At 62.5% G+C, this 48,626-nt stretch carries 50 protein-coding genes and 1 pseudogene (1 of these 51 running past the window's edge); 36 read left to right on the top strand and 15 right to left on the bottom strand.

Features of this window, described 5'->3' with window-relative positions:
• The 12 genes from AR540_RS01070 to AR540_RS25135 form a co-directional block, all read left to right on the top strand.
• Positions 1-483: the 3' portion of a DUF4376 domain-containing protein gene (locus tag AR540_RS01070; RefSeq protein ID WP_153014136.1), read on the top strand. 27 nt of this gene lie to the left of the window's left edge; 483 of the gene's 510 nt are visible here — the last part of the coding sequence; its start codon lies off the left edge, out of view; the stop codon is at positions 481-483.
• Positions 480-911 carry a hypothetical protein gene (locus tag AR540_RS01075; protein ID WP_059226004.1) on the top strand — a complete coding sequence of 144 codons (432 nt, stop codon included), beginning with the start codon at positions 480-482 and terminating at the stop codon, positions 909-911. Before AR540_RS01070 ends, AR540_RS01075 begins: the two co-directional genes overlap by 4 nt.
• Positions 912-1,004: 93 nt before the next feature.
• On the top strand, positions 1,005-2,171 hold the full coding sequence (locus tag AR540_RS01080) for a phage tail sheath protein (RefSeq protein WP_059226005.1): 1,167 nt from the start codon (positions 1,005-1,007) through the stop codon (positions 2,169-2,171).
• Positions 2,172-2,219: 48 nt separating this feature from the next.
• Complete coding sequence (locus tag AR540_RS01085) at positions 2,220-2,735, top strand: phage major tail tube protein (RefSeq protein ID WP_059226006.1); 516 nt, start codon at positions 2,220-2,222, stop codon at positions 2,733-2,735.
• 62 nt (positions 2,736-2,797) lie between these two features.
• On the top strand, positions 2,798-3,103 hold the full coding sequence (locus AR540_RS01090) for a phage tail assembly protein (RefSeq protein ID WP_059226007.1): 306 nt from the start codon (positions 2,798-2,800) through the stop codon (positions 3,101-3,103).
• 8 nt (positions 3,104-3,111) lie between these two features.
• A complete protein-coding gene (locus AR540_RS24490) occupies positions 3,112-3,231 on the top strand; it encodes a GpE family phage tail protein (protein ID WP_082706862.1) in 120 nt (39 codons plus the stop codon).
• Entirely contained in the window at positions 3,221-5,818 is a 2,598-nt protein-coding gene (locus AR540_RS01095) for a phage tail tape measure protein (RefSeq protein WP_059226008.1), read from the top strand. The genes AR540_RS24490 and AR540_RS01095 overlap by 11 nt, the downstream gene beginning before the upstream one ends.
• Positions 5,819-5,823: 5 nt before the next feature.
• Positions 5,824-6,267 carry a phage tail protein gene (locus tag AR540_RS01100; protein WP_059226009.1) on the top strand — a complete coding sequence of 148 codons (444 nt, stop codon included), beginning with the start codon at positions 5,824-5,826 and terminating at the stop codon, positions 6,265-6,267.
• On the top strand, positions 6,264-7,535 hold the full coding sequence (locus tag AR540_RS01105; RefSeq protein WP_059226010.1) for a phage late control D family protein: 1,272 nt from the start codon (positions 6,264-6,266) through the stop codon (positions 7,533-7,535). Before AR540_RS01100 ends, AR540_RS01105 begins: the two co-directional genes overlap by 4 nt.
• Before the next feature lie 270 nt (positions 7,536-7,805).
• Entirely contained in the window at positions 7,806-8,639 is an 834-nt protein-coding gene (locus tag AR540_RS24495) for a TIGR04255 family protein (protein ID WP_160328322.1), read from the top strand.
• Positions 8,636-9,325, top strand: coding sequence for a hypothetical protein (locus AR540_RS25130; RefSeq protein WP_153014137.1), 690 nt, complete (start codon positions 8,636-8,638; stop codon positions 9,323-9,325). The genes AR540_RS24495 and AR540_RS25130 overlap by 4 nt, the downstream gene beginning before the upstream one ends.
• 10 nt (positions 9,326-9,335) lie before the next feature.
• Entirely contained in the window at positions 9,336-9,803 is a 468-nt protein-coding gene (locus tag AR540_RS25135) for a hypothetical protein (RefSeq protein WP_153014138.1), read from the top strand.
• Between the two features lie 18 nt (positions 9,804-9,821).
• Here AR540_RS25135 and AR540_RS01115 read toward each other — a convergent pair whose 3' ends face one another.
• The 4 genes from AR540_RS01115 to AR540_RS01130 all read right to left on the bottom strand — a co-directional run bounded on the left by AR540_RS01115 (position 9,822) and on the right by AR540_RS01130 (position 12,795).
• On the bottom strand, positions 9,822-11,051 hold the full coding sequence (locus AR540_RS01115; protein WP_059226012.1) for a Y-family DNA polymerase: 1,230 nt from the start codon (positions 11,049-11,051) through the stop codon (positions 9,822-9,824).
• Positions 11,048-11,476: a hypothetical protein gene (locus AR540_RS01120; RefSeq protein ID WP_059226013.1), complete on the bottom strand. Its 429-nt coding sequence runs from the start codon at positions 11,474-11,476 to the stop codon at positions 11,048-11,050. Before AR540_RS01120 ends, AR540_RS01115 begins: the two co-directional genes overlap by 4 nt.
• Before the next feature lie 383 nt (positions 11,477-11,859).
• Positions 11,860-12,321 carry a DUF2511 domain-containing protein gene (locus AR540_RS01125; RefSeq protein ID WP_153014139.1) on the bottom strand — a complete coding sequence of 154 codons (462 nt, stop codon included), beginning with the start codon at positions 12,319-12,321 and terminating at the stop codon, positions 11,860-11,862.
• Between the two features lie 120 nt (positions 12,322-12,441).
• Entirely contained in the window at positions 12,442-12,795 is a 354-nt protein-coding gene (locus AR540_RS01130; protein ID WP_059226015.1) for a helix-turn-helix domain-containing protein, read from the bottom strand.
• 76 nt (positions 12,796-12,871) lie between these two features.
• On the opposite strand from AR540_RS01130, the gene AR540_RS01135 reads away from it, so the two are divergent.
• From AR540_RS01135 to AR540_RS01175, 9 genes are all read left to right on the top strand, one after another.
• On the top strand, positions 12,872-13,090 hold the full coding sequence (locus AR540_RS01135; RefSeq protein ID WP_059226016.1) for a DNA-binding protein: 219 nt from the start codon (positions 12,872-12,874) through the stop codon (positions 13,088-13,090).
• 29 nt (positions 13,091-13,119) lie between these two features.
• The gene (locus AR540_RS01140; RefSeq protein ID WP_059226017.1) at positions 13,120-13,602 is read left to right on the top strand and encodes a YmfL family putative regulatory protein; all 483 of its coding nucleotides are present in this window, start codon (positions 13,120-13,122) and stop codon (positions 13,600-13,602) included.
• A 105-nt stretch (positions 13,603-13,707) separates the two neighbouring features.
• On the top strand, positions 13,708-14,085 hold the full coding sequence (locus AR540_RS01145; RefSeq protein WP_059226018.1) for a hypothetical protein: 378 nt from the start codon (positions 13,708-13,710) through the stop codon (positions 14,083-14,085).
• Positions 14,082-14,441, top strand: a complete 360-nt coding sequence (locus AR540_RS01150) for a hypothetical protein (RefSeq protein WP_059226019.1) — start codon at positions 14,082-14,084, stop codon at positions 14,439-14,441. The genes AR540_RS01145 and AR540_RS01150 overlap by 4 nt, the downstream gene beginning before the upstream one ends.
• Before the next feature lie 74 nt (positions 14,442-14,515).
• The gene (locus tag AR540_RS01155) at positions 14,516-14,758 is read left to right on the top strand and encodes a hypothetical protein (RefSeq protein ID WP_059226020.1); all 243 of its coding nucleotides are present in this window, start codon (positions 14,516-14,518) and stop codon (positions 14,756-14,758) included.
• Positions 14,758-14,976 carry a hypothetical protein gene (locus AR540_RS01160; RefSeq protein ID WP_059226021.1) on the top strand — a complete coding sequence of 73 codons (219 nt, stop codon included), beginning with the start codon at positions 14,758-14,760 and terminating at the stop codon, positions 14,974-14,976. The genes AR540_RS01155 and AR540_RS01160 overlap by 1 nt, the downstream gene beginning before the upstream one ends.
• A gap of 2 nt (positions 14,977-14,978) precedes the next feature.
• Positions 14,979-17,813: a toprim domain-containing protein gene (locus AR540_RS01165; protein WP_059226022.1), complete on the top strand. Its 2,835-nt coding sequence runs from the start codon at positions 14,979-14,981 to the stop codon at positions 17,811-17,813.
• Positions 17,814-17,887: 74 nt separating this feature from the next.
• A complete protein-coding gene (locus AR540_RS01170; protein ID WP_059226023.1) occupies positions 17,888-18,145 on the top strand; it encodes a hypothetical protein in 258 nt (85 codons plus the stop codon).
• 54 nt (positions 18,146-18,199) lie between these two features.
• A complete protein-coding gene (locus AR540_RS01175) occupies positions 18,200-18,406 on the top strand; it encodes a helix-turn-helix transcriptional regulator (protein WP_059226024.1) in 207 nt (68 codons plus the stop codon).
• Between the two features lie 7 nt (positions 18,407-18,413).
• On the opposite strand, the gene AR540_RS01180 is transcribed toward AR540_RS01175, so the two are convergent.
• Positions 18,414-19,610 carry a tyrosine-type recombinase/integrase gene (locus tag AR540_RS01180; RefSeq protein WP_059226025.1) on the bottom strand — a complete coding sequence of 399 codons (1,197 nt, stop codon included), beginning with the start codon at positions 19,608-19,610 and terminating at the stop codon, positions 18,414-18,416.
• Positions 19,611-20,347: 737 nt separating this feature from the next.
• Here AR540_RS01180 and AR540_RS01185 point away from each other — a divergent pair.
• The 4 genes and pseudogenes from AR540_RS01185 to ilvA form a co-directional block, all read left to right on the top strand.
• Positions 20,348-21,496: a fatty acid desaturase gene (locus AR540_RS01185; RefSeq protein WP_201786095.1), complete on the top strand. Its 1,149-nt coding sequence runs from the start codon at positions 20,348-20,350 to the stop codon at positions 21,494-21,496.
• A gap of 9 nt (positions 21,497-21,505) precedes the next feature.
• Positions 21,506-22,237, top strand: a complete 732-nt coding sequence (locus AR540_RS01190; protein ID WP_059226026.1) for a 2OG-Fe dioxygenase family protein — start codon at positions 21,506-21,508, stop codon at positions 22,235-22,237.
• 10 nt (positions 22,238-22,247) lie between these two features.
• The gene (locus tag AR540_RS01195) at positions 22,248-23,150 is read left to right on the top strand and encodes a DMT family transporter (protein ID WP_059226027.1); all 903 of its coding nucleotides are present in this window, start codon (positions 22,248-22,250) and stop codon (positions 23,148-23,150) included.
• A 20-nt stretch (positions 23,151-23,170) separates the two neighbouring features.
• A pseudogene (gene ilvA, locus AR540_RS01200) lies at positions 23,171-24,670 on the top strand (threonine ammonia-lyase, biosynthetic); the annotation flags it as partial.
• A gap of 355 nt (positions 24,671-25,025) precedes the next feature.
• Here the strand turns inward: ilvA and AR540_RS01205 are convergent.
• Positions 25,026-27,203 (bottom strand): hybrid sensor histidine kinase/response regulator, encoded by a 2,178-nt coding sequence (locus AR540_RS01205; RefSeq protein ID WP_059226028.1) that lies wholly within the window; start codon positions 27,201-27,203, stop codon positions 25,026-25,028.
• A 247-nt stretch (positions 27,204-27,450) separates the two neighbouring features.
• Here AR540_RS01205 and cycA point away from each other — a divergent pair, with 247 nt between their 5' ends.
• Positions 27,451-28,833: a D-serine/D-alanine/glycine transporter gene (gene cycA / locus AR540_RS01210; protein WP_059226029.1), complete on the top strand. Its 1,383-nt coding sequence runs from the start codon at positions 27,451-27,453 to the stop codon at positions 28,831-28,833.
• Positions 28,834-28,850: 17 nt separating this feature from the next.
• Here the strand turns inward: cycA and AR540_RS01215 are convergent, their stop codons facing one another.
• From AR540_RS01215 to AR540_RS01225, 3 genes are all read right to left on the bottom strand, one after another.
• Positions 28,851-30,122: a Y-family DNA polymerase gene (locus tag AR540_RS01215; RefSeq protein WP_059226030.1), complete on the bottom strand. Its 1,272-nt coding sequence runs from the start codon at positions 30,120-30,122 to the stop codon at positions 28,851-28,853.
• The gene (locus AR540_RS01220) at positions 30,115-30,546 is read right to left on the bottom strand and encodes a LexA family protein (protein ID WP_059226031.1); all 432 of its coding nucleotides are present in this window, start codon (positions 30,544-30,546) and stop codon (positions 30,115-30,117) included. Before AR540_RS01220 ends, AR540_RS01215 begins: the two co-directional genes overlap by 8 nt.
• Before the next feature lie 96 nt (positions 30,547-30,642).
• Positions 30,643-32,661, bottom strand: a complete 2,019-nt coding sequence (locus AR540_RS01225; protein WP_059226032.1) for a methyl-accepting chemotaxis protein — start codon at positions 32,659-32,661, stop codon at positions 30,643-30,645.
• A 175-nt stretch (positions 32,662-32,836) separates the two neighbouring features.
• On the opposite strand from AR540_RS01225, the gene AR540_RS01230 reads away from it, so the two are divergent.
• The 8 genes from AR540_RS01230 to AR540_RS01265 all read left to right on the top strand — a co-directional run bounded on the left by AR540_RS01230 (position 32,837) and on the right by AR540_RS01265 (position 40,210).
• Positions 32,837-34,297 (top strand): N-acyl-D-amino-acid deacylase family protein, encoded by a 1,461-nt coding sequence (locus AR540_RS01230; protein ID WP_059226033.1) that lies wholly within the window; start codon positions 32,837-32,839, stop codon positions 34,295-34,297.
• 427 nt (positions 34,298-34,724) lie between these two features.
• Positions 34,725-35,504, top strand: coding sequence for a transporter substrate-binding domain-containing protein (locus AR540_RS01235; RefSeq protein WP_223855486.1), 780 nt, complete (start codon positions 34,725-34,727; stop codon positions 35,502-35,504).
• A gap of 47 nt (positions 35,505-35,551) precedes the next feature.
• Positions 35,552-36,214, top strand: coding sequence for an amino acid ABC transporter permease (locus AR540_RS01240; RefSeq protein ID WP_059226034.1), 663 nt, complete (start codon positions 35,552-35,554; stop codon positions 36,212-36,214).
• Between the two features lie 153 nt (positions 36,215-36,367).
• A complete protein-coding gene (locus AR540_RS01245; RefSeq protein ID WP_059226035.1) occupies positions 36,368-37,030 on the top strand; it encodes an amino acid ABC transporter permease in 663 nt (220 codons plus the stop codon).
• Positions 37,027-37,803 (top strand): amino acid ABC transporter ATP-binding protein, encoded by a 777-nt coding sequence (locus AR540_RS01250; protein WP_059226036.1) that lies wholly within the window; start codon positions 37,027-37,029, stop codon positions 37,801-37,803. Before AR540_RS01245 ends, AR540_RS01250 begins: the two co-directional genes overlap by 4 nt.
• A gap of 28 nt (positions 37,804-37,831) precedes the next feature.
• Positions 37,832-38,218, top strand: coding sequence for a RidA family protein (locus AR540_RS01255; RefSeq protein ID WP_059226037.1), 387 nt, complete (start codon positions 37,832-37,834; stop codon positions 38,216-38,218).
• Between the two features lie 13 nt (positions 38,219-38,231).
• The gene (locus AR540_RS01260; RefSeq protein WP_059226038.1) at positions 38,232-39,005 is read left to right on the top strand and encodes an IclR family transcriptional regulator; all 774 of its coding nucleotides are present in this window, start codon (positions 38,232-38,234) and stop codon (positions 39,003-39,005) included.
• Complete coding sequence (locus AR540_RS01265) at positions 39,002-40,210, top strand: amino acid deaminase (protein ID WP_059226039.1); 1,209 nt, start codon at positions 39,002-39,004, stop codon at positions 40,208-40,210. The genes AR540_RS01260 and AR540_RS01265 overlap by 4 nt, the downstream gene beginning before the upstream one ends.
• A gap of 4 nt (positions 40,211-40,214) precedes the next feature.
• Here AR540_RS01265 and AR540_RS01270 read toward each other — a convergent pair whose 3' ends face one another.
• Complete coding sequence (locus AR540_RS01270; protein WP_059226040.1) at positions 40,215-40,643, bottom strand: pyridoxamine 5'-phosphate oxidase family protein; 429 nt, start codon at positions 40,641-40,643, stop codon at positions 40,215-40,217.
• Positions 40,644-41,075: 432 nt separating this feature from the next.
• On the opposite strand from AR540_RS01270, the gene AR540_RS01275 reads away from it, so the two are divergent.
• Positions 41,076-41,816 (top strand): NPP1 family protein, encoded by a 741-nt coding sequence (locus tag AR540_RS01275; protein WP_065242492.1) that lies wholly within the window; start codon positions 41,076-41,078, stop codon positions 41,814-41,816.
• Positions 41,817-42,076: 260 nt separating this feature from the next.
• On the opposite strand, the gene AR540_RS01280 is transcribed toward AR540_RS01275, so the two are convergent.
• From AR540_RS01280 to AR540_RS01300, 5 genes are all read right to left on the bottom strand, one after another.
• On the bottom strand, positions 42,077-43,258 hold the full coding sequence (locus AR540_RS01280) for a hypothetical protein (RefSeq protein ID WP_059226042.1): 1,182 nt from the start codon (positions 43,256-43,258) through the stop codon (positions 42,077-42,079).
• A 115-nt stretch (positions 43,259-43,373) separates the two neighbouring features.
• Entirely contained in the window at positions 43,374-44,654 is a 1,281-nt protein-coding gene (locus tag AR540_RS01285; protein WP_082706866.1) for an aminotransferase class V-fold PLP-dependent enzyme, read from the bottom strand.
• Between the two features lie 82 nt (positions 44,655-44,736).
• Entirely contained in the window at positions 44,737-45,633 is an 897-nt protein-coding gene (locus AR540_RS01290) for an EamA family transporter (protein ID WP_059226043.1), read from the bottom strand.
• A 31-nt stretch (positions 45,634-45,664) separates the two neighbouring features.
• Complete coding sequence (locus tag AR540_RS01295; RefSeq protein WP_059226044.1) at positions 45,665-46,894, bottom strand: ATP-grasp domain-containing protein; 1,230 nt, start codon at positions 46,892-46,894, stop codon at positions 45,665-45,667.
• Between the two features lie 31 nt (positions 46,895-46,925).
• Positions 46,926-48,290, bottom strand: a complete 1,365-nt coding sequence (locus AR540_RS01300) for an ATP-grasp domain-containing protein (protein WP_236711985.1) — start codon at positions 48,288-48,290, stop codon at positions 46,926-46,928.
• 89 nt (positions 48,291-48,379) lie between these two features.
• Here AR540_RS01300 and AR540_RS24500 point away from each other — a divergent pair.
• Positions 48,380-48,626 (top strand): IS5 family transposase (locus AR540_RS24500; RefSeq protein WP_059226329.1); only part of this gene is annotated, 247 nt, incomplete at its 3' end.

Here is a 48,626-nt window from a genome sequence, read left to right on the forward strand (position 1 = left end):
GCAGACAGCGCCTTCATCCCAGCCGACGAGCGCAACAGTGACTACCTGCGGTATCTGGCCTGGGTCGCCCAAGACAATCAGCCCGACCCTTTGATGTCATTGGCAGACGCGCAGGCCCTGGCGCTTTCCGAGCTAGAAATCGGCTGCGGGAACGCGATTGCCGCCGGCTTCTACTCGGCGGCGTTGGGCAAACCCTATCGCTACCCGGCCAAATTGACCGACCAGAGCAACCTGCAGGCATCCGTCCTGGCCTCCCTCTTCCCCAGCCTGGCCGAGGACTGGACCACCCCCTTCTGGTGTCAGGACGCCGCAGGCACCTGGGCCTACCGCCCGCACACCGCCGCCCAGATCCAGCGCGTAGGCACCGATGGCAAGGACGCCATCAATGCCTGCATCGCCCAGAAGATCCTGCTCGAGCAGCAGGTCGCCAAGGCTAAGACCCTGGCCGAGGTCGAAGCCATCACCTGGACGGCGCCGCAGTGATCCGCCTGGCCCTGTACAAGGCGCCGGGTGACACCTACGACCGCCTCATCCGCGCCTGGACCCGCAGCCCCTACTCACACTGTGAGCTGGTGCTGCCGGACGGCCGCTTCGTCACCAGCTCGCCGCGGGACGGCGGCGTGCGCGCCAAGGTGATCGAGCAGGATCCAGCGGTCTGGGACTTCCTGCCTCTGCCCTGGATCCAGACCGCCCACGTCGAGCAGCTGCTCGAGCAGGAAGCCGGCACCGGCTACGACTGGCTGGGCATCCTCGGCAGCCAGGTGCTCCCCGCCGGTATCCAGAGCTGGTCGCGGTGGTTCTGCTCGGAGTTCTGCGCCCACGTTCTGGACCTGGAACAGCCACACCGCTACAGCCCCGGGCAACTGGCTGAGGCCGTCCGCTGGGCCTCGAATCTTGGCTCGCTTGTGTAGCGGCCACCCCTACACATCCCGCCCCGCGACCCGCGCGCGCGGATCCGCCAGCCTGTGCAGCGTCACCTACCCACCTGCGCAGGCTTACCCCCCATGGCTGACTACCATCACGGCACGCGAGTCCAAGAGATCAATCAGGGCACGCGGTCCATCTCCACCGTTTCCACCGCCATCGTTGGCATGGTCTGCACCGGCAGCGATGCCGATGCCACCGCATTCCCCCTCAACACCCCGGTCCTGCTGACCAATGTCCAGGGCGCCGTCGGCAAGGCCGGCACCAAAGGCACGCTCGCGGCCTCCCTGCAGGCGATCGCCGACCAGGCCAAGCCCATGACCGTCGTGGTCCGCGTGGCAGAAGGCGCCACCGCGGCCGAGACCACGTCGAACATCATCGGCGGCGTCACTGCGGGCAAATACACCGGCATGAAGGCGCTGCTCGCCGCCAAGGCGCAGCTCGGCGTGGTGCCCCGCATCCTAGGCGTGCCCGGCCTGGACACCCAGCCCGTCACCACCGCCCTGGTCGCCATCGCCAAGCAGCTGCGCGGCTTCGTCTACGCCAACTGCAACGGCTGCGCCACCAAGGAAGAGGCCGTCGCCTACCGCAATCAGTTCGGCGCGCGTGAGCTCATGCTGCATTGGCCGGAATTCCTGGCCTGGTCCACCAGCGAGAACAAGACCGTCACTGTCAATGCCACCGCTCGGGCCCTGGGGCTGCGTGCGCAGCTGGACCGCGATATCGGCTGGCACAAGACCCTGTCCAACGCCACCGTCGAAGGCGTGACCGGCATCAGCAAGGATGTCTTCTGGGATCTGCAGGACACCGCCACTGACAGCGACTACCTCAACAGCAACGAGGTCACCACGCTGATCAACCACGACGGCTACCGCTTCTGGGGCTCGCGCACCTGCAGCGAGGATCCGCTGTTTGCCTTCGAGAACTACACCCGCACCGCCCAGGTGCTGGCCGACACCATGGCCGAGGCGCATTTCTGGGCCGTGGACAAGCCGATGCACCCGAGCCTGGTGCGCGACCTGGTCGAGGGCATCAACGCCAAGTTCCGCGAGCTGACCCGCCAGGGCTACTTGCTGGGCGGTGAGTGCTGGTACGACGCCGACGCCAACGAGAAGGAGTCGCTCAAGGCCGGCAAGCTCTTCCTGGACTACGACTACACCCCCGTCCCGCCGCTGGAAGACCTCACCCTGCGCCAGCGCATCACCGACCGTTTCCTGGCTGACTTCGCGACCCGCGTGAACGCCTGATCCTGATCACTCGGCGCCCCCTGGGGCGCCCTCTGGAGAGCCGCCCCTATGGCCATGCCCCGCAAACTCAAGAACCTCAACCTCTTCAACGATGGCAACAGCTACCTCGGCATTGCCAAGGGCTGCACCCTGCCGCCCCTGGGTCGCAAGATGGAAGCCTTCCGCGGCGCCGGCATGAACGGCCCGGTCAAGGCCGACCTCGGTTTCTCCGATGACGGCATCCAGCTGGAATGGACCCTCGGCGGCCTGGATCTCGTCGCTCTAAAGCAATTCGGCGCCGTGGGCGCCGCAGCCGTGCCCCTGCGCTTCGCCGGCGCCTACCAGCAGGACGACACCGGCGACGTCAGCGCGGTGGAGATCGTCGTCCGCGGCCGCCACGAAACCATCGACATGGGCGAGGCCACGCCTGGTGAAGACACCGAGCACAAGATCACCACCACTTGCAGCTACTACAAGCTGACCGTGGACGGCCAAACCGTCATCGAGATCGACCTCCTGGCCTTCGTCGAGAACGTCGGCGGCGAGGATCGCTTGGCCAAGCAGCGCGCCGCCCTCGGCATCTGATCCCTACCCTTTTCTGGCCCGCTCTGGCGGGCCAGCCCTAGCCTATTACCTGGAGTACCACTATGAGCACCACCACCCCCGAGCACGTCGTCGTCCTGGACCAGCCCATCGTCCGTGGCGAAACCACCATCGAGCAGATCACCCTGCGCAAGCCCAACGCCGGCGAGCTGCGCGGCATCACCCTGTCCGACCTGCTGCAGCTAGACGTCAACGCCATCGTCCGTGTGACCCCGCGTATCAGCCAGCCCACCCTCACCGAGGCCGAGCTGCGCGCCATGGATCCGGCCGACCTGGTCGACGTGGGCGGGAAGATCGCTGGTTTTTTGCTGAAGAAGTCCGACAAGGCGGCGCTCTACCCCGCCACGTAGAGGATGCGATGGCGGATCTCGCCATCACCTTCCACTGGCAACCAGCCCAGCTCGATGCGCTGGGCCTCGCTGAATTGATGGACTGGCGCGAACGCGCCCGCAAACGAGTCGCCCCTGATGGCCAATGACCTGCAGATCCGTGTCCTCCTGTCCGCCCTGGACAAGGTCACGGCCCCGCTCAAACGCATCGCCGGGGGCAGCTCCGCCACCGCCCGCGCCCTCAAGGAGGCGCGCGATCGCGTGAAGGAGCTCAACCAGCAGCAGCAAGACCTCACCGGCTACCAGCGCCAGCGTGAGGCCGTGCGCCAGAGCGCCGAGGCCCTCGCCAAGGGCCAGGAGAAGCTGCGCGGGTACCGCGAGCAGCTCAGGGCCATGGAGGCTCCGTCCGCCGCCTTCCAGAAGACCTTCGCCAACGCGGCCGCAGCCGTCGACAAGCTGCAGGCCAAGCACACCGCCCAGCGCAGTGAGCTGCAGCGCCTGCTGCCGATCATGCGCTCGGCCGGCGTCGACACCCGCGACCTTGGCGGCGCCCAGGCGCGCCTACAGGCGCAGCTCACCAGCGCCAATGCGGCAATCGACACCCAACGGGGCAAGCTCGAGCGCCTCAATCGCACTCAGGAAAAGCTGGCCAGCGCCCGCGGCAAGCTCAAGCGCGGCCAGGAGATCGCGGGCAACGCCGCCATGGCTGGGGCCAGCTCCGCCGCTACCGGCGCCGCGATCGGCGGCCCGGTGCTGGGCATGATCAAGGCCTTCGCCCCGGCCGAGGATGCGGCCACCCAGTTGCGTGCCTCCCTGATGCTGAGCGACGGCTCGGTGCCCAAGGAATTCAAGGAGATCTCCGACCTGGCCACCCGCCTGGGCGATCGCCTGCCCGGTACCACGGCCGAGTTCCAGGAAATGATGACCATGCTGGTGCGCCAGGGGATGTCGGCCAAGACCATCCTCGGCGGCATGGGCGAGGCTGCGGCCTACATGGGCGTCCAGCTCAAGATGCCGGCTACCGAGGCCGCCGAATTCGCCGCCAAGATGCAGGACGCCACCCGCACCAGCGAAAAGGACCTCATGGGCTTGATGGACACCATCCAGCGCGGCTTCTACCTGGGCGTCGACTCCAACAACATGCTCGAGGGCTTCAGCAAGATCAGCCCGGCGCTGGACATCATCAAGAAAGATGGCCTCGAAGCGGCCAATGCCCTCGCTCCCTTGCTGATCCAGCTCGACCAGACCGGCATGGAAGGCGGCGCCGCCGGCAACGCCCTGCGCAAGATCTTCCAGATGGGTATGGACACCACGAAGGTTGGCAAGGCCAACAAGGGGCTCAAGGAAAAAGGCATCAAGCTCGACTTCACCGATGGCAAGGGCGAATTCGGCGGCATGGAGAAACTCTACGCCCAGCTGGACAAGCTCAAGGGGCTCGACACCGAAACCCGCCTGGGCGTGCTGAAACAGATCTTTGGCGACGACGCCGAGACCCTAACCGCGCTCAACACCATGATGTCCAAGGGACTGGCCGGCTACCAGGAAGTCCAGGGCAAGATGAAGGCCCAGGCCGATCTGCAGATGCGCGTCAATGAGCAGCTGGGCACCCTGTCCAACGTCTGGGAGGCCGCCACGGGCAGCTTCACAAACGCCCAGGCCGCGTGGGGCGAGACCGTTGCGCCTCAGCTCAAGGAAATCATCACCTGGCTCGGCGACCTGGCCGCCAAGACCGGCGCCTGGGCCAAGGAAAATCCCGTCCTCGCCGGCAATCTGGTCAAGGTTGCCGCGGTGCTGTCGGCCATCTCCATCGCCTTCGGCACCCTCGCCCTCGGCCTGGCTGGCGTCCTCGGCCCCTTCCTCGCCCTGCGCTTCATGCTCGCCCAGGTCGGCATCCGCCTGCCCAACCTGATCGGCCTGCTGTTCAACCTTGGCAAAACCGCCCTGCCCCTGGTCGCTACCGGGCTACGCATCATGGCCGCGGCCGCCATCGCCAACCCCATCCTCGCCATCCTCACCGGCATCGCCCTCGCGGCGGGCCTGATCTATGCCAACTGGGACAAGGTCGGCCCCTGGTTTGCCGGCCTCTGGGCCGAACTCAAGGCCGGCGTCAACGGCGGGATCGGCGGCATCGCCAAGCTCATCCTCGACTTCTCGCCCATCGGCCTCTTCTACCGCGTCTTCGCGGCAGTCTTGAGCTACTTCGGAGTAGAGCTCCCGGCCAAATTCACCGACCTCGGCGGCATGCTCCTGGACGGCCTGGTCAGCGGTATCACCGGCCGTCTGGGCGCGGTGAAAGACGCCGTGATGAATGCAGGCGACAGCGTCATCGGCTGGTTCAAGGAAAAGCTCGACATCCACTCGCCATCCCGCGTCTTCGCCACCCTCGGCGATTTCGTCATGCAGGGTCTATCGGTCGGCCTGGCCAAGGGCGAGGACGGCCCCCTGGCGCAGATAGCCGGCACCGCCAAGCAGCTGGCCAGCGCCGGCGTGGTCGCCCTGGGCATCGGCACTGCCGCCACCCCGGCGCTGGCCAACGGCGTGACCTTCGACGACCGCCCGCCCCTGGCCGCCAGCGCCGCCCCGGCGCCGACCAGCGGCGACACCTACAACATCACCATCAATGCCGGCCCCGGGCTTGACGCCCAGGCCATCGCCCGCGAGGTCCAGGCCGCCCTTGCCCGCATCGAAAGCCAGAAGGCCGCCCGCGGCCGCAGCAGCCTAAGAGACAAGGACTGACACCCATGATGATGGCCCTCGGCAACTTCATTTTCAGCCTGCATACCCTCGCCTACCAGGAACTCCAGCGGCAGACCGACTACCGTCATGCCAGCAGCTCCCGCGTCGGCGCCGCGCCGGCCCGCCAGTTCCTCGGCAAGGGCGACGACAGCATCACCCTACCCGGCTGGCTCGCCCCAGAGCTCGCCGGCACGCCCAGCAGCCTCGACCTGCTGCGCTACATGGCCGGCACCGGCGGCGCCTGGCCGCTGATCGAGGGTAGCGGTCGCATCTATGGACTCTGGGTCATCGAGAGCATCAGCGAGACCAAGACGTTGTTTTTCCAGGACGGCACCCCGCGTCGCATCGAGTTCAGCATCGCCCTCAAGCGCGTCGACGACGACACCGGCCGCGAGCTGCTCGGCGTCGGCCTCGCCGGCATGGGCACCTTGCTCAGGAAGATTCTGTGATCCAGGAGCTGCTGGACCAGGCCACCGGCCAGCTGCGCGCCGTGGCCCAGGACCTCACCCAGGGCGCCAGCTACCCCCAGGCCCGCTACCGCGTCCTGGTCGACGGCAAGGACATCAGCGCCCTCATCGCCCCGCGGCTCATCAGCCTGGACCTCACCGACAACCGCGGCCTCGAGGCCGACCAGCTCAGCCTGGTGCTGTCCGACCATGACGGCCTGCTCGCCATCCCGCCCCGGGGCGCCACCGTGCGCCTCTGGCTCGGCTGGTCCACCACCGGCCTGGTCGACAAGGGCAGCTACATCGTCGACGAGACCGAACACAGCGGCGCGCCCGACGTCCTCAGCATCCGCGCCCGCAGCGCCGACCTGCGCAAGGGCCTCAAGACCAAGCGCGACCAGAGCTACAGCGCCACCACCCTCGGCGCCGTGCTGCGCACCCTGGCCGCACGCCAGGGCCTCACCCCGGTCATCGCATCCGACCTTGAGGCGCAGCAGGTCCTGCAGCTGGACCAAACCGGCGAATCGGACGCCAACCTGCTCACCCGCCTGGGCGAGGACTACGACGCCGTCGCCACCGTGAAAGCTGGCCGTCTGCTGTTCCTCCCCGCCGGCGGCGGCAAGGCCGCCAGCGGCGCCGACCTGGGCCACGTTACCCTCACCCGCCAGGACGGCGACCAACACAGCTACCTGCAAGCCGACCGCGAGAGCTACGACGCCGTCCGCGCCTTCTACTACGACGTCAACAGCGCCAAGAAACAGGAAGCCATCGCCGGCGGCGGCGACAACGTGAAGGACCTGCGCCACATCTACGCCGACCAGCTCTCTGCGCTACGCGCCGCCCGGGCCGAGTGGAATCGCTTGCAGCGCGGCACCGCCACTCTCACCTACCAACTGGCCCTGGGCCGACCGGAACTCATGCCCGAACTCACCTACACCCTCCAGGGCGTCAAGGCCGAGATCGACGCCATCATCTGGTACGGCGGCCACGTGCAGCACAGCCTCACCGCGGACGGCGGCTATACCACGCGCCTGGAGCTGGAAGCCAAGCTGCCCGAGGACCTGGTCGCTGACTTGGCCGACGAGAGCCAGGGCGACTACACCGGGATCATCGCCTACTACCGCGACCCCAAGACCGGCAAGGAACACACCCTCACTGCCGGCGACCAGAGCAAGCCGCGGCGGCTGCGGCATCTGTACGCGACGAAGGCGTCGGCGAAGCGGGCGGTAGAGCGGGAATACACCCGCCTGAAAGATCATTTCCCCACTTAAAACTGAACAAACGATGAACGGCGTAAAAATGATAGCTTTGAGCCATCAAGCACCCTAAAAAAATCCAACAAAATCAATAACATGGAAAGCATAAGGTATCTCAGAGCTTAACCTGAGTACTTGTTTTTCTACGTGCTAGCTGTCAATGTCTGCTTATCATCGTCAGGACCAGGCAAGGGCCTGACGATGGGAAGCAGAATTCGATGGTCGACTGTCAACATCATCATTATCTGTTGCCCAATTAGGCTGAAGCCCCTGCTTGGAAGCACTATGAACGAACGTTTCGAGAACTCTCCTCTGATCGAAATCATCGCTGAGTTGAGGTGGGACCTACCTGGCCATACTCAATCTGGCTTGCCTATGGGTATGCCAGTCATGCCTGTCATGCCCCCAGTAATACAGCAACATGAGCTTCCGTTTTCGACCCTGACTCGCAAGGTTGCAGAACTAGGCTATGGAAACTCTGAACGACTTGTTCCACCTGGCTTTCCATGCCTGGTTCATGAGCCCATCATCAGATACAGATTTACCGATTCGAGTAATGCGGCCAAGACGGCCACCCTTTACCAAGTCGGACCTGGAATATTTACAGCCAACGCTCTGCCCCCGTCTTATACTTCATGGGTGGACTTTGAGCCTACAGTAAAGCTAGGCATTGAGTCATTACTAGCTTCCGACCTTCCATTCTTATCCGAACAAACCTCCCAGGTATCTGTACTACTCCGCTATGTAGATGCATTTACCGATGACTACACCGACGGTAGGAATCTATTTGAATTTGCAAGAGATGTTCTTGGTATAAAACTTACTCTACCAGACGCATTCTCTAACGTTGATGGCGGCCTTCCAACGAAACTCCCCACCCTTCACCTCGTGCAGTCGCTACCATTTGGCGAACTCCAGCTCAAGTTTGCCGAAGGCCATGTGAGAGGCGACAAGGCAATTATTCTTGAAATGACAGCCGAGGTAGAAGAAAAAGTCGAGAAGGATTCTGCCTCTATCCTTCAGGCCTTCGCCGCCGCTAGAAATGCCATACATTCAGTTTTCATTGATTTAACCAAACCGATTCATGACAGAATGAAATTAGTCGAGGAGCGGATATGACCACCACTGCCTACCGTCTACAAAATTCTGTTTCGGAAACCACTCTTGACTTTGTCTTCCGAGATCGCACCTCAATGCATGACGGACTTGTCACGCATCAGACGCTGGAATCTCACGACATAATGCGCACGTTTAATGTGGGATTTCGAGAGGTTAAAAACGCGGTTCGTAAGTATTATGCTTCGTTTCAGTGGAACTCTACCGTAAGCACCACATTTGAAGTTTCTGAACGTGTTCGCAGCCACGGCTCCAGCCTTTGGGACGAGCCGCCGCAACTAGACTACTCATGCATGGTTTCTGATCTCAGGGCCGTTCTTGCCATGAACTATAGATCTACGTTCGCAGAAAGACTTGATCAACATTCGGCAGATCGCCTAGTCATGTTGATAGGCTGTCAAGAAAACTGGGATGGCCAAGGAGCCAAGGCTCTATCGCTTGCTTCTTTAAGAAAATGCGCGGAATTTATTACCGCGTACAATCTTAAAGATAAAGGCGTAGGCGTCTTCATGGATGATGAGGGCAATCTTGTATTGAACTGGCCAATTTCTAATCCAAAAGAAGATCGTATAGCAGAGATTACATTCGAAGAATCTGGCTACGCTTTCTACATAGATGGCTGGGATGACCGCATTGAGTTTCGCGAGTTCGACGAGAAGCTCAAGGAACATTTGCACCAGGCCATTTGAGAGTCATGCAATGCAGTTGAACCTACAGGAGTTGTTCGACAGAGCAATAATCAGGGAATTGGTTCCAGACGCAGAATCGATTGTTATCGCACTGCATCAACCGAGCTGGGACGACAAGCTTAACAGAGGCAGTAAAAGTACTTTCAATAAGCCCAACAAGTCAGCCTCTCGTCTTGCCGTACTTTCACTGGAAACGATCTTAGAAAATTTCAAAAATCAAATTGGCGGTGGCCAAACTCCAATTTTGGGCTACGGAATAATCACTGTTGAAGCTATCAAGTCAATTGGACGCGAAAGTGAGTCGGCAGTCGAATTCGAAGTGACTGTAGACCCATTACCTGAAAACCCTGCCCACGCCGAAATAATTCCTTATGAGCAAGGAAAGAAAAGCATAAAAGGAAGAGTACCTAATGGCATCTGTAGCAAGTTACTAAAAGCTATGGATGAGTACTCAATATCTGGTCAGAAAGTTTCTTAGCTCCTAAAGCAGCGAAAGCTATCCCGCCCGCGACAACAGCTCCCGCCGCATCTGCCACGCCGGATCGGCGGGTAACCGCCCCACGTGCAGCGCTGCCCGCCCGTACCGGGCATTGATCCGATCCACTACCTGCATCAGCTCGCTCGGGCGCCCCTGCCCGGCCGGGGCGAAGAGGTCTGGGGTGAACTCGTCCGTCTGCACGATGCTGCCCAGCACCACCGCGCACTTCGAGTAGGCGTAGCCCTCGCGATAGATAGGGTCCAGGCCAGCCAGCGCGGCCTGCACCAGGATGCGGGTGTCGTCGGTTGGGTGAGCGAGTTGGATGCCCAGGCTGCGGTAGTAGCGGCGGTCCTCGGGCTCGTGCTGGCCGGTCTGCACGCTCACCAGCAGCGTGGAGCACAGCGACCCCTGCTCGCGCAGCTTCTCGGCCGCCCGGGTCACGTAGGTGGCCATAGCCTCGCGCAGCGCCTCGAGGTGATACACCCGGTGGCCGAACATCCGCGAGCTGATGATCTCCTTCTTCAGCGGCGGCGCCTCATGCAGGCGCATCCACTGCTCGCCGCGCAGCTCCCGCGCCGTTCGCTCCAGGACGCGAGAGAACTCCTTGCGCAGCATCGATAGATCCGCCCGGGCCAGATCCTCGGCCGTGGTGATGCCGAGGCCCTGCAGGCGAGTGGTCAGCTTGCGACCTACGCCCCACACATCGCCCGCTGGTGCCAGCGGCAACAGGCGCCCTTGCCGGAGGGAGTCGGTGAGATCCACCACGCCCCCGGTCGCGCGCCAGGTCTTCCCGGCCCACTGCGCGAGCTTGGCCAGGGTCTTGGTCGTCGAAATCCCTACGCCGACTGGGATGCCCACCCAGCGCCGCACCCGCGCCTGGATTTCCCGGCCGAGCGCCTCAAGGTCACCCGGCATGCCGGTAAGATCCGCCCAGCACTCATCGATGGAGTACACCTCCAGGTCCGGCACCATGCCCTGGATGGTTCTCATCACGCGGTTCGAGACGTCGGCATAGAGCTCGTAGTTGGAGCTGAAGACGGCCACGTCGTGCTGCCGCAAGAAGGCCCGATTCTGGAAGTACGGCACGCCCATCCCGATACCCAGGGCCTTCGCCTCGCGGCTGCGCGCGATCACGCATCCGTCGTTGTTCGACAGCACCACCACCGGCCGCCCGTTCAGTTCCGGCCGGAACAGCCGCTCGCAGCTGCAGTAGAAGCTGTTGCAATCGATCAGGCCGTAGACGCTCATGGCCGTAGGTCTCGCATCAGGAAGTCCACGACGCCCCAGAGTTCGACCTCGCCGATAAGGTCGAGTGGCCGTGGGTGGCCATCGCTCCCGATCGTCGCCAGCAGCTGGTGCCGTTCCTGGTCAGAGAGGACGGTGCAGAGCCTGTGCTCGCAGTCGGCCACCACGATCACCGCCCGCCCGGGCTCAACGGAGCCCGCCCGGTCCACGACCAGGACGTCCCCCTGGTGGATGCTCAGGCCCGCCAGGGCCTCGCTGTTCACCAGCCAGAGCCAGAGGTTCGGCGCGCCCCAGCCAATCGCCTCATCGATCGAAAGCGGCAGCTGCGCGTGATCCTCGGCCGGGCTCTGGAAGCCGGTGATCTTCAGCCGCGCCTGGGAGAGCGCGAGCTGCGCGAGTCTGCGACCCCGTGTCTTGAAAGCGTCCATGATGGCACCTTGATACTGTACGTTTAAACAGTATAGGTGACGGCTTTAGAAGGAGGTCAACAGGAGATACGACGAGCGGCGTCTAACGGCGGGAAGGTAACGGGCCAGCGGCCCAGGCTAGGCTGCGCGCCAACAGGCAAACGCGCGCTTGATCGGCCTCGGACAGCTGACGAAAGGCATCAAGCAGATCCAGCTCGCCACTCACCAGGCATACATCGTCATCTCGACGTTGTTGCGGCTCAGCCTGGGGAAATCTCACCTGCTCCATGGTTGCATGACCCTCGCGATACTGTATTTGCATACAGTACATTCTGTGACGTAGGTCGCCAACCCTTAAGGAACCCTTGAAACAAAAAGCCCGGCTCTAGGCCGGGCTTTTGGATTCAGGGCTTGGGACAGCTATCCAGCGCTCGCTGGATCATCTCCGTGGGCACGGGCACTTTCCACGGGGTGGTGGTACCCACTGCCTTGGGATCCTCCCGCCAGATCGCCGATAGATCGCGCCAGCCCATCTTCGCAGCCTTGGATCGCGCGGAACCGTTGATCGCGTAGGTGCCGCCATTAACGCGAACCACGGTGTACGCCGGCGGCTCACAGTCCAGCAGCACTGATGGCACTGTGAAGGGCCAGGCTTCGCCGTATTCCTCGGCCGTGATCTTCACGCCGTCCTGCTTGGGCGGTGCTCCCAGGACGTTGATCACGAACCATCCCAGGGCGGTGGCGAAGGCAATGCCGTACAGGTAGTGCTTGAGGCGGACGCCTGGGTTCTTCACGCCACACCCGGGGCACACCTTCGCCGTGGGGGCCACTTGGTGGCCACAGGTCTTACAGGGTGTCAGCGACATGCTGTGCCTCCTGTGCTGGAGGCAGACGGCAAGCTCGTGAACGAGCGATTGTGATCGGTCATGGAACTGCTCCTTGTGGAATCCATGCTTCCCGGCCCCCATGGCCGGGGCCGACAGGGCTTACGCCTTGCCGGAATCCAGTGCGCCGTCAGCTGCGGCCAGAGCGAAGGTCATTCGACGAACAGCGTCTTTGCTGACATCGGACATTCCCCGGTAGTAGCCGACGACTTCCTGCTCATCGGGTGCAAGGGAGACTTCTTCCAGAGGCTGACGCTTCCCCGTCAGCACGTAGAGCACGTCGACGCCAGCTGCGGCGACGGCTTCCAGGTAGACGGAATCGGGATTCCGCTCTCCCTTTTCGTACTTGCCCTGCGAATTTCGATTCACGCCGCCTAGTTGACCTAATTCGTCCTGCGTCAACTGCAGGCGGTCCCTTTCTTGGCGCAATCTGTCGCCCAATGCACGCGCTTGCACACAAAATCCTTTGAAATGCGTCCGCTCGGGTGCATAATCAGCATCGAATGAACACGATTGAACACAGATGAACACTATGCCCGCCCCCCTTACTCCCGAGCAAGCCCGCGACAAGCTGGACCGCGCGGGCATGTCCATCGCCGAGTTCTGCCGTACCCATTCGCTGAACAAAAACTTGGTTAGCGACCTGCTCAACGGCCGGAAGAAAGGTCGCCGGGGTGAAGCCCACCGCGCGGCCGTCCTGCTCGGCATCAAGCAGGGCGAAATCCTGGCCACCGCTGCGGCGCAACAATAGGGCCAGCCGGCCCAGGGAGATACTGGAAGATGAAACGCCCTGCCCTAGAAACACGCCGCCAGGTCATCAGCGCCGTCATTTGCGCCTACCCCGGCGGCCGCGAGTGCGCCGCCGCCCGCCTCGGCCTGCCGCTTAAGAAATTCGACAACCACGCCTACGAAACCGCCGGCTGCCGCCCCCTCACCGACCAACAGATCCTGCTGCTCGAGCAAGAGACCGGCACCAGCTACCTGGTGGACTACCTCGCCGGCCAATACGGCGGTTTCTTCGTCCGCCAGGCCGAGGTCGGCGACCTGGACAACCTGGACCTCTACGCCCGCTCGGTGAAGACCGCCGTCAAGCGCGGCCTGGTGGACCAGATCATCGGCCAGGCGCTCGAGGACGGCGTCATCGACGAGCACGAGGTCGTCCAGATCCTCGGTGCCCACCGCCGACACATGGCGGCGCGCGAGGAAGAGGTCTGGGCCGTCATCACGTTGCATGCGGCCAAGGCGAACGGCCGCAAACACTAGCCCAAGGGCGAACCCTGAATTCCTGCCAAGGCGGCGGGAACGTAGTCGGCGCGGAGCGCCAGAAACCGGCTAGGCCGGAGCCGCCCATGGCGGCAGGGAAGGTAGATGGCTTTGTTCAAGAAACCAAAGAAGGGGCAGTTCTGGTGCTGCTTCTGTGGCGCGCCCCTGGTCTGCCGGACCAGCTGGTTCGCCCATGTATTCCTCCGCCAGCAGGTATACCAGTGTCACTTCGCGCCTTGCAGCGCATCGTTCTACGCCCGCACCGAGCTGACCCATCTGGCCAGCCCCAGCGGCCTACCCAATGCGCCGGCCTGTGAGTTGCCACCCAGCAACAACCATCTCAGGAAGATGGCGCAGAAGGTATACGAGAACAACCTTGTCATCCGCGAAGAGCAGCTGAGCTTGCTCAGGGATGAGATCGACGAAGACCAGCAGCAGCAGCAGCAGCAGCAGCAGCACGTCAGAGAGGACCTCGCATCGTGAACACTACCAACCATCCCAACGATTACCTCGACGCCATGCAGGCCGCCGCCTTCGCTTTCCTGCAGCGCCACGAAGGCGAACACCTCGGCCACAGCCAGCAGCTGTTCAACCGCGGCGTTGAGTACCTGCTGCAGATGGGCGTCCCGCAGCACACTTCCGAGCGCCTGGTCGCCCGCGCCGCTGACCAGCTCGAGGCCGTGAAAGGCCACCGCTTCCTGGACATCGACGCCAGCACCGGCGACGTCGTCGTCCTAGTCAACCCTGCCACTGGCCTGCGTTACCGAATCCCCGTCCAGGAGATCTTCGACGCGCTGATCGACGAAGACCCCGGCACGCGACAGAACGCCTCCCGCTAAGCCCCTGAATACCTGATCCATGCCCGCCTTGCGTGGGTATGGGTGAACTGCGCCTTTTTGCAGCGAGAAACATCATGCCGAACACCCTCTCCCTCCAGATCGAACTACCGCCGGCAGTCGCTGAGACCTACGCCCGCTGGCTCCAGGGCCGCGCCGACTACATCGTCAACCAGCACTGGAACGAACCGCGCTACCTCCGTATCGAGGACACCGAAAAGCGCCGCGCCGCCATCCTGCAGCGCTTCCCGTCCATGCTCGCCGCCTACCAGACCGCCGCTCAGATCCGCGCTCAGCTCGCCACCCAGGAGGCCAACTGATGCGCCGCCAGCTCGATGTCACCCTTCACCGCAACGCTGGCCAGCCCCTGGTCGTTTCCAACGACGGCGCCCTAGGTAAAGAGGACTACTGGACCCCCGCCGATCTGCGCGAGCTCGCCCGGGCCTTGAACATCCTGGCCACCGACGCCGAACGCCATGAGGGCAGCGACCTGCGCCTGGTGCGCGACCTCGGTACCGGCCACGCGGCGGAGTTCTGAGCATGCGTCAGATGGACCAGCAGCTCCGCGTCGACGTGCTCCAGCGCCTCGAGCGAGACCTCGGGATGCAGCACATCAGCGGCACCAAGTACCTGCGCAAAGGCGAGTGCCCGGCCTGCCACAAACGCGAGCTGTTCACCGATCACACCAACCCCTGGGTGGTGAAGTGCGGCCGCGAGGCGAAGTGCGGCCAGAGCTGGCACGTCAAGGAGCTGTTCAGCGAGCTGTTCGAGGACTGGTCCGAGCGTTTCAAGCCAAGCGCCGACGCTCCGGCTGCCAGCGCCGACGGCTACCTGCAATTCGCCCGTGGCTTCGACCTGGCCCTGATAAAGGGCTGGTACAGCCAGGAGAACTACTGGGACCGTGCCCAGGGCCTCGGCTCGGCCACCGTGCGGTTTCCCCTGGCCAAGGGCGGCTACTGGGAGCGACTGATCGACCGCCCGGCTCGCTTCGGCAAGCAGAAGGCGCGCTTTCAGCCTGGCGCCAGCTACCGCGGCGTCTGGTGGTGCCCACCCAGCCTCAATCTGCAGACGGTCAAGGAGCTCTGGATCGTCGAGGGCATCTTCGACGCCATTGCTCTGGCCCACCACGACATCGCCGCCGTCTCGGCCATGAGCAGCAATGCCTACCCTGAGGAATCGCTCAAGGCGCTGGCCAGCAGCCGCCAGGGCAGGTTGCCCAAACTGGTCTGGGCTCTGGACAACGAGCCTGGCGCCCACCGCTACACCCGCCGCTGGGCACGCCAGGCTCGCGAGCTGGGCTTCACCTGCGAGGCAGCGCAGATCCCTCAGCCCGGCCGCAAAGTCGACTGGAACGACCTGCACCAGCGCTGGGCCTTCGAGCCGGACGACGCCAAGCGCATCGAGCGCCGCGAGAAAGACCTTAAGGAGGCCCGCCACCACGGCGCTCTGCTACTGGCCGACACCGCCGCGGAAAAGGCGGTGCTCATGTACGAATGGCGTGAGCGGCACGAATTCCACTTCACCTTCGAGAGCCGCCTCTACTGGTTCAAGCTGGACCTGGACAAGTACAACAAGGCCCTTGCGCACCTCGAGGAATCCGAGCGCGACGAAGACCGCGAGCTGACAACCAAGCAGCAGCGCGACAAGGCCATGCGCCTGGCCGGCAACGTGGTGGAGATCGCCAACTGCGCGCCCCAAGCCCTGTACTTCCAGCGCAATGAGGTCACCGACGAGTCCTGGTACTACTTCCGCGTGGAGTTTCCTCACGACGGCGCCCCGGTGAAGAACACCTTCACCGGCGCCCAGGTCGCCGCCGCCAGCGAATTCAAGAAACGCCTGCTCAGCATGGCCGCCGGCGCCGTCTTCACCGGCAGCGGTACCCAGCTGGACAAGATCATGAAGGACCAGCTCTTCGGCCTGAAAACTGTGGAGACCATGGACTATGTCGGCTACAGCCGCGAGCACGGCTGCTACGTTTTCGGTGACCTGGCGGTGCGCGATGGCCAACTGCACCAGGTCAATGACGAGGACTATTTCGACTTCGGCAAGCTGCGCCTGAAGACCCTGCAAAAGACCATCGGCCTCAAGCCCAACCCTGCCGCCGGCGACTACCGCAGCGACTGGCTGCCGTTGCTCTGGACCTGCTTCGGCGCCAACGGCCTGACCGCGCTGACCTTCTGGTTCGGCTCCCTGTTCGCCGAGCAGATCCGCGCCCGCTACCAATCCTTCCCTTTCCTGGAAGCCACCGGCGAGGCCGGCGCCGGCAAGACCACGCTGCTGACTTTCCTCTGGAAGCTGTTCGGCCGGGCCGGCTACGAAGGCTTCGACCCGTCCAAGTCCTCCACCGCCGGCCGCAGCCGCGCCATGGGCCAGGTCGCCGGCATGCCCATCGTCCTCATCGAGGGCGACCGCAACGACCCCGAGAAAGCCCACGCCAAGAGCTTCGACTGGGACGAGCTCAAGGACTTCTTCGGCGGTGGCACCCTGCGCACCCGCGGCATGAAGACCAGCGGCAACGAGACCTACGAGCCGCCCTTCCGCGGCACCATCGCCATCAGCCAGAACGCTCCGGTCAGCGCCTCCGAGGCCATCCTCACCCGGATCGTGAAGCTGCACTTCACCCGCCCGGTACTGACCGACGAGAGCCGCGCCGCGGCCGACACCCTGAGCCGTATGGACGGCGAGGCCCTGAGCCACTTCCTGCTGCTGGCCACCCGCAAGGAGGCCGAGGTCCTGGCCCGCTTCCACGAGCTGTTCCCGCAGTACGAGGCCAAGCTGCGCCGCCTGGGCGACACCTGCTTCTGCTGCGGTGCGCGTCTCGGCGCCGAAAGTCATCGCTGCAGCAGTTGCCAGAGCGACTTGGTCGGCCACCTGCGCATCGAGCGGATCGTGAAGAACCACGCCATGTTCCTCGCCCTGCTCGACTGCCTCTCCCTAGTGGTGGCCATTCCCCAGGAAATGGTCCGCCAGACCCAGCGCACCATCGTCCGCATCGCCCTGGAACGCCAAGCCGCCATCAGCGCGGACAACCCGGTCGTCACCGAATTCTGGCAGGTCTACGACTACCTCCAGTCGCTCAGCGAAAACCCGGTCGTCAACCACAGCAAGAACCCCGCTGAGGTGGCCATCAACCTCAACGAATTCATCGAGCGCGCCGCTGAGCACCGCCAGCGCCTGGCTGACATGAGCACCTTGCGCGAGCTGCTCAAGGACTCCCGCCAGTTCCGCTATCTCGACAACAAGGCCGTCGACAGCCGCATCCGCGAGCTGCAGCGCGCTGCCGCCCCACTCGACAACCGCCCCAGCAAGGTTCGCTGCTGGGTCTTCAGCAACCCTTACTACCAGCCTGCAGAGAAGGCCGGCAAATCGCGCTAGCGAACACCAGAAACGAAAAGGCCTGGGAGAGCGGCAACTCCCCCAGGCCCCACCACACCCCCCGGAGAATCATCATGCAAATGACCCAGAGCAGCAGCACTAACCAGCCTACCACGCTCCACCCGATCCTCATCCGCCGCTGCAGGGCAACCGCCCTGCTCGGCGAGGCATTGATCCGCTACCAGATCAGTCGAACCCTGAGCGACCGCATCCACCTCCTGGCATTGGCAAGCATGGCCAATGCCCTCGGCGCTCTGACGGACCAGGAAGCCCAGGTGGTAAACACGACGCTGGCCGTCCCGGCTCGTCGCCAGGAGCACCCCCATGAATAGCGGTAGCATCTTCCAGAGCTTCACTGACAGCCTCGATGGGCCTGAGGAGACTGAATGACCGTCAAGTTGGACAGATTCCTGAGGGAGGAAGAGGTGGTAGCTGTCACCTCCCTTTCTCGCGCCACCATCTGGCGACTGGTCAAGGCGAAGCAGTTTCCACCGCCGATCAACATCACCCCGGGTAGGGTAGGTTGGCGTGAGTCAGCCATTGCGGCCTGGCAAGCAGATCCGATGCAATGGGAGGATCACGGGGCTGCCTGAGCGGTCCCTATTGAATGACGTTCCGCTCCAACCACTCCGCCCAGACCTGCAGGCCGGCGCGCTTCTCCTCGAAATAGTCGTAGCGGTCGTAGTGCTTCGAGGAAACATCGCTGAAGGCATGGCCCTGGATGCGGTCGCGCAACTCCTTGCTCATACCGGCGCTGGCCATCAGCGTCTTGCAGGTCCGCCGCAGGTCGCGCAGCGTGAAGGGACCGGCGAATGCCTTCTCATGCCGCTGATAGAGCTTGGTCACCGCTCTGGACAGCGACTGGACGTTGAGCGGCTGGCCCTGGACCCGGCCCTGGAACGGATAGGGGCTGTGCTCATCGATCTCGGCCATCGTGTGCAGCACCTGCCGCATCGGCTCATTGAACGGCACGACGTGCAGCTGTCGCTCCCCCTGGACCCGCCCCTTCGCGCTGCGAATCACCAGGTGATCGTCGTGGTACATGGAGCGATCGGACGCGAGCAACTGCTCAGGCCGCTGGCCACCGGCAGCGATCAGGAAGCGGACGAGCTCGGCGGTGGTGAGCGACAATTTCTCTGGCAGCAGCTGCCACAGCGTCCGCAGCTCAACCTTGGATAGCGCCCGGTCCCCAGGCTGCTCCCAGTCTTCTTGCACCGGGATGCTGGCAACCGGGTTGCTCTGCAGGCCAAAGCGCACCTTCACCTGCAGATAGCTGCGCGGGTTGTACTCCTGCTCCAGGCCGGCTTGGAACGCCGCATGAAGCTGCGAACGTAGGCGGTTGCAATAGGTGGTCACGCCGTTGTCGATCATCCGGCTGATGATGTCGCGGATGTCCGCCGGACCGATCAACGAAGCAGGCCGCTTCACCAGCGCCGGGAACGGCTCGCACACGTAATGCCGGAACGACCAGGCAACATTTCCCGCCGAAGCCGCGCCCTCCCCCTCCAGCTTCGCCAGGTACGAATCCAGCAGCTCCTGGAACGTGCCGGCGGCAGCCGCCACCTCCTTCTCGTCGCGACAACGATCGCGCGCATCCGCCAGGGTCATTTCCGGCCAGTTACCTAGCTTCCGCTTGCTCTTCTGCTCGCCGACCCGGCGCTGGTAGTAGAACTCCTTGGTGCCGTTGGGCCTCACCCGCAGCACCAGGACACCCTCGCCCCGCGCCGTGCGCCCATCTGAAACCGAATATTCCTTCTCCCGCGCCTTGAGCGCGCGAATCTGCTTTTCCGTGAGCACGTTTGGGGTCCGTTTCTGGGGGCCGTTCGCCGGAAACAAGGTGATTCCACCTGAGACAGCATGAGACAGCCCGAGGCCGTTTAAACCCGCGATTCTACTGGGTTCCAGCGCCAATCTGATACTCGATGAAGCAACCTGAGATTCTAGGCGGAACAGTTTCCCAAGCTCATGACATGGGATTGAGTTCCTGTACGCACGCCATTCAGTTAAGAGTGCTGCAAAGGTTCAGATGCAGCATGGCTTTCCTGGCTCATGCAGACCGCGACAGCCTTTCACGCCTTGCCAGGGCCTGCCTGAAAAGTCGCCCAGCGAAGGGTCGGGCCGCCCCGCGAAAAAGGCCGAGGAAGCGGACCGGGCTCGCGTGCGAGTTTACGAGTGGTAAATGAGCATTCCGATGGGCAGCCCAAGCCATAGGCTGGCGATCCAGGTCTTTTTCAACGAAGCATCACCGATGCGTGGACACTTTTCATACAGAGCCTAAAGACCTTGCAGCCATCCGACCCCAAGCCAGCCGTACCCTCTGTTTTCAAATGAAAAACCTTACCGGAAGCGGCCATTTGCCGCCATATCACCTATGCACCCAGCGCAAAGATAATTTTCTCCAAAGCGGTATTGTTGCTTTTTTATTTGTTTTCTAGAGTAGTCCGCCTTCGGCAGCTGAAGTCTCCTGATGTCGCAGCAACTCGATACCCATCAGTTTCGAGCAGATGGAAAGTTACTAATTAAGGAGCGATAGATTGAGTAAAAAATGCGATCTTCATTACTCGGAAATGGTTCGTAAAAGCTATCAAAGGCTACCTGGCCAGGGTTTATGGACCTGGATAACCGCCAAAGAGTTACCCGACCGAGAAACGATGTGGCACTCGACTGGATTGGAGTGCCTACTGTGGTCATGCTTATGGTTTTTCGGCGGAATAGCAGGCGCCATTGCAATTTTGCAATCAGATATCAACTCGATCTGGCTACTGCTGCCCACCCTCTTCACGGTGGGAGGTGCCAGATATATCGTCGCAACCATAATTCATCACGCAGTGCACCATACTGTTTTTGACACGCCGCTTGCCAATAAAGTCGTCGCTGAGGTCTTTTCAACCATCACCCTTGTCCAACCCTATGAAAGCTATCGCCGCTTTCATGTCTTCGAGCATCATGGCAAGGACTTTTCAACCGGGGAGGATCAGGATCTCGCAGCCATCTATAAGCTGGGGCTATGTCCAGGACTTTCGGTCCCGGAACTCAAGCTTATTCTACTGGCCCAATGCATAAATCCGATATTTCACCTGAACTTCTTCTTTGGAAGGATAAAGTCAAACATAGTCGGGGTCCCTCTATATCGGCTTGCCATGACGGTGGCGTGGCTGTCAATACTGACGTGCACTGCCTACTGGCTAGGATTAAAAGACTTTCTCGTTGCTATCTTGCTTCCCTGTACGGTGCTGTACCAAATCTGCTCGCTATTGCATTTAGTGACCGAGCACGCCTGGGTGATCAGGGCGGAGGACGAAACGGTAAAACAGTCCCACCATCAAAACAGCCTGGGCCGCTTTTGTGGCGAAGCCGTTCCGCATCACCACAGCAAAGTCGTCTCTTCGATCATGTGGACAGTGTGGGGGTTCAAGCATTTAGCCTGGCATATTCCTTGCCGAATCCTCTTCGTCCAAGGCTCGCTGGCAGTGCACGATTGGCATCATAGACACGGTGGCAAAAGAGACTGGCCCAATGCCATCCAACATCGAGAGGAAGAAGTCCAGAAAGAAAAATCCCAGGGTGTATATACCTATACGGACATCTGGGGCTTCTCGAACTGCGTCGAATACGCCCTAACCCGGATCAGCGAATCAAGCCTGACCATAGACACGACCAACCTGTCGTACAGACTGAACTAAGGATAACGTATGGACACTGTCATGCAGGATACGCCCCTCAAGAGCAACCCGCTGAACATCGTGAATGGATTTCGCTATGTTCCTGGCGACCACTACCTAGAAAACATCACATTCAAGCAACTGAAAGACTTCAAGCAGTTCTATGCGCAGCAGGTCACCGAAGACCCCTATGCCCCCGGCGTTCGCGATCGAGCCATGATCAAGCTTGTTTTCAATCCTTATTCACTGAAACTCAGCGTATCGAATACCCAAAACTATTTTCAGTCTTATGGAGCAAACGAAACGGACGGCGGCAAAGTCAGAGTTTTTCCACCGCTTTCTGAATCGATCGTTGACGATCCTCTGTTCCTAACGGTATTACGCAAAGATGCCGAACTGATGCGTGAATATTGCAACCGCATGGGTAAAGATGAGCTCAACCTGAGCATTCACCTTATCAGGTACAAGTCCATCGAAGGGGGCGCCTCATATAGCTCGCCGGTATGGCTGCATCTAGACGACGAACCGCTTGTCTTCATCCACCTGATCAATCTTACAGAAAACGCACTAGGTGCAGACAATGTGATTTCCGAGATGGACAATAAGCCGAAGCATGTCCTTAGATTAACCAAGCCTCTCGACACTTTAATTGTGGACACCATGAAAAAACATGCGGTAACTCCCCTTGGCTCTACGGGAGGAGTCGCTTATCGAGACGTCATGCTGGTTAATCTCGAAGCAGAAGTACAACAAAAGAAATAAGGAGTACGTGATGGCCCTGACGGATGAAAAACAAGGGCAGATAACCATGGCAATTGCCATGGTTATCTCCGGCACGATTGGCTATTTCGTACTCAAATCTGGCCAGTCGCCCTTGAACGTCGTTTTCTTTCGCTGCGTGATTGGTGGAGTGGGATTGGCCGGGTACTGTTTGTTCAAGGGCTATCTGAAGAACCTGTATCTCAGCAAGCTCCAGCTTTTCTTGCTATTTGCTGGAGCGATCACCCTGATCTTCAACTGGGTCTTCCTCTTTACCGCTTACAACTTAACCTCAATCGGCATAACCACTATCATCTACCACCTTCAACCATTTTTCCTGCTGTTTTTCAGCATGCTCGCATTGAAGGAAAAGTTCAGCAGATCGAGTTTCTGTTGGCTGGCGGTGGCCTTTTTCGGCTTGGCCGTAATAGTCAGCCCGGAAGGCAATGGATTCGACAGTAGATTCCTTCTAGGCTGTGCGAGTGCCTTGTGTGCCGCTATGCTGTATGCCATCACCACCCTGATGACGAAAAAGCTCTCGGGGATCGTCCGACCAGAAGTGATTGCCACGAGCCATATGGCTATAGGGGCAGTCATATTCTTGTTCCTGGCGGATTTTTCCAAACTGCCTGAGCACCCTGAAGCGTGGAGAAGCATTTTCATTCTGGGCGCTTTCCACACGACCATCATGTACCTAATGCTCTATACCGCCTTTAAAAAAGCCAGCACCTCCAGCCTGGCCATCTTGGGATTCATATACCCGATAGTGGCTGTCGTGGTGGATTACTATGCGTTCGGCCATCTCATCAGGCCGCATCAAATCATAGGAGCAGCGTTGATTCTGGTGGCCGGGATCTCTTACAACCGAGGCGTTAGATTTCCAATCATAGGACGGCGCCCGGAGATCAAGACGTGAGCCACGACATAGCAAGAGACATTGCAACCTCACTGACGGAAAATGAAGCTCTTCCGTTATATGACCTAGTTGAAAGGACACCGCTTGGCGAAGCCAAAAAACTTTCAGCCAAGCTCGGAAACAGAATCTTCTTGAAAAGAGAAGATATGCAGGGAGTAAGATCCTTCAAGATCAGGGGTGCTTACAAGAAGCTTCTTTCTCTATCCAAAAAACAGCGCGCCTACGGAGTGATCACCGCCTCTGCCGGCAATCACGCACAAGGCCTGGCTTGTGCAGCACGCCACCTCGGTTGTGCAGCCACCATAGTCATGCCCGCTACCACGCCCACAATTAAAATAAAAGGAGTCCAGGAGTTCGGTGCAAACGTCATTTTGCACGGCGATACGTTTGCTGAGGCCCTCTCGCTTGCTCACCAGCTCCGTGACGCAGAGGGACTTGAGTTCATCCATCCCTTTGATGATCTTGAAGTCATCAAAGGACAAGCCACCATTGCGTTGGAGCTTCTAGAGCAGCGTCCTGCAGGCATGGACTATATATTCGTTCCGATAGGAGGTGGCGGCCTCATTGCCGGTATCGCAGCCATCATCAAACACCATTCCCCCAATACGGTAATCGTCGGCGTGGAGCCAGATGACGCAAACTGCATGCAAAGAGCGATATCGCTCGGCCAACCCAGCAAATTATCGAGTGTTGGAATCTTTGCTGACGGCGTCGCGGTAGACCTGGCAGGAAGCATCACCTACGACATTTGCAAAGACACTATAGATCACATAATAACCGTAAATTCGGATGAGATCTGTACTGCTATCAAGGACGTTTTCGAAGACTCACGCGCGTTGCTCGAGCCTTCTGGTGCCCTTGCAATTGCCGGCGTAAAAAAATTCTTCGCCAACCGGAACGTGGAAAACAAGTCAGTCGTAGCCATATGCAGCGGGTCCAACCTGAACTTTGACCGACTAGGCTACATCTGCGAGCGCGCCCTCTTGGGTGACAAGCAAGAAAAGCTGTTTGCAGCCATTATCACTGAACAGCCTGGAAGCCTGAAGAACCTCTGCGCAAAGGTAAAATCGCTGAACATCACTGAGTTCAACTACAGGCGGTGCCTGGGCGACAAAGCAGCCGTCTTCATTGGGCTGAAGAAAACCAACGACACTCAAGAAAGCGCCTTCTTCCACGAAGAAAACCTGAACGGCATCCGCGTGATCGATCTGAGTCACGACGAAGTGGCGAGAGCTCATGTCCGACACATGATCGGCGGAAAGTTATCCCATACACGCGAGACCATCTATAGAATTGCCTTCCCCGAACGACCCGGCGCCTTTCACAATTTTCTCGCCTGCTTGGAGGAGCCGACGGCCATTACCCTACTTCATTATAGAAACCATGGAGCGGCACAGGGCGATGTGATTATAGGGCTGGAGTCAGCGGCGAACATAGAAGAGCCATTCGAACAAAGAATGGACCAGCTAGGCTATATATACGACGTAGTCACCACCAATGAATCCCTCTCGATATTCTTGGATTCCGTTCCATACCACGACAGCCACTTCAGCGCCGTAAAATCCACGTCCGCTTCGCTGGTTTTCTAGCGAGATGTGGCGCCCTGGAAAGGCTGCAGGCCCCCTCCAGGGTGTCTATCAGGCGTAAGCATGAACGGCGCTTTGCGCCTTGTCAGTCTGGCTCGCCGGTAGACCGTTGCAGGCGCTCGCCTTTCCCTCTGTTACGTGGAGCCTTTCTCTTATCGGCACACCGTCGCGCTCGGCACTGAATAGTGATCTTTGGCGATGGCCTTGCCCCTGGCGACTCTCTGCTAGCACCAGCGGATAGCCGAAGGTAAAGATGAACCTGGCAAACGGGTTGGAAGAGGGTGGACGTTTACCCCTCCACCAAGCCCTTCACCCGCTGCGCCAGGGTGTCCACGGCGAAGGGCTTGGTCAGGATGGCCATGCCAGGCTCCAGATGGCCGTCGCTGAGCAAGGAGGTTTCGGCGAAGCCGGTGATGAAGAGCACCTTGAGTGCCGGGCGGTGGACGCGGGCGGCGTCGGCCAGTTGGCGGCCATTCATGCCGCCGGGCAGGCCGACGTCGGTGACCAGCAGGTCGATACGGGCATCGGAGTGCAGCACTTCCAGGCCGCCGGCGCCGTCGGCGGCCTCAATGATGACGTAGCCCAGTTCGCGCAGCAGGTCGGTGACCAGCATGCGGACGGTGGGCTCGTCGTCCACCACCAGCACGGTGGCATTGGCCCCCTCCAAGGTACCCTGAAGATCGCAGGCGCGCGCGGATCCGCTCGGGCATTCCGCCGGCCGCAGGGGCAGGTAGAGGCAGACGGTGGTACCTTCGCCCACTTCCGAGCGCAGCCGCAGTTGGCCGCCGGACTGGCGGGCGAAGCCGTAGATCATCGACAGGCCGAGGCCGGTACCCTGCCCCATCGGCTTGGTGGTGAAGAAGGGTTCGCAGGCCTTGGCGGCGACCTCCGGGGTCATGCCGCTGCCGGTGTCGGTCACGCTCAGGTGCAGGTAGCGGCCGGGAGCCATTTCGAAGCCGTTGACTCCTTGCACTTCGATGAGGCGCTCGCTGGCCGCGATGAGGATGCGACCACCGGCAGGCATGGCGTCACGCGCGTTGATGCAGAGGTTGAGCAGGGCGTTTTCCAGCTGGGACTGGTCCACCAGCAGTGGCTGGTTGTCCGGCAGGCTGTTGAACTGCACCTGGATGGCCGGGCCGACGGTGCGCTGCACCAGGTCGAGCATGCCCCCCACCAGTTGGTTGACGTCGGTCGCCTCCGGCGCCAGGGTCTGGCGGCGGGCGAAGGCCAGCAGCCGGTGAGTCAGGGCCGCGGCGCGCTTGGCGCTGCCCTGGGCGGCGGTCAGGTACTTGTCCAGTTCGGTGAAGCGCCCCTGGCCGATACGCAGGCCCATCAGGTCGAGACTGCCGGAGATCCCCGCCAGCAGGTTGTTGAAATCGTGGGCGATACCGCCGGTGAGCTGGCCGACGGCCTCCATCTTCTGCGATTGGCGCAGCGCCTCTTCCGAGCGCCGCAGTTCTTCGGTGCGCTCTTCGACGCGCTGCTCCAGGGTGGCGGTGAGGTCGCGCAGATCGGCCAGGGCGCGGTCGCGCTCGTCGGCCAGGGCGCGGCGGGCATCCACGTCCAGCAGCACGCCGGGAAAGCGCAGGGGCGTGCCGTCCGGCGCCAGTTCGACGTGGCCATTGGCCTCCAGCCAGTAGTAGTGGCCATCGCGCCGGCGCACCCGGTATTGGTGGGCATAGCGGCCGCCGCGGCCGATCACCTCGGCGATGGCGGCGGCGAGCCCGGCCTGGTCGTCCGGGTGCACGTTCGCTACCACTTGGGCCAGGCTCAGGCCGTCGCGCCCCAGGGCCGGATCGAGACCGAAATTGACAGCGAAGGCCTCGTCGACGGTGAATCTATCGGTGGGCAGGTCCCAGTACCAGGTGCCGATGATGGCGCCGGCGGCCAGGGCCAGTTGCACGCGCTCGGCGGCCGCCAGCACGCTGCTTTCCGCGGCACGGGCGCTGTCGAGCTCATCGATGCGTGCCGAGAGTTCCTGTTCGAGGGTGAGGTTGTGCCGCCGCAACGCGGCTTCCGCCACATCGCGCTGCCGATGGGCCTGAACGCTGGCGGTGGTTTCGGTGGTGATGTTGAGCATGCCGACGATGGATGCGCCGTCCCGCAGGGGGCTGTAGGAAAAGCTCCAGTAGGTGTCCTCGGGATAGCCGTTGCGGGTCATCACGAAGTGCTTGTCGACGAAGTGCAAGGCCTCGCCGGCCAGTACCCGGTCGATCAACGGCCCGATCTCGTCCCACAACTCCGCCCAGACCGCCTGGACCGGCTGGCCCAGTGCCGCGGGATGCCGAGCGCCGAGAAAGGGCGCATAGCCATGGTTGTAGATCAGCGTCTGCTCCGGCCCCCAGGTGGCGCACATGGCGAAGGGCGAGGCCATCAGCATTTCATAGATGGCGTCCAGCGCGGCCGACCAGTCGGTGCGCCGTCCCAAGGGGGTGGTTTCCCAGGCGAAGGATTCGAGATAGGACAAGGGCGACTCACTGGCAGAGGCACGGATGGATCAAGCGGTCGCCCGGGTCCTCTGCATTGGGCCCGGTCGAGTCATGATAGGCAGCTACGCCAGTACCCACCAGCCCTACGAGCGACCGACGGTGCGAGGCCAGCCACCAATGGTAGGACTCCCCTGCGGCATGCTGTCCGGGCAAAACGACTGGCACCCCCGCCGCGCATCTCTTACCTTGTCCGCCCCGCCGCTTCCTGCCAGGTATCCGCTCGTCATGTCCGTGTCACCCACTCCGCCCGAAGGGCTGCAACGCAGCCTGTCCAATCGTCACCTGCAACTCATCGCCATCGGCGGCGCCATCGGCACCGGGCTGTTCATGGGCTCGGGCAAGACCATCGCCCTGGCCGGCCCCTCGATCCTGCTGGTCTATCTCATCATCGGCAGTGCGCTGTTCTTCGTCATGCGCGCGCTCGGCGAGCTGCTGTTGTCCGACCTGGACTACAAGTCCTTCATCGATTTCTGCACCGACCTGCTCGGGCCCTGGGCGGGTTTCTTCTGCGGCTGGACCTACTGGTTCTGCTGGATCGTCACCGCCATCGCCGATGTCATCGCCATCGCCGCCTATGCCCAGTTCTGGTTCCCGAGCCTCGCGCCCTGGATCCCGGCGCTGCTCTGCGTGCTGCTCCTGCTGGGGCTCAACCTGGTCACGGTGCGGCTGTTCGGCGAACTGGAGTTCTGGTTCGCGCTGATCAAGATCGTCGCCATCTGCGCCCTGATCGTCACCGGCTTCGGCCTGGTGGCCTGGGGCTTCCAGTCGCCCGCGGGCAACGTGGCTAGCCTGGCCAACCTGTGGAACGACGGCGGCTTCTTCCCCATGGGCCTGGGCGGCTTCTGCGCGGGTTTCCAGATCGCCGTCTTCGCCTTCGTCGGTATCGAACTGGTGGGCACCACCGCTGCCGAGACCGCCGACCCCAGGCGCAACCTGCCGCGCGCCATCAACTCCATTCCAGTGCGCATCCTGGTGTTCTATGTGCTGGCGCTGGTGGTGATCATGGCGGTGACGCCCTGGCGCCAGGTGGTGCCGGACAAGAGCCCCTTCGTCGAACTCTTCGTGCTGGCCGGGGTGCCCATGGCCGCCAGCCTGATCAATTTCGTGGTGCTGACCTCGGCCACCTCCTCGGCCAACAGCGGCATCTTCTCCACTAGCCGGATGCTCTATGGCCTGGCCCGCGAAGGCCATGCGCCGCGCGCCCTCACCCGCCTGTCGCGGGCGGCGGTGCCGGCGCGCGGGCTGCTGCTGTCCTGCCTATGCCTGCTGCTGGGCACCGTGCTGATCTACCTGATCCCGAACCTGGTCACCGCCTTCACCCTGGTCACCACCCTGGCCGCGGTGCTGTTCATGTTCGTCTGGTCGCTGATCCTGCTGGCCTGGCTGGCCTATAGACGCAATCGCCCGGAGCAGCATGCCGCCTCGACCTTCCGCCTGCCGGGTGGGCGCTGGGTGTGCTACGCCGTGCTGGCCTTCTTCGCCGCGGTACTGGTGCTGCTGACCCTGCAGGACGACACCCGCCAGGCGCTGCTGGCCAGCCCGCTGTGGTTCCTGCTGCTCGGCGTGGGCTACGCCTGGCAGCGCCGCCGCACCGCACGGGCGGCCTGACGGCTGGCGCGCGGGCTTCACCTCACCGACCAAAGCTCGTCGAAACAGGTGGTGTAGCGCGGGCTGAGCAGGTCGCGGCGCATCTGCCAGGCGGGATCGCGGGGGATGCGCGCGGGTCTCAGGGTCTCGCGACCGAACTTGCCGTTGATGGCGTCCAGGGTCGCCATCAGTCGGGTGCTGGCGGGGTCCGCCGCCGTGGCGAAGAGATCGGCGGCCAGTGCCTCGCGCGGGCAGAGATCGAGCAACAGGATTTCCGCCTTGGCGTAGCCGAAGCCATCACGAAAGATCTCGCGCAGGCCGGACTGGGCGTAGTCGTTGAGCACCCGGGTGTCGTCGCTGGGCACGGGCAGATTGAGCAGGCTGGCGTTGGCGTAGCGTCCCTCGTCGGCGCCATGCATGCCGGTCTGGATGCTGACCCTCAGGGCGCGGCAGAGCGAGCCCTGGGCACGCAGCTTTTCCGCGGCGCGGGCGGTGTAGCTGGCCACCGCCTCGGCCAGGGCGCCGAACTGGTACTGGCGCCGCCCGAACATGCGGCTGCTGCAGATGGTCTGCCGCGGCGCCTCCAGTTCTTCGAGACCCAGGCAGGCCAGCCCGCGCAGCTCGCGGGCGGTCTTCTCCAGCACCACGCTGTATCTCTGGCGCAGCGACCAGGCATCCTGGCGCGCCAGCTCCCAGGCGGTGGTCACGCCGTCCGCGCGCAGCCGCGCCGCCAGGCGCCGTCCGACGCCCCAGACATCATCCACCGGCGAATGGTGCAGGACCCAGTCCCGCACCACCGGATCGCGCAGATCCAGCACCCCGCCGGTCCGTTCCGGCCAGCGCTTGGCCGCGGCATTGGCCAGCTTGGCCAGGGTCTTGGTACCGGCGATGCCGACGCTGACCGGGATGCCCGTCCACTTCTGCACCCGCGCCTGCAGCCGGTGGCCCAGGGCGTCCAGGGGTTCGGGTAAACCGGCGAGATCGGCGAACACCTCGTCGATGCTGTAGCGCTCCAGGCGCGGCACCAGGGTCGCCAGGGTGCGCATCACCCGGTCGCTGAGGTCGCCGTAGAGGGCGTAGTTGGAGCTGAAGGCGGTCACCAGGCCCTGCTGCGCCAGCTCGCGCACCTGGAACCAGGGCGCGGCCATGGCGATGCCGAGGCGCTTGGCCTCGGGCGAACGGGCGATGACGCAGCCGTCGTTGTTCGACAACACCACCACCGCGCGCCCGGCCAGGTCCGGGCGGAAGACCCGCTCGCAACTGCAATAGAAGGCGTTGCAGTCGATCAGCGCCAGCACCGACTCAGCCATGGCCGAAGCGCCTCAGGCTGTGGGTGGCCACGCCCCAGACCTCGAAGTCGTCACGCTCGCCAATGACCAGCGGCGCATAGGCCGGATTCTCCGCCAGCAGCACGAAATTCGCGCCGCGCCGGCCGAGCCGCTTGAGGGTGGGTTCACGATCGCGGACCGCCACCACGATGTCGCCGACCCTTGCCGGCCGGGCGCGATCGACGATCACCAGATCGCCGGCAAAGATTCCGACGCCGGTCATGCTGTCGCCACTGACCTGGATGACATAGGTGTGGGGCGCGCGCAGGTCGACCAGTTCGTCCAGCGAGACCTGGCGCTCCAGATGATCCTGAGCCGGCGAGGGAAAGCCGCACGGCAGGCGAAAATCATAGAGCGGCAGCCGGGTCTCGGACGACTCCAGGCAACCCAGGACAGTAACGGACATGACAAGGCGCTCCTGCGGATAACTGTCTATTTATACAGTTATCCGCGGCCGCCAGGTTGTAAAGTCCGACCTGATCTCCGCCGATGAGCGGCGCGATCAGGCGCTGAGGCGAAAGCGCGAAACGATGCCGCGCAGGTCCTGGGAGAGACCGGCGAGACGCTCGGCGGTGCCGGCATCGGCTTCGATACCGCTCAGGACCTGCAGGGTGCTGGCGCGGATGCCGGTGGTGTTGCGGTTGATGTCTTCGGAGACCGCGGCCTGCTGTTCCGCGGCGCTGGCGATCTGCACGTTGACGTCGACGATGCGCTCCACGGCGGCGCCGATGCTGGTCAGGCTGACGCTGGCCTGCTCGGCCGCCGCGACGCCGGTCAGGGCATGGCCGCGACTGGCCTGCATCTGCCCGACGGCTTCGCCGGTGGCGGCCTGCAACTGCTCGATGATGCGGCGGATTTCCTCGGTGGAGGTCTGGGTGCGCGAGGCCAGGGTGCGGACCTCGTCGGCCACCACGGCGAAGCCGCGGCCTTGCTCGCCGGCTCGGGCCGCTTCGATGGCGGCGTTGAGCGCCAGCAGGTTGGTCTGCTCGGCGATGGTGCGGATCACCGCGATGACCCCGCCGATGGCCTGGCTGTGGCTTTCCAGGGCCGCGACCTTGGTGGCGCTGAGGTCCACCTCGGCGGCCAGGGCTTCGATGGCCCGCTGCGTCTGCTGCATCACCCGGGTGCCTTCCCGGGTGGCCTGATCGGCCTGCTGGGCGGCGGCCACGGCGCCTTCGGTATTGTTGGCGACGTCCGCCACGCTGGCGGTCATCTCGGTGATGGCGGTGGCCACCTGGTCGGTCTCGCCCTGCTGCATCTGCATGGTCGCACGCGACTGGCCGCTGGAGCCGGCCAGGGACCCCGAGGCCTCGGCCACCGCGTTGGAGGCCTGATCGACCTCGCGCAGGGAACGGCCGAAGGCCTCCAGCATGGCATCCAGGCTACGGCCGATGTCGGCGATCTCGTCACGCCCTTGCAGGGCGGCGCGGCGACTCAGATCGCCCTGGGCGGCGGCGGCGGTCACCCCGACCAGTTCGGCGATCCCCAGGCGCAGGGCCCGGTAGATGCCGGCGAAGGTATAGATCAGCAGCAGCAGGGCACCCAGGATCAGGCCCACTACCAGATTACGCAGGGTAGTCGCATGGGCCAGTCGCTCGGCCAGCAACAGGGAGAGCTGGCCCTGCGCCTCGTCCTGCACCTGGTAGTAGCGGGCGACCACGGCATTGCCCTGGGTACCCAGGGCGCGACCGGAAACCGTCCCCTCATTGGTCATGGCTGCCAGCATGCCCTGGCGGAAGTTGGCATAGTCGTTCGCCGCCTGGCCCAGGGAGCCCTTGAGTCGTTGCGCCAGCTCCGGTGCCTGGCGCGCCAGGAGTTTGAGGCCCTGTTCCAGTTCGTCGGCGCTCTGCCGTTCCTGGTTCACTACGCTGCGCGCCAGATTCAGACTGGCCGGATCAAATTTGTTGGTAGCGCTCAGACCCGTGGCCAGGCCGCGCAGCTGGCCGATGAGGTTGATTTCCCGCAGCAGGCGTACGGAGGTGATGTCGATGAGAAAGAGGCTGGTGTAATCCGAGTCCAGCGCCAGGCCCGAGGTGGCCGAGACGTAATAGAAGAGGTTCAGGGTCTGGGTCAGTTGCTCGTTCCAGGCCTCGAATACCTCCAGCGGGGTGCCTGTGGCCCCCTGCATCAGGCGTTCGGCGCCCCGCCGCAACTGGCTCAAGCGATCCCCGGTTTCCAACTGGGTGCCGAGTTCGCGATCCAGGCGGCCCAGATCGTCATAGGCCTTGAGCAGGTTGTCACGGTTGTTCTGCCAGTCCTGCTGGGCGGAGGCATCGCCATCCTGGAGCCGCTTGGTCAGGGCGCGCTGCAGCATGCTCAGTCGGGCGATCGGCGTCAGTTGCGTCAGATAGCGCTGGCCGTCGATCTCCTGGGCCAGGCCGACCCGCTGTTCCTGGATGTCCTGATAGAGATAGACGCTGAGGAATACCAGGGGCACCAGAATGATGGCCGCCAGACAGGCGAACTTGGCGGGGAATCTCAAGCGATTCATCATCGTTATGGCAGGGGTCAACAGATTCATGGCGAACTCACGGGCAGCAGAAGGGGGCACTCGGGCTGTACCGCCCAATTTGTGACGTAATAGACAGATTCTTCTGTAACAGTTCTATTGCTATCAGCCCGCCGGCTCGCTTCTATGGCCTTTTGCCCCCCGACGGTCGAAAGGTACCCCCCAACGGTTGTAGGATGGCTCTGGCATGCATGATGTAGTGATTCTTAATGCCCTTGTGCTGGATGGCCACGACCGTCCAGGCCGACCGCTGGACGTGGCGATCAGGGGTGACCGCATCCAGGCGCTGGGCGAACTGGCCGGGCAACCGGCGCGGGAGGTCCGCGACGGCAGCGGCCTGGTGCTGGCTCCCGGCTTCATCGATGTCCATACCCACGACGACACCATGGTCATCCGCCGGCCGCAGCAGTTGCCCAAGCTCAGCCAGGGGGTGACCACGGTGGTGGTGGGCAACTGCGGCATCAGCGCCGCTCCGGTACGCCTGCGCGGCGAGCCGCCGGACCCGCTGAATCTACTGGGCCCGGCGGCGGCCTTCGTCTATCCCACCTTCGCGGCCTATCGTGCGGCCGTGGAACAGGCGCGTCCCGGCGTCAACGTGGCTGCTCTGGTGGGCCATACGGCGCTGCGCAGCAATCACCTCGACGACCTCGACCGCGCCGCCACCCCGGCCGAGATCGCCGTCATGCGCATGGAGTTACGGGAAAGTCTTGCCGCCGGCGCCCTGGGCCTCTCCAGTGGGCTGGCCTATGCCTCCGCCGCAGCGGCGCCGACCGCGGAGGTGGCGGAGCTTGCCGCCGAGCTGGACGCCGTGGGCGGACTCTATGCCACCCACCTGCGCAGTGAATTCGCCGCGGTGCACGAGGCGCTGGATGAAGCCCTGGACATCGGTCGCCGAGCGCGGGCGCCGGTGGTGGTCTCCCACTTCAAGTGCGCCGGGGTGGACAACTGGGGGCGCGCGCCGGAATTGCTCGGCGCCCTGGCCCAGGCCGCCCAGGGCCAACCGGTCGGCTGCGACTGCTATCCCTATGCCGCCAGTTCCTCCACCCTGGACCTCAAGCAGGTCACCGACCGCCACCGCATCACCATCACCTGGTCCACCCCGCATCCCGAATGCAGCGGCCGCGACCTGGCCGCCATCGCCGCCGACTGGGGCCTGGAGCTGCAAGCCGCCGCCCGCCGCCTGCAACCGGCAGGCGCCGTCTACTACGGCATGAGCGAGGCCGACGTGCGGCTGATCCTCGCCCATCCGCTGAGCATGATCGGCTCCGATGGCCTGCCCGAGGACCCCTTCCCCCATCCGCGGCTCTGGGGCGCCTTCCCGCGGGTGCTGGGTCATTTCAGCCGGGACCTCGGCCTCTTTCCGCTGCACACCGCCGTGCACAAGATGACCGGGCTCTCCGCCGCCCGCTTCGGCCTCCAGGGACGCGGCCTGATCGAACCGGGCGCCCAGGCCGACCTGGTGCTGTTCGATCCCCAGCGCATCCGTGACGTGGCCGACTTCAGCGAGCCGCAACGGCCGGCCGAAGGCATCCACGCCGTTTGGGTGAATGGCCAGCTGGCCTATGCGCCGGATCAGGCCATCGAAGAGCGCCACGGCCGGTTCCTGCCCCGCGCCGGGGATTTGCGCCAGAGCTTTCCGCGCCCCTAGGCTCTGTACGAAAAGTCGCCGAGCGAAGGTCAGGCGAGGCGAAAAAGGCTGAGGAAGCGGATCGGACCCGCGCTCGGGTTTACGAGTGGTAAATGAGCATTCCGAAGCCTTTTTCAACGAAGCATCACCGAGCGCAGGCATTTTTCGTACATAGCCTAGGGAACGCTACCGGGTAACGCCTCTACCTGGTGCACCCTCGTTACCTTCCGCCACCTCCCGGTGCCCCTTGAGGCACCGGGTACACCTTTCGCTACCTGCCGCTCATGCCAAGCCCTTGATTTGCAACGCCGGACGAATAGCTGGCATAGTCGCTGCACTCTATTCCGTTGTTACGAACACAATTCCGCTATAACGGAGATGGAGAAGCAAGATGACAGGCAAGACGAAGGGGTGGAAAACACTGGCGCTGCTGGTCGGCCTGGTCGCCATGACCGGCGCCCAGGCGGCCAAGCTGGATGACGTGCTCAAGCGCGGCCATCTGGTCGTGGGCACCGGCAGCACCAACGCCCCCTGGCACTTCCAGGGCGCCGACGGCAAGTTGCAGGGCTTCGATATCGATATCTCCAAGGTCATCGCCAAGGGCCTGTTCAACGATCCGGAAAAGGTCGAATTCGTCGTGCAGGGCTCGGATGCGCGCATCCCCAACCTGCTCACCGACAAGGTCGACATCAGCTGCCAGTTCATCACCGTGACCGCCAGCCGCGCCCAGCAGGTGGCCTTCACCCTGCCCTACTACCGCGAAGGCGTGGCCCTGCTCCTGCCGGCCAACAGCCGCTACCAGCAGATCGACGACCTCAAGGCGGCCAAGGGCGACCTGACCGTGGCCGTACTGCAGAACGTCTATGCCGAAGAACTGGTGCACCAGGCGCTGCCCGGCGCCAAGGTCGACCAGTACGACAGCGTCGACCTGCTCTACCAGGCCCTGGGCACCGGCCGCGCCGACGCCGTGGCCACCGACCAGTCCTCGGTCAAGTACCTGATGACCCAGAATCCCGGTCGCTACCGCTCGCCCGACTACGCCTGGAGTCCCCAGACCTACGCCTGCGCGGTCAAACGCGGCGACCAGGACTGGCTGAACTTCGTCAACACCGCCCTGCACGAGGCCATGACCGGGGTGGAATTCCCCACCTACCAGGCCTCCTTCAAGAAGTGGTTCGGCGTCGAGCTGCCCTCTCCGGCGATCGGTTTCCCCGTCGAGTTCAAGTGATCCTGGCCCCGGCGCGGCCGGTCCGCGCCTCTAGGTAGATGTCGTACATGGACTACACCCTGAACTTCGCCCCCGTCTGGCAAAACCTCGATCACCTGCTGGCCGGGCTCGCCCTCGGCCTGCAGCTGGCGCTGGTGGGCATCGCCATCGGCTGCCTGATCGGCCTGGCCACCGCCTTCGCCCTGCTCTCGCCGGTGCGGGCGCTGCGCTGGCTGGCGGCGGGCTACGTCACCCTGGTGCGCAACACACCGATCCTGGTGCTGATCCTCCTGCTGTACTTCGCCCTGCCCAGCGTCGGTATCCGCCTGGACAAGCTCAGCTCCTTCCTCATCACCCTGGCGCTCTATGCCGGTGCCTACCTGGCCGAGGTATTTCGCGGCGGCCTCATGGCCATTCCCAAGGGCCAGCGCGAGGCGGGCCTGGCCATCGGCCTGCGCGAATGGCAGATCAAGGCCTACGTCATCATCCCGGTGATGTTGCGCAACGTGCTGCCGTCGCTGTCCAACAGCTTCATCTCGCTGTTCAAGGACACCTCCCTGGCGGCGGCCATCGCCGTGCCGGAACTGACCTATCAGGCGCGCAAGATCAACATGGAAAGCTACCGGGTCATCGAGACCTGGCTGGTGACCAGCGCCCTCTACATCCTCACCTGCTACGTCATCGCCCTGCTGCTAAGGCAACTGGAGCGACGGCTGAGCCTGACCCGTTAGAACCTGTTCAAAGTCTGCTGCGCGTCGGCCAAACGGCGTTGAAAAGACCTTCGGAATGCTCATTTACCATTTGTAAACTCCGCTTCCTCAGGTCTTTTCGCCTTGTTTGGCTCTAGCTCGCGAGATTTTGAACAGGCTCTTAGGAGCCCGATCGTGTACGAAGCCCCTTCCTGGTTCCTTGAATTGTGGAACGCCCGCCAGACCCTGGCCGCCGGTTTCGCCACCACCCTGGCCTGCTCGCTGCTGGCGGTGCTCGGCGGCACCCTGCTGGGTACCCTCGGCGGCCTGGCGCTGACCTATGGCCGCTGGCCGCTGCGCCTGCCCTTCCGCCTCTACGCCGACCTGATCCGGGGTACCCCGGTGTTCGTGCTGGTGCTGGCCTGCTACTACATGGCGCCGGCCCTGGGCCTGCGGCCCACGCCCTTCCAGGCCGGCACCGCGGCGCTGCTGCTGTTCTGCGGCTCCCATGTGGCGGAGATCGTCCGCGGCGCCCTGCAGGCCATTCCGCGCGGCCAGCACGAAGCGGCCAAGGCCATCGGCCTGACCTTCGCCCAGAGTCTCAAGGAGGTGCTCCTGCCCCAGGCGCTGCGCCAGATCCTGCCAACCTGGGTCAACGCTTCCACCGAGATCGTCAAGGCTTCCACCCTGCTCTCGGTGATCGGCGTGGCCGAGTTGCTCCTGAGCAGCCAGCAGGTCATCGCCCGCACCTTCATGACCCTGCAGTTCTATCTGTTCGCGGGCCTGCTGTTCTTTCTCATCAACTTCGCCATCGAGCGGCTCGGCCGCTATCTGGAAAAACGGGTGACCCTGCCATGACCGACGCCAACGCCCCGCTGCTCAGCATCGACGACCTGCACAAAAGCTTTGGCGCCGTGGAGGTGCTCAAGGGCATCGACCTGTCCCTGGAGCGTGGCGACGTGGTCACCCTGATCGGCTCCAGCGGTTCGGGCAAGACCACCCTGCTGCGCTGCGTCAACCTGCTGGAAGACTTCCAGGGCGGCAGCATCCAGCTGGCCGGCGAGGCCATCGGCTATCGCGACGAGGGCGGTCGCCGCCAGCGCCTGCCGGAGCGCGAGATCGCCCGCCAGCGCTCGCTCACCGGCATGGCCTTCCAGCAATTCAACCTCTTCCCCCACCTCACCGCCCTGGAAAACGTCACCCTTGGCCTGCGCAAGGTCAAGAAGCTGGGCAAGGACGAAGCCGTGGCCATCGGCGAGCAGTGGCTGCGCCGGGTCGGCCTGATCGAGCGCCGCGACTACCATCCCGGCCAGCTCTCCGGCGGGCAGCAGCAGCGGGTGGCCATCGCCCGCGCCATCGCCATGAATCCCAGTCTGATGCTGTTCGACGAACCCACCTCGGCCCTGGACCCGGAGCTGGTCGGCGAGGTGCTGGCGGTGATCAAGGACCTGGCCCAGGACGGCATGACCATGTTGCTGGTGACCCACGAGATGAGATTCGCCTACGAGGTGTCCGATCGCATCGTCTTCATGAGCCAGGGCCGCATCGAGGAGCAGGGGCCGCCCCGTGAACTCTTCGAGCGGCCGAAGTCCACCCGTCTCGCCGAATTCCTCGGCCGGACCTCTTTTTGAATCCTTCCCTCACTACAGGAGCACCCTTATGAGCATCACCCGATACGGCGCCGGCGAACGCGGCGCAGGTGGCCAACCCCTGCCCTTCGCCCGTGCGGTGGAAGCCGATGGCTGGTTGCACGTCTCCGGCCAGGTGGCCATGGAGAATGGCGAGATCATCGACGGCGGCATCGTCGCCCAGACCCACAAGACCATGCAGAATCTGATCGCCATCCTGCACGAAGCCGGCTACGGTCTGGAGCACGTGGTGCGTACCGGCGTCTGGCTGGACGATCCGCGTGACTTCTGGAGCTTCAACAAGGTGTTCGCCGAGTACTTCGCCGGCAACGCCCCGGCGCGCGCCTGCGTGCAATCCTCCATGATGGTGGACTGCAAGGTCGAGATCGACTGCATCGCCTACAAACCCAAGACCTGAGATACACCGCCCGATGACCGAACCTACCCGCCAGCGTGCCCGCGGCCTGGACCGCGCCTTCGATATCCTCGATCACCTCAAGCGGGTGGGTCGGCCGCTGCGACCCAACGAGATCGCCGCCGGCCTGGGCATTCCCAAGTCCACCGTCTACGACCTGGTCGGTCTCCTGCTGGAGCGGCACATGCTCGATGCCGTGGGCCGCGACGGTCAGGTCTACCTGGGCCGCGAGCTGTACTTTCTCGGCCAGGCCCATCTGCGCCACTTCGATCTGGCCCGCGAGGCTGGGCTGCTGCTGGACGACATCGTCGCCCAGACCCGCGAGACCGCCCAGCTATGCCAGCTCAACGGCCGCAAGTACACCGTCTCCCTGATGAAGGAAGGCGCCCGCGCCTTTCGCATCTCGTCCAACGTCGGCGAGGACGCCCCCATTCCCTGGACCGCTTCCGGCCGGCTGCTGCTCGGCCATCTGAGCGATGCCGAGATCCTCGCCCTGATCGATCAGGACGACTTCATCCTGCCCGACGGCAGCCGCCTGGACCCGGCGACCTTCATTGCCGAGATCCGCGCGGCCTGCGCCGAAGGCTTCTTTTCCTTCGACAGCATCGCCGACACCTACACCCACTGCTTCGCCGCTCCGGTGCAGGATGCCAGCGGCCTGAGCATCGCCACCCTGTGCATCGTCGCACCCCGCGCCGACGCCCAGGCCCATCATGCCGAGTACCGCCAGGTGCTGGTCGACAGCGCCCGCCGCCTGTCCCAGCGCCTGGGCGGCCAGGAGAATCCATGACCACCCTCATCGCCCCCGAGAAAGGCGCCGCCAGTCCTGGCGCCAGTCTGCTCAGCGACATCGCCCTGCCCGCCCTGGTCATCCACCAGGACGCACTCGACCACAACATCGCCTGGATGCAGGCCTTCGCCAGCGACCGCGGCGCCGAACTGGCGCCCCACGGCAAGACCAGCATGGCGCCCGCGCTGTTCCAGCGACAGCTGGCGGCCGGTGCCTGGGGCATGACGCTGGCCACCGCGGTGCAGACCCGCGCCGCCCAAGCCCACGGCGTGCGCCGGGTACTGATGGCCAATCAGCTGGTGGGCGCGCCGAACATGGCGCTGATCGCCGAATTGCTCACCGCCGATCCGGACTTCGACTTCCATTGCCTGGTGGATCATCCCGCCCAGGTCACCGCCCTGAGCGCCTTCTTCGGCGCACGCGGCCTGGCGCTGCAGGTGATGATCGAATACGGCGTACCCGGCGGTCGTTGCGGTTGCCGCAGCGAATCCGAAGTGCGTGAGCTGGCGCGGGCCATCGCCGGGCAACCGGCGCTGCGCCTGACCGGCATCGAAGGCTACGAGGGGGTCATCCACGGCGCCGAGGCGGCCACCGACATCCGCGCCTTCGCCGATTCCCTGGTGCGCCTGGCGGAAGAATTGCGCGGCCAGGGCGCCTTCGCCCTCGACCGGCCCATCGTCACCGCCTCGGGTTCGGCCTGGTACGACCTGATCGCCGCCGCCTTCGACCAGTTGGAGGTGCGCGAGCGCTTTCTGGCCGTCATGCGCCCCGGCAGCTATGTGGTCCATGACCACGGGATCTATCGCGATGCCCAGTGTGGCGTCCTGGCTCGCACCGGCCTGAACGAGGGCCTGCAACCGGCAATGGAGGTCTGGGCTCACGTGCAGTCCCTGCCCGAACCCGGTTTCGCCATCCTGGCGCTGGGCAAACGCGACATCGCCCACGATGCCGGCCTGCCGCTGCCGCTGCGCCGCTACCGACCTGGCCAGACCGCTGCCGAAGCCGTCGACGTCAGCGGCTGCACGGTCACGGCCATCATGGACCAGCACGCCTTCATGGTCGTCGCCCCGGGGACCGCGCTGGCCATCGGCGACGTCATCGCCCTGGGCACCTCCCATCCCTGCCTGACCTTCGACAAGTGGCGCCAAGGCTGCATCGTCGATGAGGAACTGCAGGTGGTGGACATCTTCGCGACCTGTTTCTAGGGCGTTAGGGTCGCAGCTCGCCCTCTTCCTCGCCGTCCCAGTAACGGATGCGCTCGGCATGCACCTTGATGAGGATCATGCCGGGCGTGTCGGTGCCCTGGGGAAACCAACGATCCAGACTCTTGGTCCAGTGCGCCTCGAATTGCGCCTTGTCGCGGATCAGCTCGGCATGCCCTTCGATGCCGATGAAGAGGCCGGGCTTGCCGAGCAGACTCTTGCCCTCGCTGAAGCTCAGCCCCACCGCCGGATCCTGCTCGATGTCGCGGATCTTGGCCGAGTCCTCGTAGGCATAGAACCAGGAGTCCCCGTCATATTCGACGTCGCCGTTGTTGCTCATTGGCCGGCTGGTCAAGCGCCCGGTGCCGGTAGTCAGCATGCGGAAATCCAGGTCGCGCATCGCTTTGGAAAGGTCGTGCAGGGTCTTGTCGGCCATGGGGGTCGCTCCGGTGAGGTGGGCAGGCAGTGCCTGTCTGCATTCAGACCCGGTGCTGCTGCCACTCGGTTCCGCCTTGGCGAAGCGCCCAGTGCTTTTCGGACGAGGTGCGGGGCAGATACCTCACGATCGCCGAGGGCGCTGCCAGCGGCAGGGCGGCCGGTTGGTGATGCCCCTGGGCGCACCACCTCGTCCCGCTGGCAGGACAGGATGACCAGGACAGCAGCTCGGTGCCCAAGAGCGACCTTCACTCGTGAAAAGCCTGACCTTGACGTCTATCTGACTCGCCAATGCCACCCAAGCGTCATCGCACTTAAATAGAACTAACAAGAACCGCCAGGACAATGAGCGCTGAGCCGGGTCCTGCCCGGTTTCCAGCTCGACGAGGATTCGACCGAACATTCACTGCACGACTTCATGGAGAGAGTCTTTATGAGCCGTAAGATCTCGCTATGCATGGCAGCCACCGCGTTGTACATGACGACCCCGGCCTTCGCCGCCGTCCTCGACCATGACAAGGTGCAACAGATTCCCGCCAATGCCACCGATGTGGAACTCTATTTCCAGCCGATGATTGCCGACGGCCCGGACTCCTGTAACAACTATCCCGCCGTGGACTCCGCCGGCAACGTCAGCGGCGGCCTGAACCCCTCGGGCGCCCCGGATGGCCATTGCCGCGGCACCAATGGCCAGGTCTATTCACGCATGGCCGAATACTACGATCACTGTGCGATCATGTATTCCTACTACTTCCCCAAGGATCAACCGCCGAACTACCTGGGCGCGGCCGGGGGTCATCGCCATGACTGGGAAAACATCGTGGTCTGGACCAACCAGTGCAAGGTCGGCTCGCCCATCCTGAAGATCGATTATTCGACCCACGGCAAGTATCGGGTCAACTACAACCCCCCGCTCTGGCGCGGCCGGGACGGCTATCTGGTCAACGGTGTGCACCCCAAGGTCGGCTACCACGCCACCTACGATGGCTTCGCCGATCATTCCCTCGACTGGACCAACGACAACGGCCGCAGCCAGCCGCTGATCAGCTGGAGCCGGATGCCGGTGCCCGCCAAGAACACCCTGAACAGCTACGACTTCGGCGCCGCGAGCGTACCCTTCAAGGATGACGGCGCCTTCTGGTCCAACCTGCAGAAGGCCTGGAAGACCGAGTGACGCCCCGCGGGCATGGCTGCCTCACTGGCCGCGCGGCTTGGCCCGCGCGGTCGGTTCGGCGACCAGCGGATCGTCCGGCCAGTAGAGATGCCTATCACCCGCCCTTTGCACTGGAGGCGGATTGACACCGCTACCCCAGCAAGACTGGTGCTATGGGTCTGTTTTCAGAACAGACCCTGTGCCTTTCAAGATTACCTAGTGTTCAAGCAGGTGATGAAGCGGGAGGTTCAAGAGCGGTCGTTACCGTTGTAGTTCGGCGTTCAGGCCCCCACGCCTTCGACAGGCGTTTGCCCTCGGGCAAAACGCGTCGCAGAAGTCTGCAGCAATAGCACGACCGAAAGGGTCACCAACAGGAACGGCGGCAGCCAGGCGTTCTCGATGATCGCCAACTGCAGACCAAGGATCAGCAGCAACATTGGCGTTGCCAAGGCATTTGCCTTGCTTACGTACAAGCCAACGACCGCTTCGCTGTAGCGGCAGGCAATCGCAACACGGATATGTACCCGAGCACCGCCAAAGGCCATTCCCAGAATCAACAGACTCAGCATTTTGAGCAGCAGCCTGTCCGGCATCAGCCACCACATCGCGGTGGCAATCCCCGCCAGCGCCGTCAGCGCCAGGAGGTAAACCAGCAGGTTACGGCCGGTGTTGGCTATGATGACCAGCACACCGATCAGCGCCATGCCCAAGCCGAACATGGCATCCAGTACACCCAGTTCAAACAGCGTCCATCCGCGATTCGATACATACACCGGCAGCATGAAATTGAACGCGCCTAGAATCGGCCAAATAAGCACCATCGGCACAAATAAGGTCATTGGAAGTCTGGCAGGAGCTGCTACTTCGAGCTTCTCGCGAACGTCCATGGGCAGGCCATTGCGCGTGTAGCCAATACCCGCAACCAGCAAGAAACCGGCGCTCAGTACAAGGGAAAAACCGATGCCGGTCAGAATCGGCATCAAACCCGCGGCCAACAACGGACCGATCATCAGGGCCGCCTGGCTGGTAGCCGTGGTAGCGCCACTGATCCGCCTTACCTTGGTTTCATCCATACCCCGTTGCAGTTGGGTAAACCACATGTCCAGACTGGCCTCGAGCGACATGATCATCAGCCACACAAACAGGTTGGTGATCAGCAGGCCGAGCGTAAAGTTGCGTGAGAACCCGGAGATCAGCGCCAAGCCCGCCAGGCATAGGACGAACAGGCTGCTCATCTGGCGTCCGGTCACGTGGCGCGACAGACGCTTGATCATCACCGGCGTGATGAACGCCGGTATGAACGAGCAGAAAATCGCCAGGGCCAATGGCAAATAACCGCCATCGTTCTGCTTGAGAATCGTCCAGGTTAAAGAGACCAGCAGTGCACCGGAAAACAAGCGGTATACCGTCGAGCAGAACAGGAAGTTGGCCAACTCTTTTAGGGTGCTTTGGTGTTCACTCATATTGTCGATCCTGGCACCAAAGTAAGTACGACTCATTGAATTTGAACGACCGACATCAGCCCCTCAACCATATTGAGCGGTACAGAATACTGACGTCGATCCGGCTGGCTGGGTGTCAGGCAAAGGTGCGCATGACCTGGAGGGTTTTCTCGATATCTTCGGGGGTGTTGATGATTCCGGCAGAGAAACGCACCGTCGAATGGCGATACGGCGTGGCACTGGCAATGATCTTCTGCACTTTCAACTTCGCCACGACATCCTTGGGTGTCCAGCCTTTAACGTCGCAGCAAACGATGCCAGCGGAAAACTCGGCGGAACGGGGCGTGTGCAGGTACACATTGGGCAGCTTCGCCAGGCCTTCCTTCAGTTGACCGTTGAGTTCGGCGACGCGGTCGGCGATGCGCTTGCGGCCGATCTTCTTGATGAACTCGAATGCCTCGATCACCCCCCACTGGTTTTCAAACGCCAAGAACCCACCAGGGCTGACCCAGGCGGCCTGCGTTTCACCTTGCGGATCGCGTTGCTGGCGCCAGGCATTGCCAGGCTCGGCGGCCATGATGGTAGGGATGGTGGGAGTGATCTGCGCCCATTGACCTTCACGTGCCCAGACCAGCCCCGTACCGTGCGGGCCAAGAATCCACTTGTGCGTACCGGCACTGAAAAAGTCGCAGCCCAAACTGTCCACCTGCGCCTCGGAACAACCAAAGCCGTGCACACCGTCGACCACATAGATGATCTGATCGGCTTCAGCGCGATCACGATTGAGTCGGACCACGAGGTTACCGATGTCCTTGAGCGGCAAGCGCACGCCAGTGCCCGAATGCACCCAGGTCATGGCCAGAATGCGCGTCGTGGGTTTGATGGCCGCTTCTATACGCGCGACGATCGCGTCGACACTGACATCCTCAGGCCCCTCATACAGGTCGATGCGACGAATGCTCCCACCCCATTTGACCACTGCCAGGCGCATGGCCTCGTCGTGGGTATACCACTCGTGATGGGTGGTGAGAATTTCCTGGCCAGAGCCTAGCTTCAGGCCGTTGTAAATCATCGCCAGCCCCTGCGTGGTGCTCGTGGTCAGCGCGATGTCCTCGGCCCGCCCGCCGGTGTACTCCGCCGCCGCCGCACAAACCTTGCGCCAAACCATATCTCCGGGGCTGGCGAACATATTGTCTTCAAGGTAGGTGTAAGGGTTCTCATCGAAGGCTTGGCGGTGGCGCGCCATCGCATCGCGTACCGGCTTGGGGTTGGACGCTAGAAAGAAATTGGAAATGTGCACAAACTCCGGCGACAGGTTGAACTGTGCCCGTACCGACGCCCAATCGGCAGGATCAAATGTCGTCATGTTTTCATCAGGCGCTTGACCCACTTTTGCGTTTACTACACCTGCAAACATGCTGTCTCCAATCAGGGTCGCTCCTACAGTAGCTCCCATAAAATCACGTCTTTTCATAGACTCATACCGGCTCCCTATTGATTCACATCGAAGTGCGCGCAGGACGCGCAAATATTGCATTGAAAATACGCTGACCATAGAGGCCGACGGCCAGGCCGATTACGATCAGCACCACCGCCAGCACTTTGCTCACCGGCACACTTTCGTTGAACACCACCACCGAGCTGAGCATGCCGAAGATCGGCACCAGCAGAGACAGGGGCGCCACTGTGGAGACCGGATAGGTTTTGAGCAGCGAGTTCCAGATCCAGTAAGCGAACAGGGTGTTGGGATAGACCTGGAACAGGATCGACAACACGGCAGTCGTGTTCACCTGACTGACAAACGCGGTGTAGCCGGCACTGCCGTTCACCGCGTAATCGAGGATGAATAGCGGAATCGGTGCAAAGGCGCTGGACCAGACCAGAAAGCCAAAGACATCCTTGGTATTAGCCTTCTTGTTGATGAGGTTAGCAACGCTCCAAGACGCCGCGCCCACCAGCACCAGTACCACGCCGGAGAGGCTCACCGACCCGTCACTGATCTTGATGATGCACAACAGCCCGGCGAGGGCGATCAACATGCCCAGCACTTGAAAGCGGGTCAGCGCTTCCTTGAACACCCAACCGCCCAGCAGGATGGTGAAGAACGCACTGAACTGCAGTACCAGCGACGCGATACCCGCCGACAGTCCGGCCTTGATACCCAGATTGACCACGCCCCATAGACCAATGCCGAACACCAAGCCATAGCAAATGATGTAGCGCCACGGCACATCGGGTTTACGGATGAAGAAAATCGCCGGTAACGCACAGAGACTGAAGCGGATGCCCGCCAGGATGAACGGATCGACGGTGGCCAGTCCCAGCTTGATCACCGAGAAGTTCACACCCCAGATTGCCGTTATCAATACAGCCAACACGACGTGTAGTGGTTTCATGGATTATTTGCCTTGATGAAGGAGGTCGGTGTCACGCCACAGAAGTAAGGTCATGTGCCAGACGCACACGTGAAAACAACGCTTGCATCCAGGCCCGGGTCTGCTGGGGATCGGCGCTTTTGACGATGCCGGCCAATGGCGCCTCGAACGCCGAATACGTCACGTGCTCCGGCAACAGCGCGCCTACTGACAATTCGTTCCATTGCACGACGTGCGCACTCGCGCGTAGCTCTTCAGCGCCGTCAAGGCCTCGGTAGATCCGCTCCGGATGGGTGTGCCCCGGGAATACAAACCAGCCGAAACCCAGGTCGCTCTGCTGGCGACTGAAGGTCGAAAGATCTAGCTCACCGTCTACGTGAATGCGTAATTCCATGGAAGGCAAGTGGATGCCCGTGGCGAGCTCATAGGTCGCGACCACATCCGCGCCACCGACCCGGTTACCGACCTCGAGGAACACCGGCTCGTCGCCCGCCATGATGGCTTCCAGATGAAAAGCGCCGTTGTGAATCTGCACCGCCTGCAGCGCCGCGCTGACCCACTCATACATCGACGCCGTGGTTTCGATGTGCATTGAGCCGAGCGGTTGACCGCGCTCCATGTAATCCAGACAGGTACCCACATATTCGCTGGACAGCAGAGTGATAACCCGACCGTTCAATACCAGACCGTCGAAATGGCGAATCGGGCCACTGATGTACTCTTCGACCTGAAACTCATCAATGCGTAGAGCAAGACTACCGATCTTGTGCCTAATCTCATCGAAGGCGCGGGCCGGTTGCTGATGAATGCTGACGTCCATGCTTGACGCCCCACTGTGAGGTTTCAACACGGTTGCGCCAGTCCACGGCACCTGGCCTTGAAGCGCAAGATAGCGTTCCAGCGACATGAAGCGTGGTACACGCAACTGTTGGGCTTGAACTGCTGCTTTCATCTCCAGTTTGTTGCGTACCAGCGTCACCGACTGCACCGACGCGCCTGCAATATCCAGAGCCTCGCGTAAGCGCGCCGCGTCAAGCAATTCGTACTCGGACATCGAAATGACGCGATCAAAGGTTTGTGGGCTTTCGGCCAGCCACGCCAGAGTTTCATCGAAGGCACCGTCAAGACCGGCTCGCACCACGCGGTGGCAGCGCAGGTCGGCGGGGAGCGTATCGATCGCCGATTGTTTGCCGATGTAGGTGACATCGTGCAAGTTATGGTCAATCCCACGGTGGTATTCGATACGCGGATACGGAACACGGTGAAGAATCAGGATTTTCATGCCGGGGATCTCAAATCGTATTGAAGAGAGGTCAAGACGCAACGCTGAACAATTGCGCAGCGGATAGGTGACGGCTTAGTACCTTGAGCCACTGTTCGCGCAGCACTGTCACCAGATCGCGAATGTCGATGCGCGCGTCATGCAACGCGACACATGCCTGGGCTACGAAGTCGCTGTTGTCTCTTGGTGTTGCATGGATCAGCCGTGACTGACCGATGATCCACGCGCATTCGAGCACCGCGATATCGTTCTCGGCCAGGTCGAGGACCTGAGCCGCCAACTTCAGCGTGTCATCAACCAAGGGGCGGATTTCGCCCAGCTCGATCACGTCGAGCGTCATATCCTCGGGTACGCCGAACATCACCGTGGCGGCACTGCAGGTTGCCGGTGGTAGCTCCTGTGGCAACAGCGCGGAGAACACCGAGTCGACCCACGCCGCATACAGATCGACGCCATGTACCGCTTGCGCCAGCGTCCAGATTTTCATGCCGCCGGGACGACGGTTAGGCTCGATCACGGCCGTCTGGTAATGGGCATCACTGAGTTTGATCTCGTTGTGAAACGGACCGATTCGCTGGCCGATCAGACGATTGACCTCCTGGCCGGTCCGGTGAATCGCCTGACGCTCTGACTGGTTCAGGCGTGCGGGCAGGATCTGCGCTATTTCCACGGGATAACGTCCGGTGGCGCTGACTTTCTCCGTGATGAACCACAGATCGCCCAAGCCGTCATAAGAGTATTCGCGAGTGAAACTAATGAACGCCTCTGCCAACACACCACCCTCCAGGTAGGGTGCAACTTCAGCAAAGGCCTGCTCGCAATCGTCCCCTGGTGCGACCATCACCACCCCGCGATTATTACCTTCACACGCAGGTTTGATGACGAAGCCACGATCCTGACGCAGGGCGAAATCGCGCACATCGTTGATGCATTCGATCTGCTGGAAGTCCGGCAGCATGATCCCCCACAGTTCGAGCAGGGGACGGTCGCGACGCTCGACGATGCGGTAGGCCAGTTTGTCAAAGGCGCCCAGTGCCAGCATGGCGTCGTCCACCGGTAGACCGAGGTGTTCGAGCAGCGCCGCACCGCTAGCGACCGCATTGTCGGAGAACACTATTCCGGCACTGACTCTGCCTGAGTCTTCGCCCAACTGACGCAGCACATGGCTGATGAAATCCGGGACCAACGGGTCGGCATCGATGACCCGGTCACTGATCTGCCGGTCATGATCCTGAGGATTGTCCCGCACCAGCCAAGTCTCGGCGCCCCATTGCTGGCGAGCATAGTTGCGCATGTGCAGGACATCGCCGATCCGGCTCAAGTTGTAGTCCACTATTAACAATACAGGCGCACGCTGTGGCATTTTCGTCATTCTCAAATGCATGGAATTGTTCATGGACAGCATTGCTGTTCCAGGCTTTGCTTAGGCTCTGTACGAAAAATCCGAGCGAGTAGAATTGGCACCATGAGGGGCTGGAGGGCCGCATGGCAAAGCGTTACGAACTCCCGGATGAAGCGTGGGAGCTGATTGCAGATGTTGTTTCGCCTGAGCAGAAGAGGGGGCGGCCACGCAGTGATGACCGGCTGATGCTCAATGGCATCTTCTGGATCCTGTGTTCAGGTGCTGCCTGGCGCGACCTGCCAGAGCGGTTCGGCCCCTGGTCGACGGTGTATCAGCGGTTTCGTGACTGGCGAGATGACGGCACCTTTGATCGAGTTCTCGAGCGCCTAC

This window comes from Pseudomonas sp. EpS/L25 (assembly GCF_001512295.1).
GTDB lineage: Bacteria > Pseudomonadota > Gammaproteobacteria > Pseudomonadales > Pseudomonadaceae > Chryseomonas.

Bases quoted from the DNA above. Each gene is read 5' to 3' on its own strand.
- AR540_RS01115 (WP_059226012.1), bottom strand. From the start codon at position 11,051: ATGAGCGTCTACGGCCTGATCGATTGCAACAGCTTCTACTGCAGCTGC.
- AR540_RS01270 (WP_059226040.1), bottom strand. From the start codon at position 40,643: ATGGCCGACAAGACCCTGCACGACCTTTCCAAAGCGATGCGCGACCTG.
- AR540_RS01155 (WP_059226020.1), top strand. From the start codon at position 14,516: ATGCCGAACACCCTCTCCCTCCAGATCGAACTACCGCCGGCAGTCGCT.
- AR540_RS01240 (WP_059226034.1), top strand. From the start codon at position 35,552: ATGGACTACACCCTGAACTTCGCCCCCGTCTGGCAAAACCTCGATCAC.
- AR540_RS01170 (WP_059226023.1), top strand. From the start codon at position 17,888: ATGCAAATGACCCAGAGCAGCAGCACTAACCAGCCTACCACGCTCCAC.
- AR540_RS01190 (WP_059226026.1), top strand. From the start codon at position 21,506: ATGGACACTGTCATGCAGGATACGCCCCTCAAGAGCAACCCGCTGAAC.
- AR540_RS01290 (WP_059226043.1), bottom strand. From the start codon at position 45,633: ATGAAACCACTACACGTCGTGTTGGCTGTATTGATAACGGCAATCTGG.
- AR540_RS01100 (WP_059226009.1), top strand. From the start codon at position 5,824: ATGATGATGGCCCTCGGCAACTTCATTTTCAGCCTGCATACCCTCGCC.
- AR540_RS01220 (WP_059226031.1), bottom strand. From the start codon at position 30,546: ATGTCCGTTACTGTCCTGGGTTGCCTGGAGTCGTCCGAGACCCGGCTG.
- AR540_RS01095 (WP_059226008.1), top strand. From the start codon at position 3,221: ATGGCCAATGACCTGCAGATCCGTGTCCTCCTGTCCGCCCTGGACAAG.
- AR540_RS01255 (WP_059226037.1), top strand. From the start codon at position 37,832: ATGAGCATCACCCGATACGGCGCCGGCGAACGCGGCGCAGGTGGCCAA.
- AR540_RS01080 (WP_059226005.1), top strand. From the start codon at position 1,005: ATGGCTGACTACCATCACGGCACGCGAGTCCAAGAGATCAATCAGGGC.
- AR540_RS01135 (WP_059226016.1), top strand. From the start codon at position 12,872: ATGCCCGCCCCCCTTACTCCCGAGCAAGCCCGCGACAAGCTGGACCGC.
- AR540_RS01125 (WP_153014139.1), bottom strand. From the start codon at position 12,321: ATGTCGCTGACACCCTGTAAGACCTGTGGCCACCAAGTGGCCCCCACG.
- AR540_RS01275 (WP_065242492.1), top strand. From the start codon at position 41,076: ATGAGCCGTAAGATCTCGCTATGCATGGCAGCCACCGCGTTGTACATG.
- AR540_RS24490 (WP_082706862.1), top strand. From the start codon at position 3,112: ATGGCGGATCTCGCCATCACCTTCCACTGGCAACCAGCCCAGCTCGAT.
- AR540_RS01120 (WP_059226013.1), bottom strand. From the start codon at position 11,476: ATGGACGCTTTCAAGACACGGGGTCGCAGACTCGCGCAGCTCGCGCTC.
- AR540_RS01265 (WP_059226039.1), top strand. From the start codon at position 39,002: ATGACCACCCTCATCGCCCCCGAGAAAGGCGCCGCCAGTCCTGGCGCC.
- AR540_RS01160 (WP_059226021.1), top strand. From the start codon at position 14,758: ATGCGCCGCCAGCTCGATGTCACCCTTCACCGCAACGCTGGCCAGCCC.
- AR540_RS01215 (WP_059226030.1), bottom strand. From the start codon at position 30,122: ATGGCTGAGTCGGTGCTGGCGCTGATCGACTGCAACGCCTTCTATTGC.
- AR540_RS01260 (WP_059226038.1), top strand. From the start codon at position 38,232: ATGACCGAACCTACCCGCCAGCGTGCCCGCGGCCTGGACCGCGCCTTC.
- AR540_RS01165 (WP_059226022.1), top strand. From the start codon at position 14,979: ATGCGTCAGATGGACCAGCAGCTCCGCGTCGACGTGCTCCAGCGCCTC.
- AR540_RS01295 (WP_059226044.1), bottom strand. From the start codon at position 46,894: ATGAAAATCCTGATTCTTCACCGTGTTCCGTATCCGCGTATCGAATAC.
- AR540_RS01230 (WP_059226033.1), top strand. From the start codon at position 32,837: ATGCATGATGTAGTGATTCTTAATGCCCTTGTGCTGGATGGCCACGAC.
- AR540_RS25135 (WP_153014138.1), top strand. From the start codon at position 9,336: ATGCAGTTGAACCTACAGGAGTTGTTCGACAGAGCAATAATCAGGGAA.
- AR540_RS25130 (WP_153014137.1), top strand. From the start codon at position 8,636: ATGACCACCACTGCCTACCGTCTACAAAATTCTGTTTCGGAAACCACT.
- AR540_RS01300 (WP_236711985.1), bottom strand. From the start codon at position 48,290: ATGAACAATTCCATGCATTTGAGAATGACGAAAATGCCACAGCGTGCG.
- cycA (WP_059226029.1), top strand. From the start codon at position 27,451: ATGTCCGTGTCACCCACTCCGCCCGAAGGGCTGCAACGCAGCCTGTCC.
- AR540_RS01225 (WP_059226032.1), bottom strand. From the start codon at position 32,661: ATGAATCTGTTGACCCCTGCCATAACGATGATGAATCGCTTGAGATTC.
- AR540_RS01175 (WP_059226024.1), top strand. From the start codon at position 18,200: ATGACCGTCAAGTTGGACAGATTCCTGAGGGAGGAAGAGGTGGTAGCT.
- AR540_RS01235 (WP_223855486.1), top strand. From the start codon at position 34,725: ATGACCGGCGCCCAGGCGGCCAAGCTGGATGACGTGCTCAAGCGCGGC.
- AR540_RS01140 (WP_059226017.1), top strand. From the start codon at position 13,120: ATGAAACGCCCTGCCCTAGAAACACGCCGCCAGGTCATCAGCGCCGTC.
- AR540_RS24495 (WP_160328322.1), top strand. From the start codon at position 7,806: ATGAACGAACGTTTCGAGAACTCTCCTCTGATCGAAATCATCGCTGAG.
- AR540_RS01280 (WP_059226042.1), bottom strand. From the start codon at position 43,258: ATGAGTGAACACCAAAGCACCCTAAAAGAGTTGGCCAACTTCCTGTTC.
- AR540_RS01085 (WP_059226006.1), top strand. From the start codon at position 2,220: ATGGCCATGCCCCGCAAACTCAAGAACCTCAACCTCTTCAACGATGGC.
- AR540_RS01090 (WP_059226007.1), top strand. From the start codon at position 2,798: ATGAGCACCACCACCCCCGAGCACGTCGTCGTCCTGGACCAGCCCATC.
- AR540_RS01195 (WP_059226027.1), top strand. From the start codon at position 22,248: ATGGCCCTGACGGATGAAAAACAAGGGCAGATAACCATGGCAATTGCC.
- AR540_RS01250 (WP_059226036.1), top strand. From the start codon at position 37,027: ATGACCGACGCCAACGCCCCGCTGCTCAGCATCGACGACCTGCACAAA.
- AR540_RS01285 (WP_082706866.1), bottom strand. From the start codon at position 44,654: ATGTTTGCAGGTGTAGTAAACGCAAAAGTGGGTCAAGCGCCTGATGAA.
- AR540_RS01145 (WP_059226018.1), top strand. From the start codon at position 13,708: ATGGCTTTGTTCAAGAAACCAAAGAAGGGGCAGTTCTGGTGCTGCTTC.